The sequence below is a fragment of the Qipengyuania benthica genome, from assembly GCF_030717865.1.
GTDB lineage: Bacteria > Pseudomonadota > Alphaproteobacteria > Sphingomonadales > Sphingomonadaceae > Qipengyuania > Qipengyuania benthica.
In genome coordinates this window covers 169,480-225,732 of sequence record NZ_JAVAIL010000004.1, presented here as the reverse complement: position 1 = coordinate 225,732, position 56,253 = coordinate 169,480, and the positions used below count along the sequence as shown (strand labels likewise).

The 56,253-nt window shown below is 60.8% G+C and carries 57 protein-coding genes and 1 pseudogene (2 of these 58 cut by a window edge); 38 read left to right on the top strand and 20 right to left on the bottom strand.

The annotated features are described in order from the left end of the window. Positions 1-85: the end of a hypothetical protein gene (locus Q9K01_RS13095; RefSeq protein WP_063612705.1), read on the top strand. The gene continues 119 nt to the left of window position 1, outside the view; only the last 85 of its 204 coding nucleotides appear in the window; its start codon lies beyond the left edge, outside the window; the stop codon is at positions 83-85. Here the strand turns inward: Q9K01_RS13095 and Q9K01_RS13090 are convergent, their stop codons facing one another. Then, positions 86-583 carry a hypothetical protein gene (locus Q9K01_RS13090; protein ID WP_063612704.1) on the bottom strand — a complete coding sequence of 166 codons (498 nt, stop codon included), beginning with the start codon at positions 581-583 and terminating at the stop codon, positions 86-88. A gap of 95 nt (positions 584-678) precedes the next feature. On the opposite strand from Q9K01_RS13090, the gene Q9K01_RS13085 reads away from it, so the two are divergent. The 17 genes from Q9K01_RS13085 to Q9K01_RS13005 all read left to right on the top strand — a co-directional run bounded on the left by Q9K01_RS13085 (position 679) and on the right by Q9K01_RS13005 (position 14,976). Next, positions 679-1,935 carry a hypothetical protein gene (locus Q9K01_RS13085; protein ID WP_160728984.1) on the top strand — a complete coding sequence of 419 codons (1,257 nt, stop codon included), beginning with the start codon at positions 679-681 and terminating at the stop codon, positions 1,933-1,935. Between the two features lie 47 nt (positions 1,936-1,982). Continuing rightward, positions 1,983-2,618 carry a DUF7007 domain-containing protein gene (locus Q9K01_RS13080; protein WP_063612702.1) on the top strand — a complete coding sequence of 212 codons (636 nt, stop codon included), beginning with the start codon at positions 1,983-1,985 and terminating at the stop codon, positions 2,616-2,618. Next, positions 2,615-3,706, top strand: a complete 1,092-nt coding sequence (locus Q9K01_RS13075) for a phosphoadenosine phosphosulfate reductase domain-containing protein (protein ID WP_063612701.1) — start codon at positions 2,615-2,617, stop codon at positions 3,704-3,706. Before Q9K01_RS13080 ends, Q9K01_RS13075 begins: the two co-directional genes overlap by 4 nt. 111 nt (positions 3,707-3,817) lie before the next feature. Beyond that, positions 3,818-5,488, top strand: a complete 1,671-nt coding sequence (locus Q9K01_RS13070) for an ATP-binding protein (RefSeq protein ID WP_063612700.1) — start codon at positions 3,818-3,820, stop codon at positions 5,486-5,488. Positions 5,489-5,642: 154 nt separating this feature from the next. Next, complete coding sequence (locus Q9K01_RS13065; protein WP_227819750.1) at positions 5,643-5,969, top strand: hypothetical protein; 327 nt, start codon at positions 5,643-5,645, stop codon at positions 5,967-5,969. A gap of 75 nt (positions 5,970-6,044) precedes the next feature. Beyond that, the gene (locus Q9K01_RS13060) at positions 6,045-6,227 is read left to right on the top strand and encodes a hypothetical protein (RefSeq protein WP_227819749.1); all 183 of its coding nucleotides are present in this window, start codon (positions 6,045-6,047) and stop codon (positions 6,225-6,227) included. Then, a complete protein-coding gene (locus Q9K01_RS13055; RefSeq protein WP_149036583.1) occupies positions 6,220-6,588 on the top strand; it encodes a DUF3768 domain-containing protein in 369 nt (122 codons plus the stop codon). Before Q9K01_RS13060 ends, Q9K01_RS13055 begins: the two co-directional genes overlap by 8 nt. Positions 6,589-6,779: 191 nt before the next feature. Then, complete coding sequence (locus Q9K01_RS13050) at positions 6,780-7,127, top strand: hypothetical protein (protein WP_160728985.1); 348 nt, start codon at positions 6,780-6,782, stop codon at positions 7,125-7,127. A 151-nt stretch (positions 7,128-7,278) separates the two neighbouring features. Next, the gene (locus Q9K01_RS13045; RefSeq protein WP_063612697.1) at positions 7,279-7,779 is read left to right on the top strand and encodes a DUF736 domain-containing protein; all 501 of its coding nucleotides are present in this window, start codon (positions 7,279-7,281) and stop codon (positions 7,777-7,779) included. A 46-nt stretch (positions 7,780-7,825) separates the two neighbouring features. After that, on the top strand, positions 7,826-8,338 hold the full coding sequence (locus tag Q9K01_RS13040; protein ID WP_340324275.1) for an RES family NAD+ phosphorylase: 513 nt from the start codon (positions 7,826-7,828) through the stop codon (positions 8,336-8,338). Between the two features lie 598 nt (positions 8,339-8,936). Then, positions 8,937-9,272 carry a single-stranded DNA-binding protein gene (locus Q9K01_RS13035; RefSeq protein ID WP_063612695.1) on the top strand — a complete coding sequence of 112 codons (336 nt, stop codon included), beginning with the start codon at positions 8,937-8,939 and terminating at the stop codon, positions 9,270-9,272. 60 nt (positions 9,273-9,332) lie between these two features. Continuing rightward, entirely contained in the window at positions 9,333-9,599 is a 267-nt protein-coding gene (locus Q9K01_RS13030) for a hypothetical protein (protein WP_149036581.1), read from the top strand. Between the two features lie 14 nt (positions 9,600-9,613). Then, positions 9,614-9,802: a hypothetical protein gene (locus Q9K01_RS13025; protein ID WP_063612693.1), complete on the top strand. Its 189-nt coding sequence runs from the start codon at positions 9,614-9,616 to the stop codon at positions 9,800-9,802. A 1,172-nt stretch (positions 9,803-10,974) separates the two neighbouring features. Next, positions 10,975-11,979, top strand: coding sequence for a DUF2493 domain-containing protein (locus Q9K01_RS13020; RefSeq protein WP_063612692.1), 1,005 nt, complete (start codon positions 10,975-10,977; stop codon positions 11,977-11,979). Between the two features lie 450 nt (positions 11,980-12,429). Then, a complete protein-coding gene (locus Q9K01_RS13015; protein WP_063612691.1) occupies positions 12,430-13,044 on the top strand; it encodes a cation diffusion facilitator family transporter in 615 nt (204 codons plus the stop codon). Between the two features lie 404 nt (positions 13,045-13,448). Next, the gene (locus Q9K01_RS13010; protein WP_063612689.1) at positions 13,449-14,015 is read left to right on the top strand and encodes a hypothetical protein; all 567 of its coding nucleotides are present in this window, start codon (positions 13,449-13,451) and stop codon (positions 14,013-14,015) included. A 709-nt stretch (positions 14,016-14,724) separates the two neighbouring features. After that, a complete protein-coding gene (locus Q9K01_RS13005; protein WP_202392059.1) occupies positions 14,725-14,976 on the top strand; it encodes a hypothetical protein in 252 nt (83 codons plus the stop codon). Positions 14,977-15,016: 40 nt separating this feature from the next. Here the strand turns inward: Q9K01_RS13005 and Q9K01_RS13000 are convergent, their stop codons facing one another. Continuing rightward, entirely contained in the window at positions 15,017-15,388 is a 372-nt protein-coding gene (locus Q9K01_RS13000) for a hypothetical protein (RefSeq protein WP_305930569.1), read from the bottom strand. Positions 15,389-15,955: 567 nt separating this feature from the next. Between Q9K01_RS13000 and Q9K01_RS12995 the strand changes: the two genes are divergently transcribed. From Q9K01_RS12995 to Q9K01_RS12965, 7 genes are all read left to right on the top strand, one after another. Beyond that, positions 15,956-16,246: a hypothetical protein gene (locus tag Q9K01_RS12995; RefSeq protein ID WP_149036579.1), complete on the top strand. Its 291-nt coding sequence runs from the start codon at positions 15,956-15,958 to the stop codon at positions 16,244-16,246. Continuing rightward, complete coding sequence (locus tag Q9K01_RS12990; RefSeq protein ID WP_305930568.1) at positions 16,239-18,635, top strand: type IV secretion system DNA-binding domain-containing protein; 2,397 nt, start codon at positions 16,239-16,241, stop codon at positions 18,633-18,635. The genes Q9K01_RS12995 and Q9K01_RS12990 overlap by 8 nt, the downstream gene beginning before the upstream one ends. Before the next feature lie 190 nt (positions 18,636-18,825). Next, complete coding sequence (gene mobF / locus Q9K01_RS12985; protein ID WP_160728987.1) at positions 18,826-21,852, top strand: MobF family relaxase; 3,027 nt, start codon at positions 18,826-18,828, stop codon at positions 21,850-21,852. A gap of 10 nt (positions 21,853-21,862) precedes the next feature. Beyond that, a complete protein-coding gene (locus Q9K01_RS12980; RefSeq protein WP_160728988.1) occupies positions 21,863-22,258 on the top strand; it encodes a hypothetical protein in 396 nt (131 codons plus the stop codon). Positions 22,259-22,693: 435 nt separating this feature from the next. Continuing rightward, complete coding sequence (locus Q9K01_RS12975) at positions 22,694-22,903, top strand: hypothetical protein (RefSeq protein ID WP_063612683.1); 210 nt, start codon at positions 22,694-22,696, stop codon at positions 22,901-22,903. A gap of 132 nt (positions 22,904-23,035) precedes the next feature. Then, on the top strand, positions 23,036-23,398 hold the full coding sequence (locus tag Q9K01_RS12970; RefSeq protein WP_160728990.1) for a hypothetical protein: 363 nt from the start codon (positions 23,036-23,038) through the stop codon (positions 23,396-23,398). Positions 23,399-23,475: 77 nt separating this feature from the next. Continuing rightward, entirely contained in the window at positions 23,476-23,862 is a 387-nt protein-coding gene (locus Q9K01_RS12965) for a hypothetical protein (RefSeq protein ID WP_067501036.1), read from the top strand. A gap of 326 nt (positions 23,863-24,188) precedes the next feature. On the opposite strand, the gene Q9K01_RS12960 is transcribed toward Q9K01_RS12965, so the two are convergent. The 15 genes from Q9K01_RS12960 to Q9K01_RS12890 all read right to left on the bottom strand — a co-directional run bounded on the left by Q9K01_RS12960 (position 24,189) and on the right by Q9K01_RS12890 (position 38,690). Then, on the bottom strand, positions 24,189-24,578 hold the full coding sequence (locus tag Q9K01_RS12960; RefSeq protein ID WP_067502887.1) for a sterol desaturase family protein: 390 nt from the start codon (positions 24,576-24,578) through the stop codon (positions 24,189-24,191). Between the two features lie 31 nt (positions 24,579-24,609). Then, positions 24,610-24,831 (bottom strand): hypothetical protein, encoded by a 222-nt coding sequence (locus Q9K01_RS12955; RefSeq protein ID WP_198302033.1) that lies wholly within the window; start codon positions 24,829-24,831, stop codon positions 24,610-24,612. Continuing rightward, positions 24,828-26,471, bottom strand: coding sequence for an IS66 family transposase (gene tnpC, locus Q9K01_RS12950; RefSeq protein WP_062068000.1), 1,644 nt, complete (start codon positions 26,469-26,471; stop codon positions 24,828-24,830). The genes Q9K01_RS12955 and tnpC overlap by 4 nt, the downstream gene beginning before the upstream one ends. A gap of 73 nt (positions 26,472-26,544) precedes the next feature. Continuing rightward, positions 26,545-26,886, bottom strand: a complete 342-nt coding sequence (gene tnpB, locus Q9K01_RS12945; protein WP_305930567.1) for an IS66 family insertion sequence element accessory protein TnpB — start codon at positions 26,884-26,886, stop codon at positions 26,545-26,547. Next, positions 26,883-27,248, bottom strand: a complete 366-nt coding sequence (tnpA, locus tag Q9K01_RS12940) for an IS66-like element accessory protein TnpA (protein WP_062068004.1) — start codon at positions 27,246-27,248, stop codon at positions 26,883-26,885. Before tnpA ends, tnpB begins: the two co-directional genes overlap by 4 nt. Positions 27,249-27,318: 70 nt before the next feature. After that, complete coding sequence (locus Q9K01_RS12935; RefSeq protein ID WP_160728993.1) at positions 27,319-27,792, bottom strand: sterol desaturase family protein; 474 nt, start codon at positions 27,790-27,792, stop codon at positions 27,319-27,321. A 72-nt stretch (positions 27,793-27,864) separates the two neighbouring features. Continuing rightward, positions 27,865-28,557: an AraC family transcriptional regulator gene (locus Q9K01_RS12930; RefSeq protein ID WP_160728994.1), complete on the bottom strand. Its 693-nt coding sequence runs from the start codon at positions 28,555-28,557 to the stop codon at positions 27,865-27,867. A 107-nt stretch (positions 28,558-28,664) separates the two neighbouring features. Next, positions 28,665-29,951: a cytochrome P450 gene (locus Q9K01_RS12925; RefSeq protein WP_082837348.1), complete on the bottom strand. Its 1,287-nt coding sequence runs from the start codon at positions 29,949-29,951 to the stop codon at positions 28,665-28,667. Between the two features lie 119 nt (positions 29,952-30,070). Further along, complete coding sequence (locus tag Q9K01_RS12920) at positions 30,071-30,706, bottom strand: peroxiredoxin (protein ID WP_063506149.1); 636 nt, start codon at positions 30,704-30,706, stop codon at positions 30,071-30,073. A 193-nt stretch (positions 30,707-30,899) separates the two neighbouring features. After that, positions 30,900-31,379: a signal peptidase II gene (gene lspA, locus Q9K01_RS12915; RefSeq protein WP_063506150.1), complete on the bottom strand. Its 480-nt coding sequence runs from the start codon at positions 31,377-31,379 to the stop codon at positions 30,900-30,902. After that, entirely contained in the window at positions 31,376-32,770 is a 1,395-nt protein-coding gene (locus Q9K01_RS12910; protein ID WP_160728996.1) for an aldehyde dehydrogenase family protein, read from the bottom strand. Before Q9K01_RS12910 ends, lspA begins: the two co-directional genes overlap by 4 nt. After that, entirely contained in the window at positions 32,767-34,407 is a 1,641-nt protein-coding gene (locus Q9K01_RS12905) for an acetolactate synthase large subunit (RefSeq protein ID WP_067505934.1), read from the bottom strand. The genes Q9K01_RS12910 and Q9K01_RS12905 overlap by 4 nt, the downstream gene beginning before the upstream one ends. 67 nt (positions 34,408-34,474) lie before the next feature. Beyond that, positions 34,475-36,064, bottom strand: a complete 1,590-nt coding sequence (locus Q9K01_RS12900; RefSeq protein WP_063506153.1) for a multicopper oxidase family protein — start codon at positions 36,062-36,064, stop codon at positions 34,475-34,477. Between the two features lie 26 nt (positions 36,065-36,090). Next, on the bottom strand, positions 36,091-38,031 hold the full coding sequence (locus Q9K01_RS12895; RefSeq protein WP_063506154.1) for a cytochrome c/FTR1 family iron permease: 1,941 nt from the start codon (positions 38,029-38,031) through the stop codon (positions 36,091-36,093). Next, on the bottom strand, positions 38,028-38,690 hold the full coding sequence (locus Q9K01_RS12890; RefSeq protein ID WP_063506155.1) for a cation efflux transmembrane domain-containing protein: 663 nt from the start codon (positions 38,688-38,690) through the stop codon (positions 38,028-38,030). The genes Q9K01_RS12895 and Q9K01_RS12890 overlap by 4 nt, the downstream gene beginning before the upstream one ends. An 86-nt stretch (positions 38,691-38,776) precedes the next feature. On the opposite strand from Q9K01_RS12890, the gene Q9K01_RS12885 reads away from it, so the two are divergent. From Q9K01_RS12885 to Q9K01_RS12830, 12 genes and pseudogenes are all read left to right on the top strand, one after another. After that, positions 38,777-39,190: a MerR family transcriptional regulator gene (locus Q9K01_RS12885; protein ID WP_050600446.1), complete on the top strand. Its 414-nt coding sequence runs from the start codon at positions 38,777-38,779 to the stop codon at positions 39,188-39,190. Positions 39,191-39,520: 330 nt separating this feature from the next. Further along, positions 39,521-39,868, top strand: a complete 348-nt coding sequence (locus tag Q9K01_RS12880) for a hypothetical protein (protein WP_050600445.1) — start codon at positions 39,521-39,523, stop codon at positions 39,866-39,868. Positions 39,869-39,931: 63 nt separating this feature from the next. After that, positions 39,932-40,537 (top strand): annotated as a pseudogene (locus tag Q9K01_RS12875) (TolC family protein); the annotation flags it as partial. 123 nt (positions 40,538-40,660) lie between these two features. Next, positions 40,661-41,185: a TolC family protein gene (locus tag Q9K01_RS12870; protein ID WP_269062173.1), complete on the top strand. Its 525-nt coding sequence runs from the start codon at positions 40,661-40,663 to the stop codon at positions 41,183-41,185. A gap of 11 nt (positions 41,186-41,196) precedes the next feature. Beyond that, on the top strand, positions 41,197-42,345 hold the full coding sequence (locus tag Q9K01_RS12865) for an efflux RND transporter periplasmic adaptor subunit (protein ID WP_050600443.1): 1,149 nt from the start codon (positions 41,197-41,199) through the stop codon (positions 42,343-42,345). Between the two features lie 22 nt (positions 42,346-42,367). Beyond that, on the top strand, positions 42,368-45,664 hold the full coding sequence (locus Q9K01_RS12860) for an efflux RND transporter permease subunit (protein ID WP_050600442.1): 3,297 nt from the start codon (positions 42,368-42,370) through the stop codon (positions 45,662-45,664). A gap of 440 nt (positions 45,665-46,104) precedes the next feature. Further along, on the top strand, positions 46,105-46,476 hold the full coding sequence (locus Q9K01_RS12855) for a SpoIIAA family protein (protein WP_050600441.1): 372 nt from the start codon (positions 46,105-46,107) through the stop codon (positions 46,474-46,476). Continuing rightward, positions 46,473-47,102, top strand: a complete 630-nt coding sequence (locus tag Q9K01_RS12850; RefSeq protein ID WP_050600440.1) for a cation diffusion facilitator family transporter — start codon at positions 46,473-46,475, stop codon at positions 47,100-47,102. Before Q9K01_RS12855 ends, Q9K01_RS12850 begins: the two co-directional genes overlap by 4 nt. Then, on the top strand, positions 47,099-48,121 hold the full coding sequence (locus Q9K01_RS12845; protein ID WP_050600439.1) for a sodium:calcium antiporter: 1,023 nt from the start codon (positions 47,099-47,101) through the stop codon (positions 48,119-48,121). The genes Q9K01_RS12850 and Q9K01_RS12845 overlap by 4 nt, the downstream gene beginning before the upstream one ends. Positions 48,122-48,296: 175 nt before the next feature. After that, positions 48,297-49,184: a ZIP family metal transporter gene (locus Q9K01_RS12840; RefSeq protein ID WP_050600438.1), complete on the top strand. Its 888-nt coding sequence runs from the start codon at positions 48,297-48,299 to the stop codon at positions 49,182-49,184. Further along, positions 49,184-50,143: a cation diffusion facilitator family transporter gene (locus Q9K01_RS12835; RefSeq protein WP_305930566.1), complete on the top strand. Its 960-nt coding sequence runs from the start codon at positions 49,184-49,186 to the stop codon at positions 50,141-50,143. The genes Q9K01_RS12840 and Q9K01_RS12835 overlap by 1 nt, the downstream gene beginning before the upstream one ends. Positions 50,144-50,583: 440 nt before the next feature. Continuing rightward, complete coding sequence (locus Q9K01_RS12830) at positions 50,584-52,836, top strand: TonB-dependent receptor family protein (protein WP_063506156.1); 2,253 nt, start codon at positions 50,584-50,586, stop codon at positions 52,834-52,836. Between the two features lie 246 nt (positions 52,837-53,082). Here Q9K01_RS12830 and Q9K01_RS12825 read toward each other — a convergent pair whose 3' ends face one another. Both Q9K01_RS12825 and Q9K01_RS12820 read right to left on the bottom strand, forming a co-directional pair. After that, positions 53,083-53,409, bottom strand: a complete 327-nt coding sequence (locus Q9K01_RS12825) for a YnfA family protein (RefSeq protein WP_050600435.1) — start codon at positions 53,407-53,409, stop codon at positions 53,083-53,085. Then, positions 53,406-53,804, bottom strand: a complete 399-nt coding sequence (locus tag Q9K01_RS12820) for a MerR family transcriptional regulator (protein ID WP_050600434.1) — start codon at positions 53,802-53,804, stop codon at positions 53,406-53,408. The genes Q9K01_RS12825 and Q9K01_RS12820 overlap by 4 nt, the downstream gene beginning before the upstream one ends. 74 nt (positions 53,805-53,878) lie before the next feature. Between Q9K01_RS12820 and Q9K01_RS12815 the strand changes: the two genes are divergently transcribed. Beyond that, positions 53,879-54,496, top strand: a complete 618-nt coding sequence (locus tag Q9K01_RS12815; RefSeq protein WP_050600433.1) for a cation efflux transmembrane domain-containing protein — start codon at positions 53,879-53,881, stop codon at positions 54,494-54,496. 801 nt (positions 54,497-55,297) lie between these two features. Here Q9K01_RS12815 and Q9K01_RS12810 read toward each other — a convergent pair. Then, positions 55,298-56,253 carry the 3' portion of an NAD-dependent epimerase/dehydratase family protein gene (locus Q9K01_RS12810; RefSeq protein ID WP_050600431.1) on the bottom strand. The gene runs 1,585 nt beyond the window's last position, so only the last 956 of its 2,541 coding nucleotides appear in the window; its start codon lies beyond the right edge, outside the window; its stop codon occupies positions 55,298-55,300.

Below are 56,253 nucleotides of genomic sequence, written 5' to 3'. Positions count from 1 at the left end.
CGAGTGCCCGCTGCAGCCGCTGCGCGTCATGCCGTCGCATGGCCATGATCCGGCAACATTCGAGCTGCAGGTGATCCTGCTCTGACTACTCGCCGACTTGGCCGCCGAGGGCCGGATCCAGGAACCACGAAGCGCCCTGCTCGAACTCGCCACCACGCGCCGGTACAGGTCCATCCGGCTCGGCCGAGACGTAAGGATTGATCTGCACGAGCGGCAGCGTCCCTGAACGGAAGAGACCGGCAGAAACCTCGCAGCGCGCCTTGAGCAGGTCGATCAGCCATTCCAGATCGTCCAGCATCTGCAAGACACCGCGACCGGCAACCGTGTAATACAGACAACGCTGATAATCGTCGCACTCGCAAGAAAGAACCTGGGCGAGCTTGCGCTTGGCTCCGCGCTGGCCTTCGTGAAGGGCCTCAAGAGTCTCGAAAAGCTCTCGGGCCGAATGATACGCGTCGAACGCTTCGACGCCGATCGACGCATTCGCCAGCGACCGGCGGGCAACGCGGTTCATCTCGTCGAGCGACGCATCGCGAAGCGCAATATCCAGATCGAACCGACCAACCGCGAATGCCTTGTTCATCACGCAAAACTCCTCTATGCGATGAACATAGAGTGAACAAAGAGGCGCGTCAACTGGTCTAGATCATGTGGCTCATACCCAAAGATACCAGCGGCATGACGAACCGCGTCGCTATCAGCGACGGGCTGAAAGCGGCGCTGGTGCGATGGTATATCGGCAAAGGCGACGAGGCGGATCACCGAGCCTCGGTCTCGCTCGTCGTGACCTCACGCGAAAACGGTAAATGGCTAGCCTGCGACTGTCTGGCGGAAGATCGATCGCCGCCGCTCATGAGCCCCGCTTATCTCAGCTTCCAGGAAACCTATTATCTCCGCCGCCTGACCGCTCGTCCGAGCCACAGCCCCAGGTGCCCGTTCTACATGCCGCAAGCGCCACAACGTATCCGCGAAACCGGCCGCGACACACTCTACGAGATCAAGCAGCCCAAGGGACTGTTCAACGCGCACCAGAAAGCGCCAGAGAAGCTCGCCCAGAAACCTGATGAAAGCGAGCCAGACGACCGATCCCGCGGCGTCGCCATCCCCAGGCTCGGCAAACTCCTTTGGCTTTTGCTCGAACGCGCGCGATCAAACGTATTGCGCGAGCTTCCGCCAGAGGGTCCGCGCGACGGCTCGATAAGCGCAGAGATGAGGCGCTTGCGCGAGGTGGCCGGACAGTTCGAAATCGCCCCGGGCATCAAGCTCGCTCATCATTTTTACACGAACGCGATCGAGTACGAGAAATGCAAGGTCCATGCGAGGCTGCGCGAGGCCGAAGACGACTGGCCGGAAGAATACGCGCCGCAGGCCTTCCTCCTTCTTGAAGCGAGCGAGGTGACAAGCAGCGAGATCGTGACCGGGCTCGGCACAGTGCAGATCCGAAATCGCATACAGCACACCGGAATCATTCGAGCCGAAGTCCAGCCCCCTTTCCTAGTTCTCGCCGTCGTCGGTGAACACAGCAAGCGTGAGGGCTACCGAGCTTTGCGGGCCTATGCGCAGCCCGTATTCACCGGCAACCAGTTCGTACCGGCAGAACGAGACCACGATCGGGATATCCTGCTGGAACTCCAGAAAGCGCAATACAGCCTACGGCGTCACGGCATCCGCATGGCGGTCAAGAAAATCCTCTTTGATATCGAGACCGAACACGGTTCAGCCAGACCTGACTTCCTTGTGGCGGTGAAAGACCAGGCGTCGCAGCGACAGATTACCTTCGCCCTGCAGATCCTCCAGTCTGCCGATAGCGGCTATCTCGAACTGCGCAGCATAGAACACGAGCGCCTTCTCGAGATAGGCCCGGTCGTAGCGTTGCCCTTGGATGAGATCACAGTACAGATCATCGCCGAACGCGCGAGACAGATCATAAGCTGAAAGGGGGAGGGGGAAGGATTTGAGCGAACAATCAGGAGGTTTCGCTCATGTCAGTATTCCCCGCCACGCCACGACCGGTAAATTCGCCCTGGGGGGCGATCCAGCAGGCCGATCAGCTCGCACCGGGCATCTGGTCCGTAATGACGGCCAGCCACGGCGGCCTTCTCCTCTCGGATGCGCGACAGGACGCAATGCCCGATGTGCTCCGTCTCGATGAGAACGCCTACGAGGAAGACGCCGACTGGTGTCTGGTCTACCTGGCTTTCGAAGGAGAACTTGCACAGCAGAAAACCTGCACTGCAGGCTTCCTGCAGCTCGCGCGGGACACCGCCCGGTGTTGGCACTCAGACCGGTTCACGGCGCATACCAGCGAAACCGTCGCGCCCAATGAATCGCATATCCTGCGTACTCGTGCAGCATACCAAGCCGCCATAGGCGAGTTCTGCACGACCAGCGCGTGGGGCGATTGGGCCGATTGGGTCCCGCAGGGTAAGACCGGCGTCATCGCTCGCCGGCTCACGTCGGTAAATCACCTCGGGCGCCCAACGTACGCCGACGATGAGGTTTGCGCGTTGATCGACAAGGATGCTTACGCCCAGCGCGGCGAGGTCACCATGCTCGCCTCGATACCGCATGAAATTATCGATCCGCCCGCCGAGCTTCGGTCGAAGAGAGTGGCATGACCACGCAGGTTAACGACATCGCCATCGACGACGCCGTCGCCTCGGCTCTGTCCGATGGCACACACGTCGTTTACAGCCTTTCGGGCGGGAAGGATTCCAGCGCGGCCGCCTTTGTTGTCGATGCCTACCTCGACCGGATCGGACATCCGCGCGATCGGCGCCATGCAATCCATGCGGATCTCGGCATGATCGAATGGCCATCCACATCAGGCTTCGTCGAAACAATCGCGACGATGCTCGCGGTCGACCTATCCGTCGTGAGGCGCAAGGCCGGCGGGCTTGTTCAGCGATGGGAACAGCGCTGGAAGAGTTCGCTCCGCCGATACGAGAACCTCGAGACGTACCAGCTCGTGCCGCCATTTTCCTCCGCACGCCTGCGCTTCTGTACGGGTGAGACCAAGGTGCAACCGATCGGCGCAAATCTCAGGAAGAGGTTTGCCGGGGAAACCGTCATTTCTGTGGTCGGCATTCGCCGCGAGGAAAGCATCGTCCGGTCCAAGGCCCCGATCAGCAAGCCTGATACCCGCTTTGCGCCTATCGGAAACCGGGCAGGGACGACCATGCTGACGTGGCATCCGATAGTCGAATGGTCGGCGCGCGACGTGTTCGCCTATCACGCCACGCGCCGCATCCCGCTGCACGAGGCCTACGGCCGCGGAGCGGACCGATTGAGCTGCAGCTACTGCGTGCTCGCAGGACTCAACAACCTCGCCGTCTCGTCGACATGCGAGGGAAACCACCCGGCCTATCGCGCCATCGTCGGGATCGAGGCCAAATCCGGATTCTCGTTCCAACCGGGGCGCTGGCTAGCCGACGTCAGCCCACAGCTCCTCGACGCGCAGGGAACGGCTGCGATCAGGAAAGCCAAATTGATGGCGGAACGCCGCCGTACAATCGAGAGCGAATTACCCAACGACCTCCGGTTCATGAAGGGGTGGCCACCGCGCGTTCCCACGCTCGACGAAGCACACACCATTCACCGCGTGCGGAGGGAAATGACCACCACGCACAACCTCGTAAACCACTGGCCCGACGCGCTGACGATCCGCGAGCGATTTGCCGAGCTTCACGCCGCCAAGGCGGCTTGATCGACCACCGACGAAGAAATTCGGGCAACGCCCGCGCCATCGCTTCAGGCCATCTCGGGCAAAGAGGAGGGGGAGAGGAAGACGGGAATCAGTCCGACAAGGAGGAACCCGATGAAATACGAACCCATTCGCGCGAGCGTGAGCCCCGAGACGATCGGAAAGGTAACGCGTCTGTTCAACGGCTCGCTAAGCGACATCCTGAACGAACTCCTGCAGAACGCTCGCCGGGCCGGCGCGAGCGTCGTCAACGTCACCACGACGCCTCAAAAGAACGGTTTGCGAATTACCCTCGACGACAATGGTTGCGGGATTGACGATCCGGTACGCGTTCTCGCCTTGGGAGCATCGCGATGGGACGCCGCCGTCGCCAACGGCGAAGACCCCGCAGGAATGGGCGTGTTCAGCCTGGCCGGTAAGGCAACGGTGATCGAATCCCGACCTAGCTCGTCGAGCGATGCCTGGCGGATCGAAATCGCGCCCGCTGCCTGGACGGGAGACGTCGATATCGTTGTCGACCGCTCCAACAGGACCACGGGAACCTCAGTCTCATTCGTTGTCCCCGGCGTTGACGAAGGCACAGCCGAAAACGCCCTTCGGGAAGCCGTGCAATTCTTCCCGGTGCCCGTCTGCTTTCATGGCAAGGAAATGCCCAAGAAGGATTTCCTCTGCGGAGCGATCCATGTCGAAGACTGGCGCGGAAGTCGTATCGGCGTCTTCCAAGGCCGAACTTATCACCGGGCACCGACGGTGAACTTCCACGGCGTCGCTGTCTTCGCGCGGCTTTTCGAAATACCGCAGATCGGCAAGCAAGAAATGCACGCCCGGATCGACATCGGGCATACGCCCGAACTGCAGCTCGTTCTCCCGGCACGCAAAGAATTCGTGGAGAACGCCGGGTTGGACGCGTTAAAAGTCGCCTGCGAGGCCGCCTGCTACCGCGCGATCGCGGCCCAGACGTCGCACAGCCTCAGCTTCGAACGCTACCGCAGAGCCGCCGAGCTCGGCATCAACCTCGCGGAGGCCGAGGCCGTTCTCAATGCGTGGGAACCGGACATTGCCGACAACGAAAGCGGCAGCGAGGCCGGGCAGCGCCGGACGATCACCAGTGAGGAATTCCTGATGGACGCCCAAGAAGCGCATTTCGGACAAATCATTGCCCGCGCGCTGCACGGCACTCCAATCCGCGCCAAACTGGTCGATCGTAACACCGCCTTCGAAGGGTATAGCTGGTATGACGAGCTGCGCGAGCTCAGCGATCCGACCTTCATCGTGCACGCCGATGGTACGATCCACACGGTCGACGCGATCGCCGCCGATCCGCCCCTCCCCGCGATCAGCGCCGCGCAGGAAATCCACCTCGAATACGCGATCAAGGAGCAAGGCTGCAGCACCGCTCAGCGCGAACGGGTGAAAGCCGACATCGTTCTCACCTTCCCGGACGGTTGCTGCTCCGACGGGATCGAGGACGTTACCATCGCCTACGTGTCATCGGATAGCCTTCAGCCCGATGGCCTCGTGGACCTCCTAGACAACGCGTGCTTCTCAGCCTGGAACGATTCCGACGCCGACAGCTGGGACACACAGCACGACCGGTTCCTCCGGGACGCACGAGAGCTCGCATACCGCATCCTGGTCGGCGAGAACGCCGCCATCGCATCCCAATTCCGCGACGCGGTGGCGCGCATCATGTGGACTCTGCCCAAGGGTAAAAGCGTAACGATCGGCTTTACGCACGACAGCCCGATCGATGTGGCCGTTTCCGATCTGGAGCAGGCGACGTGAAGCCATCAAGCGTTCTTTGCTATGGTATCGGCGTAGACAGCACCGCCCTGCTGATCGAGCTGGCAAATCGCGAGGCCCCCGATCTCGTCCTCACCGCGGACACCGGCGCGGAGAAAATCGAGATCTACGCCTTCCAAGAAATCATGGGCGCTGGATGGCGGAGCGCTCCATCGCGTACGAAGTCGTGCGCTACGAGGCCAAGCGCTCCAAGAACTGGCCGCCATATCGCGACCTCACGGAATTGCTCTTAACCAACGGGTGCCCCCCATCGATCGCCTTCGAGCGGCACAGTTGCAGTCTCGAATACAAGGCCGCCCCGCAGGAAGCCTTCAACAAGCCCTGGCAACCAGCCATCGACGCCTGGGCGGAAGGCGCCAAGGTTGTGCGCTACATCGGTTACGATGCGTCACCGCGTGACGGACAACGAAACCCGACGAGGTCCGCGCACTATCCGCTGAATGGCTGCGCACGATCGTTCTGATCGGGGCGCGCGGCGCCGCGGCTCAAGACGGTAGAGGGATTATAGCGGAAGTCGACAAAGACGCGGCCCGGACGAATGACCGATTTCATCCACGGCGAAGCGCTCCTCGAAGAGGCCGAGATTAATCGCATCATCGAGAGCGCCCCGTCCGACCTGGTCGCCTTCCAGGAGCGCGCCGCGCAGCAACCCGTCGAAGCTCGCGAACCGATGTCGACCTGGCTCGAGCGGTTCCACGCACAGGAGATCCACCATGCCTGACATGCTTGTTCAACCCCCACCTTCGACGACTGAAAGGATCGCCACTCTAAACGACCGCGCCCGGCTCGGGCTCGATTGTACCGCGCGAATTATCTTCACGCTCAATCTGCTCGACAGCCTCAGCGACGGAACCCGCCGCAACGACATCCTCGCACAGGCGCGCATCATGAAGGCCATGCGCGACTGCACCTTTTCAGACGATTCACCCGAGAGGGACATGGCCTGGTTCGAGGTCGACGGAGTGAAGGTGATGATGAAAATCGACTACTACGACGCCGCGTTCGAGTACGGTTCGGAAGATCCGGCGAACGCGGCAGAGACACGGCGAGCGATTACGCTCATGAAACCCGAGGACTACTGAGTCATGACGATCAGGACAGCGGACGATTCAACCCATGCGAGCGTTGAGAGCGCGCTGCGCCATCTGCGTGCGGCACGAACCAAACTCCGCCAAACGAACTGCCCACGCGTCCTCGAAAAAGTGCGAAACGCCATCAAAAGTATCGAAAGGGCAAGGCGCAACTGCGACCACCGCCGTGCGAGGACGCAAGCATGAGCCGCCATCAGCTTCAGCTGCGAGACGGCGTGCCCGCGACATCCGCATGGATAGGCTGGGATCGTCCTTTGCGTACCTTCTTCGCACAGGTCTTCGCCACTGACCCGAAGGACGAGGATGAAGAGGTTCCGATCCTGTGGGAAGGAACCGTCGAGGCCGAACTGCCGCGGCCCATCGATGCGATCAGGCTGCTCGAGCCCTACTGCGACATTCCCGCCGAGACCGCCGCCAGTCTCGAGATCGACAGAATGAAGACGCTCGCGAAAACCGACGGGCCCAATCAAGTCGAAGCGAGGGCTTTCCTCGCTCGTCTCGAAGCCCGCGACAAGCGCGACTTGGCCTAACAACCACCACAAGTCGGTGACGCACCCGCCCTAGGGTCCGGGTGCGGATTGCGCGCGTTCGCGCGCTGCCGGGCTGCGCCCGGGGGGAAGGAGGGATGAAGGAAGGTGGTCCGGACAAGGGGTTCGGGCAAAAGCATCAGGAGAACTTCCCATGAACATCGGTACCCTCAAAGCCAATGCGGACGGCGTTCACATCGGTCGCATCGTCACCATGGCATTCGCTGCCACCATCGCCCTGCGCGAGTTCGTCTCGACCAACGAGCGCGCCCCCGCCTTCGACGTCATGGCGCTGTCGGCCGACCGCCGCAGCTGGGTGAAGGTCGGCGCGCTGTGGGAATACTCGTCGAACGACACCGGCGAGGTGTTCCTCTCGGGCCGGGTCGACGATCCCTCGCTCGACAAGCCGATCGACGTCGCCATGTTCCGCCAGGAAGACGGCGCCTACAACGTCGCCTGGCGCCGCCCGCAGCGCAAGCGCACGCTCCCCGGCATGGCCAGCGAAGGCGAGGAGGCGCTGCCGCCGCTGAACGCGACCGCGACCGGCAGCGAGCCCGAGCAGCCCGGTTCCACCGTCGGCGGCGACGGCCTGGGCGAGAGCACCGCTCCCTCGCCGAAGGCGAAGACCAAGGCGAAGGAGACCGCCGACGCCTGACCAACAGCGTCCCCCGGGCCGGTGCGACTCCTCCCGCACAGGCCAACTGCGAAGGCCCGTCCGCGCGACCCCGCGGGCGGGCCTTTTTACTGCGGCCAGCTCCTGCGCGCCTCTGAGCGGTGCAGGAGCCGCTTCAAACGGAGGACGCTGGAATCCGCCAGGAGTCGAAATGCTCTATCTGAGTGCCGACCCGACCACAGCGATGCTCGAGAGCCAGCCCAGTCTAGACCCGTTCAAACCTGTCACGCTCATCTCCTACGTTCTGCGCAATGCCAGAGTTTTCGATACACGTGATCCGAACACACACGCCCAGTACGATATCACCCCTGATTTGCTCGATACCAATTGGTACACACACGTAGTGGAGCAGACCCAAGCCCCGACCTGGGATCTGGCAGATACCCTTGCTGCCGACGGTTTTCATGGAGTGTCCTATGCATCCATGCACAATGGCCTCGAGAATGTCGCACTATGGGCCTGGAACCTGAACAGCGAGGCCATACTACGCATAGTCGATCAGGACCGCCGCCTTCCGAAAAACGACAAATCGTGGCGCTGAAAACCGTTATCCAATTGTAGCAGACAGTCGATCGGGCTTCGGGCCAAACTGAGCGGCCCTCGCGCACCGCCCCTGCGCCGCGAACTGCGTTCTGGATGCTCCCATGTCAGCGTATAGCCCCCGGCTTCCCGGCACGATCATAGCGTCCGATGGGCAGGGGCACTCACATGGTCACTTCCGCGAGAAACGCCCGGAGACGATGATCCTGCGACCGGCTCCAGAGGAGTAGCGGTTCGAACCGGATATCACGGCCTTGTGGCCGAATTCACTGGTTAGCCGAAATCAGCGTGGCTGGCGCGATCTCGCTAAAGTCGCGAGCAAGGTCCTACGGGCCAAGCGACCATGCCGGTCGTCGTCGATACTCGGATCGGTCCCATTGCTCCCTGCGCGGTCCGTCCGCCGCCTAGTGCCCCTGCCCCTCCGATCGGGATTAAGGCCAACCTGAAAATGCGAGCCGTGTTGCTCGCTTCGCGAGCTGCCCGCACCACCTCGATTTTCGAGGTTTCCCGCGCACGAGTGCGCGGTGACCCATCCCTCCTTCCGGGGCTCGTTGAGGGCACCGGCGGACGGTCCGCCGGGACCAATGGAGGATTACGAAATGAACAACATCAATCTGGTGGGCCGCTTGGCGAAGGACCCCATCGCCCGCGACAGCGCCAAGACCAAGGTCACCGAGCTGCTGCTCGTCACCGAACGTCCCGTCATCCGCGACGGCCGCGTCCAGAAGGATCCGGAAACCGGCTACACCAAGACGGACGCCGAGTTTCACAAGATCACCGTCTTCAACGGCATGGGTCTTCCGCTCCGCGAGCACAAGTCGAAGGGCGACCAGCTCGCTGTCTCCGGCCGCCTGCACTACTCGCGCTGGCAGGATGCCGACGGCAACGATCGCTACGGCTGCGAGATCATCGCCGAAAACGTCGAGTTCATCTGACCGACCAGGGGGGCGGCGCGAAAGCGCCGCCCTTTCACCATCTATCGCAGGAGAATGGCCATGAAGGACTTCGGTCTCTTTGCCGAGCGCGACGCCGCACATGCGCAACGCAAGCTCAACAACTTCACCCGCTTCGCAGAACGTCGCGAACAGCTTCTGGAAACCATCGATCTCGATGCACTCGATCGCAACACCGCGTTCGACATTCTCGAGACCGACGAGGATCTTGCCGAAACGCTCGCATTCGGCCCGATCTATGTTCACCATCTCGCGACGCTTGAAGCACAACGTGCCGAGATCGCCGCAACGCTTCCGCGCGCAGCCTGAAAGGAGATCTCGCCATGCAAGTTATCGCGATCGACAATTTCGGCCGCGACCACATCAGCGACCGCGTCGTCTCGACCGGCCTGAGTGCAAGGGCCGCCGAAGAGAAAGCTCAGAGCATGAACCAGCTTCACAGTGGGCCGCATTCCGCCCGCTACTACGTCGTGAAGCCGGACGATTATGTCCCCTATGTGTGGGAGCCCTGACGGCGCTCTACGAGCGGCCGTATATGTTGCAAACCAGCTGTGCCGGGGCGGGGGCCAGAGCCGCCCGCGCCGTACAACGCAGGTTGTTGAAGCGTCGGTCCTTCCGCATTCTGTTGAATTGACCGAGGGTTGTTGTTGAAGAACTCCGAGAGATCCGCTTCTTCGCCATAGATTTACCCCAACGAAAACCCAGTGGCCGCCCACAGATCAAGTTCGCGCTGCAGCGGTTCCAGCATTACCGAACCAAAAGGATCATACGCTTTTTCCAAGGTACTGGTCCCACTCTTCGCGGCTTCTCACCTCATGCGATCATAGCCTGGGAGGACGCGCGCTCAGTGGCGCTCCCTGCAATTACATAGCCGAGACTGTTTAAGTGCCTTGGACGCTCCATGATCGTCGTCAGGATAGTGAGACTCTTGCGCAGGTGACACTATAATAGTTGCCGCCTCCCGTCCTCCGGCCGGGACCGCGCTCTATTGCGCTAGCTTCCTTGCGGCCTTGGCTTCGCTGGGGCTCGCCGCGTCATCAAGCTCCACCGAGACCCTGCGGGTCTCGGCCCATCCGGGTCACGATCGCATGGCGGGACAGCCGCGCACCGCGCTATCGCGCTGCGGCCAGAAGAGCGGGGCAGAATGCATCGGCTCGTCCTGCGGCCCGCATGGCCTCGAAGGCTAACTGGCGTCCAACAGACTTCCGCGCTCCAAAGAGGGCGATGCGGCCTACGGTCGGGCCTCCATTTTATGATTCCACACCGCGGGCTCTCGGTCCCGCCGCTCGCGTCCGAAGCGGCCGCGCGAGGGCAACGACCCCTGGCGTTGCCGCGCGCGCGAGACGCCCCGGCCTGTCTGCCGCAGCTCCTGCGGGAGCCCGATATTCTCAAGCAAAGGGGAGGGGGAGGGTGTGTTTGATTGCATCCTCGTGTGATGGGGTCCGAAGGATACTTGCGGCAAGGATCCGGTCAAGGATCCGCGGTTCCCCCAATTTTTTCCCCGCATTTGTCTGCTTTCAGCAGACGGGAAAAAATCGGCTCCCCCACGGCCCGTAGGCGTTAACCGGGGTCCGGCACTGACGTGCCGGCTTCCCGGTCAACGTCCCTGACCTCGCTTGTCCGCTGCGCACCATTGGACCCCGTCATCACAAGATGACGGACACAAAACCAATGGAGGCTTACAATGCAAAAGTTCAACAATTTCGCCGATCTCGCGAACGCCCGCATGGAACTGGCAGACACCCGTTCCGATGTTACCACCGCGTATGATGGCGCCTTCCTCGAGCAGAGCGACATGGCGAAGCTGAGCGTCGTCGAAGAGCCGATGGCCGCCGAGATGCCCGATCCGGACATGGCCCGGGCTGCGGTAGAACTGGCGATCGGCACCGTGTTCGACGTCCTGAAGGACACCCGCATGGAGGAATTCGCCCAGCAGCTCGCCTGGGGGATGGTCAATTCCTTCCACATGACAGCCCGCCTGGTCGAAGGACGTGAGGACGATGCCGCGAAGAAGCTGGGAGAGATGGCTCGCCACTTCGATCCTTCCGAAATCTACGCGGTCGAGCTCGAAGAGACGCAAATGCTGGTGCAGACCCTTCAGGGATGCCGCGAAGCGCTCGAGGCGATGCGGGATCACGCTTCGGACTTATACCGGGTCGAGACCGGACGTCCGTTCACCGCCACCCGCGGATCGCAGGTCAGCAAGAACGGCGTGACCGCCTCGCAGATCCAGGCACGCGACTTCCTCGCCGCACGGGCCAAGGACCGCAGGGCGCAGTTCCAGCCCGAAGGGCCGCTGGTCGTGGTGTCGGGCGGTATGAAGGAATGGCACGACTACGAGATGATCTGGGACATCCTCGACGACATCAAGTCGCGCGTGCCCAACATGGTCCTCGGAACGACCGGAATGCGCAAGGGTGTCGACGCGATGGCCAACGCATGGGCACAGAAGAACGGCGTGCAGACGATCCTCTTCATGCCTGACCGACGCCACGGCAACCGCGCTCCGTTCCTCCGCAACGAGAACATGGTCAAGCTGAGCCCGGTCGAAGCAGTCGTGGGCGAAGGCTCCGGCATCCAGTCGAACCTGGCACAGCGACTGCGGCAGGCAGGCGTGCCGGTTCACGTCCGCCGCATCGCCGATCAGCGGCCGCAAACGCAGCGGGTCGGCGCGTCCACCTTCGGGTGAGCGCCTCTCGGGAGGCTCCGGCGGAAGCCGGGGCCTCCCTTCCTTTTCTGTCTCAGCAGAACGGGCTCGGGTGGCATCGAGCCCCCGTCGCCCGTGTGGGCGCATCACAGGACCCCGGCGATCACTTGCTCGCTGGCGACTATTCAGTCGCCTGCGCATAGCGCGGTCCGCCTTGGCCGAACCGGCATGGCTGCCTTGCCCGGATTTAGATGTTTCTGGAGCCTTCGCGGTCAGGCCAGTCGACTGCGGGTAAATGGCGGTGGCATTCAACATGGCTTGCGCTGGCAACTTCCGACCTCGTTGCAGTCACAGCCATTTCCGAATGAAATCGCCGTAATCGGCCGTGATCGAGTTGTCGGCAGGCTCATGGGCAATACCAACGTGTTCTCGGGTTAGATCGTTGGGGGACCACGTGTTTACGGCTTTGCGACACTCGGTTATCTGCAATCCATGAGCGATTGTGGGTGCGGACCAACCGAAGCCGAAACGAAAGAGCAGCGCCGTGCCTTGTGGATCGCATTGATCTTGAACGGCATCATGTTCGTCGTCGAAGCCACGACGGGCATTATCGCCCAGTCGACTGGCCTGATCGCAGACGGCTTGGACATGCTGACGGACGCAAGCGCATACGCGATTGCATTGGCAGCAATTGGGCGAAGCGCAAACTTCAAAGCCAAAGCCGCAACACTGAGCGGTAGCTTGCTCATGCTCGTCGGCATCGGAGTTCTTGCGGATGTCGTCCGACGTGCGATTGTCGGGTCAACTCCCGAAGGCAGTTGGATGATCGCTGTCGCGCTGGTCGCGCTTCTCGTGAACATCATTGTTCTTCGCCTATTGAGTAAGCAGCGACGGGACGAGGTCCATATCCGCGCGGCATGGATTTTTACGCGCGCGGACATCGTAGCCAACTCTGCTGTCATTGCTTCAGGCGTTGCGGTTCTGCTTACCAGTATCGGCTATTTCGACCTCTTCGTGGGCGCAGCGATAGGGTTGTATGTTGTCAAGGAAGCTCTGGAAATTCTTCGCGATGCGAAGAAAGCTCGGTTAGAGAGCAAGTTAGGATAGTCTTTCGCTCAACGGCGGTTTTCCGGAACGTCGTTTTCAAAAGCTGCCATTCTGCTCCCCACCCAATTTTCCGACATGGAGGTGTCGCCTGCCGAGGCGAGTCATGTCAGTGCCACCGCCACGTAAAGACAGGCCGCTGCGGATATCGTCGCCCTCCTCGGGTATCAAACCCTCGCGTTCGAACGGCTGACCACGACCGCATCGCTCCGGCTCGCTGACGAACATACGTTCGCCTGCGCTTCGCCATCACAATCCTCCTGAGACAGCGGTCACTTGCCGGAGCAGGTTGTCGCCTAGCCGAATGCCGACGGCTCTGCGCAACCGGCAAGCTCATCCGACAATGCCAGGGCAGCGCATCAAAGGGGAGAGGGAAGGAGGGAGACGAGCCATCATAGGAGGCAAGGATGCTCGTCACATTCCGCATCGAAGACACGCGCACCCAGCTTCATTCGACGCCCGCCGAAATTTCGGCGCTCGAACTCGCCGCGCTGACACGGCGGCTTCATGCAAGCGATATCGCACTGGACGTCGATGCGAACGAATTCGGAGCTGCGCCGCTCAACTTCGAGATCAACGCGAACTCACTTTCGATGGCCGCTTTCACGGCCTGCTTCGACCACCGCGCCGAGATCATCGCGATTGTCGAGGAGGCGCAATTTCTCGGGCGAACGCTGCGCGTCCGGCACCTCGGCCGTCTCGCTCCGATCACGATCGAGGTCTCCGAGCATATCGCTCTCGCGCGCGATCTGATGATGGGACCAGACCTCGCGGGAAAGGTGCTGTTCGCGCTCGGCCGGGACAATGCGGATGCCGGCGAACTCACGCTCGATAGCCTGCGGACCCTGTTGCAGAACCATCGCACCTACGACGCGTTCCGCGGCGCAAAGATCATGCCGATCTACGACAGCCTGGCATACCTCGCATTCACGAATTGCGGCGAACAACGTCCTGTTCTGGCGTGGGCCTCATGAACGCGGTCGCAAAGCCTCGCCCCAAGCTAAAGATGCGGTGCCCAAACTGCGGTTCGGAATCGATTTGCAAGGACGCGTGGGCCGCCTGGGACGAGACCAATCAGCGACGGGAGCTGGGCGGCGTCTACGATCGTGAAACCTGAATCGAATGCGAGCACGAAGGGGATGACCACTTCGACAGGATCGACATCGAAACCGGCGCGATCATGGGATCAGAACCCGACGAAGGCTTGACCGAAAACTGCGTTTCGGGCGAACGACATGTCATGCAGCCGCATCCCGTCACCGGCGTTCCACATTGCGTGCAGTGTTGCCCGATCGAACAGAGTGCAGCCTCTCGCGAAATCCCATCGACCAGCGACTAGCCTCCCCGCTGGAACGATGCCTGGGGAAGGGTGCCCGGCCACGCGCCGCGGCACCCTTTTCTCATGCAAGCCAATCGGAGCACTGGCGCATCCCGGCAGCGCCTCGAACATGCGGTGCAGAGATAATCTAAGCCTCCCGCCGATGGCCCGTCCGCCACCATCGCCATGAGCACTCCGGCCATGCACGGGTCAAACGAAAATGGACCGACCGTGAAGGTGCTGCGCACCTTCCGCACCACTCGATCAATTTTCGTTTCCCCTCCGCTTCGCTCCGGTGACCCGCGCACCGCCGGAGCGCTGATTCATGGCATGGCGGACGAGCCGCCAACGACAGGAGGCTACCCATGTGCTACACCACGGAAACATTCGAAGCTGACACCGCCACGACGCGCCAGATCAACACCGATACAATCGCACTCGATGAGAAGACTCTGCAAGCGGAGCGGCGCTCTTACCACTCCTTCTTCGACGTCCATGTCGTCCAGACGGAGGAAGGTTACATCCTGATAGAAGAAGGCGATTACGGCGAGCTCCCGATGCACCTCATCGACGACATAGTCTACACCGCAACCGGCAAGATGGACGACCAATACTGACGGGTATGGGCGGCCGCCGAGACCTCTCGGACGCCGCCCATCAGGACGCCTGCTTCTGACCCGCAGGCTCCATCTTTTCGAGCGCCTCTATCGCGCTCTTCGGCTTCACGCTGACGGCCAGCTCCAACAGTCTCACGGACCGTTCGTGCCCGACCTTGCGGACCAGTCGCGCAAGCTCCTTTCCGGCCTCTTCCTTCTCCATCTGCGCGAGCCTTTTCTTGCGCTCGGCAATGTCCTGTTCGGCCGCTTCCAACGCCGCCCGTTCGCGTTCCACTTTCGACACCATTTTCAACTCCATTTCCGGAATGATCGAGGTGGAATCTGATGGCCGATCCTGACTGCAATTTCGAGATGTTTTTTTGCGATCTGCTCTCGCTCTTTTATCGTTTCGGGAAGGAGGGTTTCGGCCCATCCTTCGCGGACTGCGCCGCTCAGGACCGCGCTCTATTGCGCTAGGTTCCTCACTGCCCTGGCTTCGCTAGGGCCGTCTCGTCATCAAGCTCCACCGAGCCGGGCGATGCCTGTCTCGGCCCTGCGGGTCACGATCGACGTGGACCTGTCGGTCCACTCTTGTCCGCCCTGGCAGTATCGAGGATCAGCCCTGCGGACCAAGCGTGAGGTTCATTCCGGCTAGAAAGCCGGCACCTCCAGCTGGATGACCAGCTCCTCTACGACTCCCCCAAGACCAGCAGACCAAGAGAAGAACCGCCAAGTCCCTGATTTATGCACACCGAACACGGCTGCGCCGTAGCTCTTTTCGGGACAAAATAGGCTTTGGAACAGCCACTTAGTTCAGAATGGCGCTCCCGAAACATATTTCGGCGAAAGACGAAAGAAGCGATATGATCGGAATATGCCGGTACATCAGCGCGTTAGCGCCGAAATATCTTTCTTCCGCAAACGCGCTTCCCTTTCCGTTTCGGCGGATATATAAAGGGCTTGCGATAGAGAAACCATGCACAACTCGGAAAGAGTTTGCATGGCCAGTACCTACAAAGGCATCGGCGTAGGGTTCTCCCCCGATGCTCTCGAAGCCCTCGACGCCTACGCGGCCGCACAAGGCATAACGCGTGCCGAGGTAATACGCACCTCCGTCAATATCGGCCTGCCGATGCTCAAGCTGGGTATCGCACTCAATGGCCAGCGTGCGCTCACCATCCTCGAGCACACCCAGCTTGCGCTCTCCCTCCTGGTCGAAAGGCAGTATCCGGAGGACAGTGACGAGCTGATCCGTGCGGCCATGCGCAACGTGCGAGAGCACCATGCGTGAGGATATCAGATACAACAAGCAGGCGATCACTCTGACGCACGCTTCTGCGCGCGGAAAAGTGAAGCGGAACGCGGGCAATTTCACGCGGGGATCGCAGCTGTTCCATCACGAGATCCTGATGACCTGGGCGGGGATCAGAATCCCGCTCTACACATGGATCGGAACCACCGTCCTCCTGCTCTTCGTGCTGGGCTATTTCACGTTCAAGAATCACGAAATCCACCTCGTCCTGATGAAGCTTCTTTCCTCGGTCTGGGGATGGATGTCGCTGGATCCGATGAAGGCGATCAACCTGACGCTTCCTTCCGGCCAGGTGGTGCAGGGGACGATGTCGATGGTGCCCTACCATCCCGCCGTCGAAGCCGCGTGGTCGCGGGCTATCCAAGTGACCGTATCTTCGATGCTCGGCGCGGCCTTCATCTGCGTCCCGCTGACCATCTGGTTCATCGACTTTTCGCGCAAGCGCGGATCGGACATCCTGACCGAGCGCCACGAACGCGGCGCCGTCCTGGTCGAGCGTTCGATCCTCAAGCAATCCATCCTCGCCCACAACTGGCGCGAGCATCAGAAAGAATGCCTCTCGCGCACCCCGCCGGAAGATCCCAACGCTGTTCTGAAAGAGCCGCTCAAAGACCGAATCCGACGCGGCCTTCACCACCCCTACAGGCTTGCCGGACTGCCCTATCCGTGGCGCCTCGAACAAAGCCATGCGATGTTCGTCGGCACGACCGGCGCCGGTAAGACCACAGAGCTCAAGAAGATCGTCAAGCAGGCGCGCGAACGCGGCCATCGCTGTGTAATCTTCGACCTCACAGGAACCTTCGTCGAGAGCTTCTACAACGAGGACACCGACGTGATCCTCAACCCGATGGACAAGCGCTGCAAACCCTGGTCCATTTTCAACGATTGCAGCAACTACGCCGAGTTCATGAGCGCGGCCACAGCGCTCGTTCCCAGCGGGCAATCGGTCGAGGACGATTTCTGGCAGAAGTCAGCCCGCACACTCATGGTCGAGATGTGCGTCAAGATGCTCAAGATGGGCGTCCGCTCGAATGGGGGTCTCGCCTACTTCCTGATGATGTCGGACCTCAAGACGATCCATGCCCAGCTCGAGGGCACGATTGCCGGACCGATGATGTCCCCATCCGCCGCGAAGATGGCGGAATCGATCCGGACCACCTTCATCGCCAACGCCAACGCCTTCCGCTTTTTGCCCGAACCCAAGCCGGGCGAAGAGGGCTTCTCGATCAAGCGATGGATGAGCGAGGACGTTAGGGAAGGCTCGATCCTTTTCATCACCTCCACCCACCCCGATCTCGTACTCAATCGGCCGCTGCTGACGCTGTGGATGGACCTTGCCGTCAATGCCCTGTTCCAAATGAGGCGGAGCCGGAATCTGCGCACATGGTTCCTCATCGACGAGGTCCATGCGCTCCACCGCCTTCCCGCAATCGATCACGGCCTGCAGACCGCCCGCGCGTTCGGCGGTGCGTTCGTCCTCGGAATGCATTCCTTCGACAAGCTGGAAGAGACCTACGGCGAGCATGGCGCGACCAATCTCGCTTCGCTTGCCGGCACGAAGCTGATCCTCAAGACTGCCGATCCGGAAACCTCCCGGCGATGCTCCGAATTCATCGGCAACCGCAAGGTTCGGCTGATGGATGAAGCCTATTCCTACGGGTACAACAACAGCCGCGACGCATCCACCATCACGCCGCGCTCGGATGTCGAAGAGCTCGTGATGCCGGACGACATCAGCAATCTGGAAAGCCTGACCGGCTTCATCAAATTCCCCGACGGCTTCCCGGCGTCACGCATCCGGCTCACCTGGAACGATTATCCCGAACGCGCCGAAGGCTTCTGCCGCGTCACCGACATGCGCGCTGCCGAATACGTGCCGACCGAAGAGGAAGCCACGGAAATGGGTGTCGGGGGGCGCGAGGGGGAGGGGCCGGACAACGTGCCGAAGGACACGCGCGACGGGGTTGATGTCGTCCTCAGCCAGGCGGAGATCGAAGCCGAGAAGTTGCGGGAGGAGGTGGAGGGTTCGCTCGATCGTTCGGTGGAGCAAACCGCGGGCGAATTGCAGCACAGGACCGCTGCCCAGGAAGTGGTCGACGGAACCAGCGACCAGCGCGATCACGACGACCTGTCGAAGTTCAAGCACACCGGCAAGCGCGACGATCGCGAACGGCAGCGCCTGGCCCAGCGGGACGTCGAAGAGCGCAACGCGTCCAATCGGAACGTTGTCGCGCAGACGCGCCAGGTCAGAGGACGCGACGACAGCCAGGAAAGCATCCTCGAACGGGAGAACCGTCAAGGGTTCGGCCGTGAGACGGAAGAGCACCATGAGGTCTCCATCGAAAAGGACCAGGAGATGGGCCGGTGACCCTCTCTCCATCCATGCGCCGAAGCCGGAGCGACCACATGATCGCCGCGCTGCCCCATCAAGCTACGAAGACGCGGTTCCTCGACAATGAGGTGAGAACCGGGATCGGCGGCGAGCAATTCGGGATAAGCGCCGACTGGCTCCTCCGCGGCCGAATGCTTCGAAGAGTAATCAGGCTCGGGAGCGTCTGATGCTGTCCGTCGCATCGGTTTCCTCCGCAGGCGGAGCAGCGAACTACTTCGCCAAGGACGACTACTATGTCGGCGATGGCCCTGCCGAGCTCAGCGAGTGGGGCGGCAAGGGTGCCGAGGCGCTGGGCCTGAGCGGTCCCGTCACGAAGGAGGATTTCGAGAAGGTCCTCGATGGCAAGCTGCCCGACGGGACCATCGTCAACGGCAACGAGAACCGGAGAGCTGGGATCGACCTCACCTTCTCCATGCCGAAGTCCGCAAGCCTCATGGCGCAGCTCGGCGGAGACAAGCGCGTCCTCACCGCGCAGGAGGCGGCGGTCAAGGCGACCATGACCTATCTCGAGAAGCATTTCGCCGAGGCGCGCGACTATTCGCGCAATCCGAATGGCGAAGCGGTTCAGACAGGGAAATTGCTGTATGCGCTCTTCCAGCATGACACGAGCCGCAAGCTCGATCCGCAGAACCACACCCATGCCGTCATCGCCGCCATGACCCAGGACAAGGCGGGCAACTGGAAGGCACTCTGGAACGGCGAGGTCTGGAAGAACAATTCCGTTCTGGGCTCGATCTACAATGCCGCGCTCCGAACGAACCTCGAGAAGCTTGGCTATCGGACCGAGCTTACCGGAAAACACGGACAGTTCGAGATCCAAGGAGTCTCGCGTGAGGTGATCGAAGCCTTCAGTCAACGTAGACTGGACATACTCGCGACAGCCGAAAAGCTCGGCCGACGCGCGAACGAGACCGAATTCCTGCGAGGCGTCACCAAGAACACCCGGGATCCGAAACTCAATCCTGATGACAAGCAGGCGCTTCGCCAGGAATGGGCGAAGCGCGCCGAAGGACTAGAGTTCGATGCCAAGGCGATGGTCGAACAAACGCGCGCCCGCATCGACAACGGCCGCGAGGGACCGCTGGGAACGGCCGAACGCGTCCGCGGAGTGATCGCAGCGGTCCAGGAGACCGCGCAGCTCTACACGCGTCCCGCCGACGAACTGACCACGAACGGCCTGCAGCGCATGGGTCTGACCCCGACGCAGCTGCGCACCGAACTCGTAACGGCATCCGCTGTTCGCGTGATCGGCGAGCGCGAGACGTCGTGGACGCGCGGCGAGCTGGTGAAGACCGCGCTCGACCTCGGCGCCAGGGGAGTGACAGTCGAAGGCGTCGAAGCGCGAATGGAAGCGCTGGTCGACAAGGGCCAGATGCTGCCAGGCAAGAGCGCCCGGCTCGATGGGGCGATCGAGAAATACACCACCCCCGAACACGTGGCGATAGAGCGGGCGACCCTCGCCAACGTGACTGCGGGGAAGGACGCGAGTCCAGGCATGATAAAGGCTAGCGGGGCCCCCGAGCGGTTGCGCGCGGTGTCGGGCGAGTACGATCTCAACGCCGAGCAGATCGCTGCCGGCACGCTGGCCTTGTCGAGCGACGACCGCACCGTCGTCATTCAGGGCGTGGCCGGAGCCGGCAAGACGACCCTCATCTCCGCGATCGCTAGCGTTGCGCGCGAGGAGGGCAGGGACGTGATCGGCCTCGCCTTCGCGAACAAGATGGTCAATGACCTGCGCAACGAGACCGAGATACGCACGGCGAACGGCGAGGCGGTGAAGGAGGGCATCGAAGCTAGGACCGTCTCCTCGTTCGTGAACCAGCACCTGCGCGGTGCGCTTCATGGCAGCGGACCAACCTTCGAAGCATCGCGCGCTGCGCTCGAGGGCAAGGTCCTCGTGCTCGACGAAGCCTCGCTGGTCGCGAACAAGCCGATGAACGACCTCCTCACCATCGCCAATCGCCTGGGTGTCGAGAAGCTGGTGATGATCGGCGACAAGGCGCAGCTGCAACCGATCGAGGCGGGCAAGAGCTTCTCGCTGATCCAGGCGGATTATCCCGCGCTGGCCCGGCTCGACACGAGCCTACGTCAGCGCACCGAGCACATGAAGGAAGCCTCGGGCCTCGCCCGCGCGGGCAGGTTCCGGGAGAGCTTCGCCTTGCTCGGCGACAAGGTGGTCGAGGCGGGCAAGGACCATCTGGAGGTTGCGGCGAAGACCTGGCTCGATCTACCCCCGGAGGACCGCGAGCGGACCGCGATCTATTCCTCCGGTCGCGACGCACGCGCATCGCTCAACCGGATGGTGCAGGACGGGCTGCGCGCCGAAGGATCGATCAAGGGCGAGGGGTTGACGCTCGATACGCTCAGGCCGGCCCATGCGACCCGCGAGGAGCTTCGCTACGCAGCAACCTACGCCAAGGGTCAGCTGCTCGAGGTGATGCGCCAGAATGCCCCTGGAGGGCTTTCTCGCGGCAGATACGATGTCGAGGGCCTGGACGCGAAGGGCAGGGTGTTTCTGCGCGACGAAAACGGCAAGCTGAAGCGCTTCGACCCGTCGCGCATCGACCCGGTCGACAAACGCGACGCACTGCGTCTGTCCGAGAAGACCAAGGAAACCATCCACGAGGGCGACAAGGTCCGCTGGACCGAGAAGGACGACGCCCGCAAGCTGATGAAGTCAGAGGAGGCGAAGATCCTCGGCGTCAAGGACGGCGTCGTCACGGTCGAGAACCGTCACGGGGAAACGGTCGAACTCAAGCAGAACGACAAGATGCTCGAGCGCATGGGCCTCGCCTACGCGATCAACATGCACCAGGCGCAGGGCGACACCCGTGATATGGCGATCGGCGAGATGCATTCGTCGGCGCGCCATCTCTCGAACCAGCGGCTCGCGCTGGTGATGATGACCCGCGTGCGCGACGACATCACGATCGTCACCAACGACAGGGACCAGCTGCTCGCCCAGATCGGCCGCAACCCCGGTGACAAGACCAGCGCGCTCGAGACGCTTGGCGAGAAGCGGATCGCGGATGCCCGCATTGATCGCGCAGCCCCCGACTTCAATCCGAAGATCCCCGAACACCTGAAGGTCGGAGAAGCAAGCGCGGATCGCCTGCCCTCGGTCGACAAAGAGAGCCTGCGCGCGGTGCCGCAGATCGACCTTCCCGAACGCAACATCGAACGTGCCCGATAGGAGACCGGCAATGGACAAGACCCAGCATGACCTGATCGCCAACGCCCCGCAGAAGGACAGTCTAAACTCCGTTCTCGAGCAACAGCCGACGCTTTCCAACTTCGTGAAGCAGGCGGGACTGCAGGAACTCGCCGAATTGGTGGAGGGGGACAATTTCGTGGCGTGCGATCTGGATCTGCACGGGGTCCAGGGATGCGCCGACATGCGCGAAATGGTCGCGAACCAGCAGATGGTAGCCGAATGCGTCGCAATCGGTCTCGCCATCCTCATCGCGGTGATCGTTGGTTCGATCGCCGTGGCCTTCGTCAATCTCGCAACAAAGTTCGCAGCGCCGCTCGGAATGAACCGCGTCTACGCGCTCTTTCCGCGCCGCCTGAACGAATTCTGGAATGGCAGTACGACATGACACACCTCCTGACGGGCCCGTGGGGTTTTCTCCCCGCCACGCCCGAAGAGCTCTCCGCGACCGGCGTCGTCCTCGCCGTGGCGACCGGACTGACCCTTGATCTTCTGGGCCGACCCGCGCTCATCGACGGAGAACTGACGTCATGGACAAGCCAGACCCTCCTGTTCCTCGTCATCGCCGGCGTCATCATCGCGACAGCCGCGATCTGGAGCGGTCTGCCGCGCCGGGAGCTCTCCCGTCTCAAGGTGCCGCCGCAGCGATACCGATCGCGACGCTCTCACCCGACACGCAGGCTATACGACCGTCCGCCTTCCGGCCGGAGAGCGGCCGACCAAGACGAGCGTCGAACGGCACATCGAAGCCGCGCTCGGACCGCTCGTTGCGCACCGAACCCAATCACCCTGGCAAGCAACTCAAACCTGAAGGAGGACCACGATGGCGTTCGATTACGAAGACGTAGGCACATTCGGAAGCAAGCGAGCCGCCGAGGACTGGGCACACCGTAACAGGGTGGACCTGCGCGACCTCCACATCCGCAACGCCGGAGGCGATCGCGTCGAGGTCGGCATTCGCAAGAGCGGATACGACGACAAGGAAAATTACGACAACCGCAGCGGCGAAAGGCGCGACGGCTTCTGGCGATGACGCCCATGCTCGCGCGCAAGCGCCTCAAAGGTCCGGGAGGCATTCACCTTCCGCGAAACCGCTCCGCAAGGGGCATCACGCGCCACCGGCGCATCAACCACCCGGGCAACCGGAAAGAAGAGGGAACTAACAATGTTGAAGAAGATGATGGCAGCCGCTGCAATGGCAGGAGCTTTCATGGCCGTACCGGCAGCAGCACAGGATGCCTTAGCGGCGGATGAAATGCACGAACACGCTGCCGCCACGAAGACGATCGCCGATGGGGTGAATCAGAGCACCGGCAATGTGGCCCGGCAGATGCTCGATCTTGTCGCCCGGGAAGCGAAGGCGAAAGCGACGCTCGAAGACAGTGTCGAGCGCAAGCAGCGCCGTATGTCGCTGGACGAAATGGTCAAATGCCACGACTGCAAACAGGAGAAGCAGGACTGCGGCGATCAGGCGAAATGCGATGTTCGGAATGATTGCCGGAAAACGAAATGCCAAAAGAAGGCGTGAGCTCGGGAGGAAGGGCCGCGATCATCGACGAGCCGCAGGTCCGATGCCCCTTCTGCAGGGGTCTTATGCCGGGATGGATGTCGCGCTATCCCGGCAAAACCTGCACGCTCTGCGCACGGCCCCTTTTCCTGCTCCCTTTCATCTCCTCGCGGCATTATCGGTCGGTTCTGAGCGCGATCGACGTCGTGAAGATCATTATGCTGCCCGTGATGGCAGGTGCGACCATATCGTTCGCCATGGGTCGTCTCGAGGCCGACAGCTACGCCTGTATCGTCGCTGGCGCTCTCCTCACTTGGGGAATGATCGATGTCTGGGACGGAACGGCAGGCCTCAGAACCGGCCTGGACAAGGTCAGAAAGCGGATTTGTCGAGGTGCCGTCGCTCGCAAAATGTCCCTCGCAAAGACGATCTTCGGATCGGCCTCGATGGTGCTGGGCGCGATCGGCCTGCTGATGGTAAGGTGAAGATCCGCCGACAATTTGCGGCTACGCGCATTACGCTGCTCGGAATCGCAACACTGAGCGATCAGATCTCGACGGCTTTGGCACTTGGAATAGGTGGCGGAACTTAAGCGCTCAATGCTTCCGCAGCGGGAGAAGGCCTTATATGAGCAGTTCGCTTGCCGCGGTAACTTTGGGTTGCGTCGTTGCTCTCAGGCATTCGGCGACATATTGGATTTCTCCGGCATGCCGAAAAGCGGAGTGAGGGCACGACAACCGGCTGGTGATGCGTAGGATACTTGCTGTTCCGTCATGCCCATCCTTCGCTTCGGGCGTCGGCGCCGGCCAGTTTACGCCTGCGTTCTAAATGGTTCGGCCAACTGTGCGAGGTACGCATTAGGATAATCTTCGATGCCAGCGAGGCCGATCGCCCCGGCTTTGATATGCTCACTCGATCCAAAGCGCGCTGTACCAAGCAGAACATCCCAGAGCGTTAGAAACAGACCGAAATTGACGTCGCCGTCCGTTTGGGACGCAAGGTGGTGGTGCCGATGGACAGGGGCGACGGCCCAGACATATGCCAGCGGCCCGACCCGCATCTCGACATTCGAATGCTGTAACTGGAGCTGGATCAACACCGCAAAGGAAGCCACGGCAGCGACATCTAGAGGAATCCCCAATAGAAGCCATGGCAAGGCACCGGCGGAAACCTCGAAGAACTGGTGGACCGGATGCTTCAATAGTACCCATCCGGTGAAGGCCGCGGCAGTGCTATATATCGTGGTCGGCGATGAGCGTTGTGAGGTTTTCGACGCCGTATTCGGTAAATGCCATCGCGCCGTCCGGACGATCAAGGCTGTACACCCAGATCAGCCCGTCTTCCGGGTCCATGCCCGACGCGAGTTCAGCAATCAGATCTTCTTCGACGCTTAGATGACGCGCTACGAGTGCGATCGTGCTGACCGAATGGACCTTGTTAACGTGCGCCATCAAGCTGCGATTCTGGCTCGCCCAGATTCCCAGTTCCAGGGCAGTAGTTCGTCGATCCGGTGGGCAGGATGTCCGGCGATGCGCGCGAGGACATCGGCCAGCCACGCCTGCGGATCGACATCGTTGAGCCGGGCCGTCTGGATCAGCGTGTAGAGCACGGCCGCGCGCTGTCCGCCGCGGTCGGAACCGCAGAACAGCCATGCCTTGCGGCCAAGCGGCACACAGCGCAGCGCCCGCTCGGCAGCGTTGTTCGTGATGCAGATCCGGCCATCATCGAGGAACCGGGTGAAGGCACCCCAGCGCCGGAGCATATAGTTGATGGCCTTGGCCATATCATGGCTGCGCGACAGCTTCGCGAGCTGCGCGGTGAGCCAGGCGTGCAGGCCCGCCATCAGCGGCGCGCTGCGTTCCTGCCGGAGTGCAACACGCTCGCCTGGCGTTTTGCCGTTGATGCCGCGCTCGATCTCGAACAGGGCATCGAGGCGCTGCACGGCTTCTAGCGCGATCGGGTAGATCATGCCGTTGCGTCCGCCGCGGCTTCTCCTGCGCGCGGCTCCCTCGACATCGGCCAGCTCGAAGAATTTGCGCCGTGCATGCGCGAAGCAGCCCGCCTCGATCACGGGTGCTGGCTGACGACCGGGAGCGTAAAGCTCGTTGTAGCCGCCATAGGCATCGGCCTGCAGGATCCCTGCCCAGGACGCCAGATGCTCCCGTGGATGCTCACCGCGCCGATCGCGGGAATAGTGGAACAAGGCTGCTGGCGGATCGGAGCCGGCGAAGGGCCGGTCATCGCGCACATAAACCCACAGGCGCGCCGTATCGGTCTTGCCCTTCGCCATGACCGGCACGGTCGTATCGTCGCCATGGATCCGGGCTGCATCCAGCACATGGGCTTCGATCCGCCGGTAGAGCGGCATGAGTGCGAAGGCGGCGGCACCGACCTGATCGGCCAGGGTCGAGGTGCTGAGCGCTACGCCTTCGCGGGCGAAGCGCTCGGCCTGCCGGTTGAGGGGCTGGTGCTGACCGTACTTCTCAAAAAGTAGCATGGCGAGGAAGCTGGGCCCGGCCCATCCGCGCGGCACGACATGGAACGGCGCCGGGGGCTGCGTAATCGTCTCGCAATCCCGGCAGGAGAACTTCTCACGCACCGTCCGGATCACCTTCCACTGGCGCGGGATCACTTCCAGCGTCTCGGTGATATCCTCTCCCAGCTTTGACAGACGCGCGCTGCCGCAGGACGGGCACGAACAGGGCGCGGGGATGACGACGCGTTCGCGGGGCAGATGTTCGGGGAACGGCTTGCGGCTCGGGCGCTTGCGGTCGAACGCGGCAACCTCGCTCGTCTTCGCCGGAGCGGCTTCGGCAGCGCAATCATTCTCGCAGGCATCGGCCTCGAGATCTTCGAGCTGCAATTCCAACTGGTCGAGCAGACGTCGGCTGCGTTCGGCGCTGGCGCCATATTGCTCGCGACGCAGCCTGGCGATCTGCAGCTTGAGGTGCGCGATCAGCGCCTCGATCGCGCTCTCGCGGGCCCTGGCCTTGGCAAGGCGTGCCTCGGCATCATCGGCGCGTGAGAGCGCGGCGGCCAGCAGCGCCTTGAGCGCTTCGACGTCGTCCGGCAGGGGCGATGCGGCCGTGTCCATAAGGGGCATGGAATCACAGATCGGCCTTCGGTCAAAGCCCAAAATGCGCCAGCCAACGAAGAAAATGCAGCCCCTATCCGGCGCTCTGCGGACGCCATGAATATTGCGGGTTACGCCAGTCGATCCCCTCCAGCAGGCAGGACAATTGGGCATTGGTCAGCGAGACGATGCCCTCTCTCGCCGAGGGCCAGACGAAGCGACCCTTCTCGAGCCGTTTGGCATAAAGCGATATGCCGATGCCGTCGTGCCAGATGATCTTGACCAGCGATCCCGTCCGCCCTCGGAACACGAACAGGTCGCCGCCATGTGGATCGCGCTTCAGGCCCTGCTGAACCTGCAAGGCCAACCCCTGCATGCCCTTGCGCATGTCCGTGTGGCCCATCGCGATCCAGACCCTCGCGCCCGATGGGATCATCGCAGCGCCTTCAAGGTCGCCGAAACCAGTGCGGCAGGCGCATTCGACGAAATGCGCACGCACCGACCATTGCCAAGATCGACCGTGACCGCGGCACACGGATCGTGATCGGCAGGCTGCTCATCATCGGCGAGCACGGCCTGGGCGAAATTTATCTCCGGTACCGGCAAGGACGCAGCCGCCGACTGTTCGCGCAACTTGCGACGCCATGTGTAGATCAGGCTGGTCGAAACGTCGCGCCGCCGCGATACATCGGCAACGCAGGCGCCCGGCGCAAAGGCCTCGGCGAGGATCTCAATCCGCTCCTCCTCGCTCCAACGCCGACGACGCTCCGGCCCCGTCATCACCGTGATCTGACCCATGCTCCGCTCCTAAGCTCGCTCATACGAGCGCTCTTAAGACCGGTCGTTCACTCGCCGGACAAGGCGGGCCTCACCGGATGGGTACCTTCAATAGCCCGTTGAAGCCGTACATGTGGCGTACCGAATGATGCACGGCATGAAAACGCCAGAGAAACGAAACCCTGTGACTGGCGAAATGGGCAAGGGTTATCCCTAGGTCGAGAAGCACGATCGCGATGGCCGCATCAGCCCATAAGGGCAGCGTCGTTGGCCAGGCTGATTCCCAAGGGACAAGGCTTGCGATGAGCGGAAGAAGCAGCACCATAGCCACAAGAGACCCTTCGTTTACAAGGGCATGCAAAACGTCCCGCCCGCCATCCCCATGGCTCGAATTCCACTGATTTTCGAAAGGCGCGATATGCTCGGCGGCAAGTGAGGTCCCGATCGCAGCGATGACCAGAACTAACAGCCAGGCCGGCGAACTATCCGAGGACACGATCGCCGTAGCGCCCCCGACAAAACCAAAAAAATAGAGTGGGGCATAGAGATAACGAAAAACGACCACTGGAGCCTCCATCAAACGATGGATCCATTTACGCTCCCGTCGCCCACCGGTCTTGAACGTTTCGGTGGTGTTTTAACGCACGATGGTAATCGCGATTTTTGCAAGACCCAGTGATGGCGTCACGCCGAACCATTCGACCAAACGACGGGTAAAGTGCGCTTGATCGGAAAACCCACCCGCGGCCGCTGCGGCAGCGACACTATGAGATTGGTCGAAGCTCTCGATGGCACGCTGAACCTGTAACCATTGCAGGAGCTTGGTTGTCGGCACTCCAAAATCCCGAACCGCAATTTCCCGCATCCGCGTGGTCGAAACACCGACGGCTTTGGCCAATTCCGAAGGTGTCGCCCCGGGTTCGATCCGTTGCAGCGTAGAGCGGAGGCGCGGGTCGATTTGGCTCGAACCCTTCCGGTTCAAAAAGCCTTCCATCCATTTGCGTGCCTCGTTCCCAGATCCAACCAGAGCCAATGCATTCGCTTCAGCGGTCGAAAGCCGTTCCAGTCCAACACTCTTGTTGAGGTCACGGGTTCCCATGAAAAACGGATCGACATACAGATTTCGCAGGATGGCACCGGATGGCGTCAAGCGGTGAACCGTGGTGGCAGGGATGAGAACAGCTTCACCGGGCGACAAGCGAAGATCTCGGTCAGCGTTAATGCTGCAAGAGTCGACCAGCGAAAGACTGATCTGGTGTGCCAGATGACTGTGCGGACGGTTCTCTCCTGTTTGGGCGTCGAGAAGTGCCCAGCCAAATCCGAGCATCATGTTGCCCTCCCATGAGGCGTCGGTGCTTCTCAAAGAGCGATTTCGTCTTAGCTGCTGTGCAATCGGACGTTCCTTTCTGAGAGATCTCAACGCGTTCCCGGCTCTCCTCAAGTCTCTTTCAAAGACCGCTCACTGCGCCGGATATCCTCGAGAATGATCTTGCTGCCTGGCAGCGCCGGCATCCGGGAACGATCGATGCGCAGATCCTGCGCGGGAAGCCGATATTCCATTTCGCAAAGAAGCATTCGCAACGAGCGCTCCATCACTTCGAGCACGACTGTCTCACCGGGGCAGCGATGATTTTTCGAGACATCGCCGCCGCCCTGAGGGATTAATGCGAACGCGGAAAAGTCTTCCTTGCGAAAGCGATCCGGATTGACGATTTCCGGCTCGTTCCAGAGATGAGGATCAGTGTTGGTTGCGTGTAAGTCGAGCAGGAAACGTCGGCCGGCGGGAAAACGGACATTTCGCCAGCGAAAGTCCTTTCGGCTCCTGGCAGCGACCGCAGGGAAGAACGGATAGAACCGGCGCACTTCCTGCACGAAACGGCCTAACTCAGAGCGATCGGATGCAGGGGTCGGAGCCACATCGGGAAATGAATGGAGAGCATGCGCCAGGAGAGTGATATAGACAGACGTAGCGACGGTTGGGCGCAGAACGTTCAGCAGTTCGACGGCAGCGATCCTGGGACTTAGCAGCGCACCATCCTCATCCCGGTGCGCAGCAATCACAGCCAGCGCCGATTCAGCGGGTGGGACCAGACGGCGGTCACGCGCATCCTTGATGACGCGAGCAAGCCACGCTTCGGAACGGCTGCGAGCGCGCCGGGCCCGAAAATGGCCCAAGCCGAGCGCGGCCGCGCGGTCGAAGAGTAGAACAAGGTCGCGAGTTCGCTTGATGCGCTCTTCAGCCGGTAGTGGCACACCGGCCCAGTCGCACACTGCTTCGGCCAATATGGGATGCAGCGCTTCGTAGAAGATTACCTGCGATTCCCGGGTCCATGCCGGGAGCTGGGCCAACCACATTTTCTCGAATTTCTCTCCCAGAGCCTCGACACGCTCTTGCGTCAGCAACGACACGAACATTTCCTTGCGCCGCAGATGCCGCTCGCCATCCAGACCCTGGACTCCGCCCTTGCCAGTCAAAGTCGCCCGAACCGGTTCCGGCATCGCGCCGTCGCGCGACATTCGCGCTTTATCGTAGAACATCTCGGCCGCAGCTTCGCCGCGCAGGCACACAGTCCGCCGGAGCAACAGGCGGGTTTCGAACATATTGCCACCGGTTCGCGAGCAGACCGTGTTTACGAAGTCATAGGGCCGCCTCAGGAAATGGAGTGTGCTGTCGAAGGGCCCTCGCGGTATGAGTTCTTCGCTCTGTTTTATGGAACGTTTCATAGACCAATACCGTCCTCTCGATTTGGCATATCGGTGCCGAGCCAGGCACGGCAAAACCAACCGGCGCGCTTTTGATTATGCTCCCGCCGATAAGTCTCGCATTGCCCCTTATGCTGCGATCAATCCTGCGGCTGCGGTGTGACGCGCAGATAAGGTTTTACCGTCTCCCAGCCTTTGGGGAATTTCTCACGCGCTTCTTCATCGCTGAGCGAAGGCACGATGATGACGTCCTCGCCCTGCTGCCAGTTCACAGGTGTGGCCACGCTGTGGTCCGCCGTCAGTTGCAGCGAATCGATAATCCGCAAGATCTCTTCGAAATTTCGTCCCGTGCTCGCGGGATAAGTGAGCGTAAGTTTCACTTTCTTATCGGGACCGATGATGAACACCGAGCGGACGGTGAATGAATCATCAGCCTGCGGATGGATCATTCCATAGAGATCAGCGATTTCACGATCCGGGTCCGCGACCAGCGGAAAGTTGAGAGCATGACCCTGGGTTTCGGCAATGTCGCCCGCCCAAGCTCGATGATCTTCGAGCGGATCGACGCTGAGACCGATCACTTTGACGCCGCGTTTGTCGAATTCAGGCTTGAGGCGGGCAACCTCACCAAGTTCCGTCGTGCAAACAGGAGTGAAATCCGCAGGGTGCGAGAACAGCACCGCCCAGTCGTCACCCATCCATTCATGGAATTTGAGCGTGCCATCGGTTGTGTCGGCCTCGAAATCGGGTGCGGTGTCGCCAAGTTGAAGTGTCATTGAAAATCTCCTGTGGTGAGCGCTAAAGCAACGCAGCTACACGTACAGATGGGTGCTACAGTTGCTGTAGGTGCAACCGAGATCGCGACCAAGCGGCGTTCAGACGCGATAGACGGCATCGCCAGCGTGCTGGTGTGGCGACCTTCCGCGCTATGCGGAAGCGTTCGTCTTTTCTCATTGCGTCCGGTCTTAATCAGCTCGTATTCGCGCTGGTTTCAGGCTGGTCTTCGCCCACCAGGATCAAAAGCCCCAGTCCCGCTACGATCGCGACGTCGGCCAGATTGAATGATGGCCAATGAAAATTGTCCCAGTACAAATCGATAAAGTCCCTGACGGCGCCAAACATCAGCCTGTCTGCAACGTTGCCGAGCGCTCCGCCAATCGCCAAGCTCAAGCCGAGCGCATGGATGGGGGATCGGGTTCTCATCAGCCAAATCCCGAGCATGCCCGAAAGCAGAACGCCGATCGCGATAAGGATCACGGGGGCTGCTCCACCGGCCAGTCCGAAAGCCACGCCGCTATTGGCGATGGCGACTAGATTGAAGCCCGGGAACACTGCGATCACGTTACCCGAACCAACCAAAGAATGCGCCCAGGTTTTCGACAATTGGTCGAGGCCGAAGCTAACCAGAATCAAAACGGGCGCAAGCCGTTTCGCCGCGCTCAAGGTCATCGGACGCTGGATGGTGCATTCACGACCACCATCTTTTCTTCGCTCATATCGACCATCGTATAACCTATACCGCCTGTTCCGAGACCCGACTGACGACGTCCTGCGAACGGCATCCAGTCGACGCGAAATGCGGTATGATCGTTGACCATTACGGCTGACGCGGCCAGCGTTTCGACGCAGTAATCGGCCCAGGACATTCGGTCGGAAAACACAGCCGCCTGAAAGGCGTAGGGAAGCGCGTTCGCTTGGCCGATCGCAGCATCGACGTCGTCGTATCCGTAAATGCAGACCACAGGGCCAAACACTTCCTTGCGCGATACATCGGCGTCGCACGGCGGATCGACAAGGACCGTGGGCTGGTAAAGGGTGGAACCCATGCGCTTACCCCCTGCGGCGAGCCTGGCGCCGCCCTGAACGGCTGCATCGACCCAGGATGCGACGCGGTCGACTTCGGCAGGACGAATGAGCGGACCGCATTGGGTTTCCGCTTTGGTCGGATCGCCCACAGTCAGCGCTTCTGCTCCCTCAGCGAGCTCGGCAGCGAAGTCCGGCAGTTCGGCGCGCGGAACGAACACGCGCTGCACCGAGACGCAGACTTGTCCAGAATGATAAAAGCCGCCTTTCAGGAGAGGAGGAATTACCTTGCCGCTTGCGACGCCCTCATCGACGAGGACCGGAGCCGCGCCACCGTGTTCCAGTGCCAGGCGGGTGCCCGGCGCCAGTTTGGAGCGGAGCATCCAGCCAACTCTGGCCGAACCGATGAAGGAGAAAAATGCCGTCCGCGAATCGATGACCATTTGTTCGGCGACATCGTTCGAACATGGCACAAAGCGGCACCAGCGTTCATCGAGTCCGGCTTCATAAAGGATTTCGACGAAGCTCTTGCAGGAAAGGGGCGTGTCCTTGGCCGGTTTCACCAGAACAGGGCATCCGCTTGCGACTGCCGGTCCCACCTGATGGGCGATCAGGTTCAGAGGATGATTGAAAGCGGAGATCGCCACGACCGGCCCAATCGGCTCACGGAAGGTATAGGCTTTGCGTCCTGCCCCCGCCTGCGTCAGGTCCATCGGGATTTCGCGCCCGCCGCTGGCGAACAATTCGTGTATGCACAATTCGACGCTCTGAATGGCGCGACTGGTTTCCACGCGCGCGTCGACGATGGGTTTACCGCCCTCGAGCGCAATCTGCATTGCCAGTGTCTCCGCGCGCTCGCGCATCAGCCCGATGGCGCGCTGCAGGATGGCGATGCGTTCATGCGCGGGGAGCCGCGCTTGTCGGTCTTCGTGCAGCGCGCGCGCCTCGTCGAGCCAACGATCGACTTGCGGCCAGTCGACCAGCTCAACGCTGCCAATGCATTCCTGGTCGTAGGGATTGAGGACCTGCCACGTCATTGGGGACACTCCATCGCCTTGAGTTCATCGATCAGAACCTTGCGGTTCTCGGAGTAATCCACCGGCAAGTCGACAAGGTGAACGCCGCCGCTTTCAAACCCTTCATTCAAGGTCGGTACCAGTGCTTCGCTGCTTTCGATCCGGTGGCCCGTCGCACCATAACTCTTCGCATAGGTAACGAAGTCGGGGTTGGCGAAGCTCAGACCGTAATCGGGAAAGCCAAGTTCTTCCTGCTTCCACCGGATCATACCGTAAGCGGAATCATTGAGGATGAGTACGACGAGGTTGAGGCCGAGCCTGACCGCGGTTTCCACCTCCTGCGAATTCATCATGAACCCGCCATCGCCGCATACGGCGAGCACGCGGCGCTCGGGCGACAGCATCGCTGCCATCATCGCCGAGGGGAGACCCGCTCCCATCGTCGCCAGCGCGTTGTCGAGCAGAATCGTGTTCGGCTCATGCGCGATATAGTTGCGGGCGAACCAGATCTTGTAGATGCCGTTGTCGAGTGCGACGATGTCGTCGCGGCCCATGACCGCCCGTACATCTGCAACGATGCGCTGGGGCACCATCGGAAAGCGGCCATCGTCGCTGCCTTGGCGGATGTGCGCCGCGATGTCCTCATGGACTTTGGCGTAGGCTGCCGGGTCACTAGGGTGTTTGCCGCGCAGCCGGTTTCCTAGTCGCTCGACAGATCCGGCAATATCGCCAATGACTTCCAGCTGCGGAAAATAGACCTGGTCGACCTCTGCGGCCTTGTAATTTATATGGATAACGGTGCGTCCGTCAGGCTCCATGTAAAAGGGCGGTTTCTCGACCACGTCATGGCCGATATTGACGATCAGGTCTGCGCGATCGATGGCACAATGAACATAGTCATCCGACGATAGAGCCGCCGTTCCCAGATACAGGGGGCTTGCCTCATCGAGCACTCCCTTGCCCATCTGCGTATTAAAAAACGGAAATTGGGTATCGTCGACGAACTTTCGGAGCGCCTTGCAGGCGCTACGTCGGTTGGCCCCGGCACCAACCAAAAGCAGCGGGCGATCGGCGGCGAGAATTCGCTCGGCAGCTTCGTCTAGCGCGGCATCTCCGGCCACCGCATATTGGCGGGGGTGGGGCGCAACGACCGGTTCGGAGGTTTCTTCCTCGGCAATATCTTCAGGCAGTTCCAGCAGAACTGCACCGGGTCGCTCTTCCTGAGCTCTCCTGAAACCTTCGCGCACGAGCGAAGGAATGCGCTCCCCATTCACGATCTGCTTCGCCATCTTGCACAAGGGAGTGAAAAGCGAGACAACATCGACGATCTGGAACTGCGCCTGCTTCGAGACCTTGATGGGTTTTTGGCCGGTTATCATGACCAGAGGGAAAGCGCCCAGAGCGGCATAAGCTGCGGGCGTCGTGAGGTTTGTCGCCCCTGGTCCCAGCGTGGCAAGGCATACGCCGGCTTTACCGGTAAGACGTCCATAGGTTGCCGCCATGAACCCTGCCCCTTGCTCGTGCCGGGTAACGATCAGACGGATCGACGAGGTCCGCAGTGACTCCAGAAGATCGAGGTTTTCTTCGCCCGGAACCGCGAAGATATACTCGACGCCTTCGGCTTCCAACGCGGCGACAAGAAGATCGGATGCTTTCATGGAATGGTTCTCGCATTGGTGAGGGCCTGGAGGCTGTCGGTGGCAGGTCTTCTGCTCGGCTACTGATTCAGGCTGTGACGGTGAATTGCCCCATCATGCCGGCATCTTCGTGCTCGAGGATGTGGCAGTGGTACATGTAAGGCAAATCCGGGTCGGTGTAGTCCTCGAACCGCAAAAGGAGCCGCACGGTCTCGCCCGGATAGACGACGACCGTGTCCTTTAACCCCTGTTCCGCCGCCTCAGGTGCCCGGCCGTTCCGGTCGAGGATACGGAACTGCACATCATGAATGTGGAACGGATGCGCCATCATCGAGGCATTCTCGACCTGCCAGATTTCGGTGGTATTGACCCGCACTGTCTCGTCGATACGCTGCATGTCCATCGATTTGCCGTTGATGGTAAAACCGCCTCCACGCATCATGCGCATTCCCATGCCCATATCGAGAACGAAACGGCGCGTCCGGACCGCGTCGCCTGGATCGATCTGAGGCAAGGTAGCGAGCTGGCGCGGCATAGCGATCGCCCGCCTGCGGCTTGCGGCCGGCCGGATGTCCAGCACGGTAAAGCGACGCCTTTCATCCATCATACCGCCCATCATCCCATCGCGACGCTCCCGTTCGCCCATCATCCAATTGTCCACCGGCCGGTCGGAATCGCGCGTGGGTCCGGGCCCTCTCATTCCCCGGCCCCTATTTCCCATGCCCATGATTTCGAGCCCGTCCGCAAGCAGCGAAACCGGCCTTCCGTCGCTGACATCGACGATTACCTGCGCGCGTTCGCCCGGGGCGAGAACAACATTGTCGGTTGGCAGCGGCGCGGCGAGCAAACCGCCGTCGGTTCCGATCTGATGGAAGCTGCGGCCATCGTCGAACCCGAAACGGTAAAAGCGTGCGTTCGAGCCATTGACCAGACGCAGCCGAAGGCGATCAGACTTTGCTTCAAAGACGGGTTCGACGATGCCATTGACCAGCATCGTATCACCCATCATCCCCATCATGACATTGTGCATACGTGTGGAGTAAATGAGGCTTCCATCGCTCGCGAAAGCGCGGTCCTGAACGACCAGCGGTATATCATCGATGCCATAGTCGTTTGGAAGGTCGAGCGCCTCGCTCGCGCTGTCGCGGACGTAGATCATTCCGGCCAGACCCTGATAGACCTGTGGCCCAGAGCGACGGTGCGCATGCGAATGATACCAGAACATCGATGCGCGCTGGCGGACATCGAAACGCGCGGTCCAGCTGCCTCCTGGCTCGATCGGTTGATGCGGTCCGCCATCGGCGCGCGCAGGCAGATGAAAGCCGTGCCAGTGGACGGTCGCCGTTTCGGATAGATCGCTCGTGACATTCATCCGCACCGTATCGCCCGCGTTCAGTTCAAGCGTGGGGCCGAGATAGGGCTGGTTGATGCCGATGGTTGGCGTTTCGATCCCGTCAAAAAATTGCGAGACGCCGTGGCGCAGATTGAGATCGAAAACCCTCTCGCCGCCTTCTCGTTCGCCTGAATAAAGAGGAGGAATGAGAAGTTGCGAGCGTGCCGTTCCCGAAGCAAGCGTTGCTTTCTTGCCTATCAATAGGTCGCGCCCGGCATATGCGGCTATCCCCAATGCACCTGCGCCAAGCATCGCACCGCCAAGAATGGAACGTCTGTCGATCATATCGCTTTCCTGCGACCGGAGCGCCGCTAGCCGGATTCGGCTTGCGGCGTCCGCACTTGCAGGCCTTTCGTTCTGTTGCGCCAATAACCCAGCGTGATCAGGGCGAGTGTGAGGATTTGCGCTGCCACCGGCTCGAGTGCTGGTGCAATGCCCAGAATCGGAACGCGGGGCAGGTCCGGAAGCGGGGTGATGCCCAGCAGACCGGCTTCCTGGAGGCCCGAAATGCCCTTCCCGGCCAGAACGACGGCAAGAATGCCGATCAGGATCGAGCTGTACGCGAAGAAGGTTCCGATCGGCAGTCGGCGGCTGTAGCGCAGCATCGCCCAGGCGATTAGTCCGAGCAACACGACTGCGGAGGCGGCGCCGCCGAGAATTGCGTCGGCATGCCCCTGAGTCCAGAGCGCCGCGAAGAAGAGAATCGTTTCAAAGACCTCCCGATAAACCACCAGAAACGCCAGCCCGAACAGAAACCATGCGGACCTGCGCGAGAGAGCGTGCTGCATGGTTTTCTGGATATAGCGTTGCCATTCGCCGGCCTGCGACTTGCCGTGCATCCAAATACCGACCGACAGCAGGACGAGCGCGGCAAAAAGCGATCCGAACCCCTCTACGAGTTCACGGCCTGCTCCACTTATGCCGATCAGGTAAGTCGCTGCCACCCAAGTCAGGCCACCGGCGACAAGGGCCGACAGCCATCCGCCATGGACGAAGGGCAGAACTTCCGTTCTCTCGGCCTTGCGCAGGAACGCGATCATCGCGATCACGATCAGCAATGCCTCGAGCCCTTCGCGCAACAGGATCGCAAAGGCTCCTGCGAATGCCGACGCCTCACTGGCATTGTCCGGGGCGAGGACCGTCTCGGCGCGGTAGAAAAGAACGTCGAGCGCATTCACCCTTTGGGCGACGGCGGCCAGCGGATCCCCGCGACCTATTGCCGCTCGAAGCTCCGCCATGCCGGTTTCGACAGATGCGAGCAGGTCTGCATCGCGCGTGCTTAAGACGGCTTCCAATGGTTCGAAGCCATCCAGATAGGCCGAGAGTGCGAGTTCGCGCGCTTCGGCCTCATTACCCGCTTCGTAAGCGGCAAGACTTTGCTGCAAGCGTTTGCGTGCCAAAGCGAGTGAGCCGGTCGTATCGCTCGCCATGGCTTCGGGATGAGCCCGCAAATAGGCCATAACGGCATCGGCACGCTCGGTGCTGATCGCCTCGCCAAGGGTTGCCGGCGTAAGGCCGGATAGAGCGGCGAGGTCAGGAATACGCGCCCGGATTTCCGGATCGTCGTTCCAGATCCGTCTGCCGCGCTCCACATCCTCAAATGCGATCGACCCTGAATAGTAGGCCAGGCTCCAGCGATCTTCCGCCCCGAGATCGGAAAAGCCCGGCATGGCCGTTCCCTCCAGACCCTGTCCAATGACCTGGTAGAGCGCGAAAGCGCTTCGCTCGCGGGCACGGACGACGTCGTCGAACGCGATTGGCGGGGGATCGAGTCCCTCTGCCGCGGGGCCGTCGCCTCCTCCGCTCACGCCATGACAGCTTGCGCAGTTCTGGGCGTACAGCGCGGCACCTCGCGCGAGGTCGGGTGCCGCCTCGGGAGCAAGCGGAACGGGAAACGCCGCGATCAGCTCGCTTGCCAATCTGCGCGCGTCTCGTGCGACGACAGCAGGCTCCACCTTCGTCGAGATTGACTCGACGAGAGCCTCTGCCTCCGCAACCAGCTGGGCACGGTGCGCGTTTGCGGGCAGGGCAGCCATGCGTTCGGCTACCGAGGCAGAAAATTCCTGCATTTCGGCATACTCCAGCTCGTTCGTGACTTCACCGCCGCTAACGGCTTCGGTGTAATCCACGGCGATGTAATCGAGCAGGCGCCAGGTCGTCTGAACCGCGTCATGCGTGCCTGCAGAAGCGGGCATTGCGACTGCGATCGACAGGAAAGCGATCAATTGGACCGCAAAAGCACGTAGCGTCATTTGGAGGCGGCCTTTCCGAGAGCCGAAACATGCTGCGCGCGAAGTTCCTCGGTGGCACGCCGGACAATAAGATAGGCCGAATGCAGGAAGATCAGTGCGATCACCGCTGCGACCAGCAGATCGGGCCAGGCTTGCCCGGTCCAGGCGACCAGGGCAGCAGCGATGATCACTCCGACATTGGCGATCGCGTCATTGCGGCTGAACAGCCAGATCGCGGATACATGTGCGTCGCCTTCGCGAAACCGCATCAGCACAAGCGCCGCCGCGATGTTGACTATCAAGGCTGCGACGGCGATCCCGCCCATCAAGCCGGCTTCCGGCGCGACCGCGTTAAGCGATCGCCAGACCGCCAGACCGATCACTCCGAGGCCTAGTACGCCCAGAAACAGCCCCTGTGCCAGCGCGACCCGGGCGCGCGTGCGGGCAGTCCACGCAAGAGCAAGGATGCCGATGAGCGTGATCGATCCATCGCCGATGAAGTCGAGAGCGTCGGCCTTGAGCGCTTGGCTGTCCGCCAGAAACCCGCCGAAGGCCTCGAAAACGCCAAAGCCCAGATTGAGCAATACGACGATCCAAAGGGCGCGGCGATAGGCGGGGTCTGCGCCTGCTCTTTGCGTATCGCCTGTGCAGCCGCAATCCGATGTTTCGTTATTCGACATGAGGCATTAGGTAACACCTCTAGCAACTGTAGGAGCAAGCCAAAATTGCGAATGGTTCGCGGTTTCGGAGCTGGAGGAGTGAGTTCATGCTTATCGGAGGTCTTTCGAAGGCGACGGGCACCAAGGTCAATACGATAAGGTTTTATGAGGATATCGGACTGATGCCCGAAGCCGCGCGTACGGCAGCGGGGCAGCGAACCTACAAAGAGCAGGACGTCGAGCGCCTTTCCTTTATTCGGCATGCTCGAAAATTGGGGTTTTCGATCGATGAAACACGCTCGCTTTTAAGCGTGAAGGCGAGACCGGATCAGAGCTGTGACGAGGCGGGTGACATCGCTTTGCGGCACCTTCGAGCCGTGGACGAGCGCATCAGTCGGCTACAAGCGCTTCGTTCCGAACTGAGAAGTGTGGTCGCGGCCTGCACGGGCGGCGAGGTTTCCGAATGCAAAATCATCGAAACGCTTTCTCGAAACCCAGCCGCCTCTTCCGCGGGTCGCTGACGCGAAAGCTATAATGGGACTATGGACACCGAACCCAGACAGCAAAAAAAGTGCTTGCACCTCCAGTCGCTGGAAGCGTTATCATCGTGATAATCCAGATTCTGATGTCGTGATCTAGGATTGGATGGCTGATTATGACGGAACTTGGGTAATTTGAATATTAATCAGCTTTCGCCTTATAAGAACGCTGCATTCATTCCATGGAATTTGGTCGAAAAAGAAACTACTCGAACAATATTCATTGTCCGGACGCTTCGTGACAATATCACATTACAGCAACCGAGAAGATTTTTGTTTCAACTTTCGTTTCACCTTGTTAGGGGCCACAGGATGTTCGATCTGAACGCCTTGATTCCCGTCAGGATTGTCGCCGCCCTTTTGGCGGTCGCAGCGCTGATGGCGTCTCCGGCGGTCGAAGCAGCGCAATGTGCGGACGAGCTGTCAGAAATAGCCTATTCGGTCCAGATGTTCGACATTGATGCGGACGAGAGCCCGCAAAACGAAAGCCCGGAGCAGCAGGAATGCGCCCACGGGCATTGCCATCACGTCGCCGCAGCACTGAAATCGAAGCTTTTAAACGACATGCCCGACCGGCTTAACATCACGGTTGGGTCGCATATGGCCGAAGAATTATTCGGCGATGCGAGCAATTTACCCAAACGCCCTCCTCGCGCCTGACGACCGTCACTGCGCTGCTTGACGCAGCGCATTTCGATTTGTCAGCAGAGAGAGTTTTGAAAAATGCCAGCCATCAAATGGCGAGGGGCCCTGATAGCAGGGCTAACCCTCGCCGCAATTGTCACGCCTGTGGCAGCGCAGGAGCGGGAGCTTCTGACGCTCGACGAGGCGTTGGGCCGGACAGGCGTGGTTGCCGAACCCGCTAACACCGAGTTAAACCCGCGCATCGTCGGCCCTCGAGCGGAAGCCGAGGCGGCGCAGGCTCTTGTCGGACAGGCGCGGTTGCGGCCCAACCCTGAAATATCGCTCGAGGTCGAGAACATCGCCGGGAGTGGGGCCTTCTCCGGGCTAAGCGCCACCGAATATACGCTTGCTGTCGGACAGCGGCTCGAACTTGGAGGTAAACGCGGCACACGCGTCGAGGCTGCCCGGGCGCAGGCACAGCTGGCGGATCTGCGGGCTGACCTTGCGGGGGCCGAACTCGGATTTCTTGTCCGTGAACGCTACGTAGCAGCGGCTGCAGCAGCCTCGCGCGTCGAACTGGCCCTCGATGTGGTTGAGCGAAACGAAGAGCTCGCCCGCATTGCCGGTCTCCTCGTAGAAGTCGGGCGCGAGCCCCCGCTCCGTGCTCTTCGGGCCGAAGCGGCCTTGGCGGAAGCGCAAGCCGAACTTCAGGCCGCCGAAGCGACAAGTCTTGCAGCCCGAACGGCCCTCGCCTCGCTATGGGGCGATCAGGGGGCGCCGCCGCTTGTTCCGAGCAGGTTCCCCGGGATCGAACCGCCCGGTGCTGTAATGGCGACAGCAAGCGGTCTGCAATTGCGAGTGGCGCGTGCGGAAAGCACCGCCGCCGCCGCCGAGATCGATCGTGAGCGCAGCCTGCGCATTCCCGATCCCGTCGTTTCCGCCGGTGTTCGACGCTTCGAGGAAAGCAATGACAGTGCCTTTCTTCTCGGTGTCTCGATCCCGCTTCCCTTCTTGAATCGTAATCAGGGCAATATCGCTGCAGCCGAAGCAAGGCTGCGCGCCGCCAATGCTCGCGAGGCTGTAGCGTTGGCCGATTTCGAGCAAGCCGTGACGCGCGCACGATCGCAATATCTTGCTGCCGAAGCGCGCGTCGAGACGCTTTCCACGACATCACTCCCCCAGGCCGAGGAGGCTCTTCGGCTCGTCCGCATCGGTTATCGCAATGGCCGTTTTCCGTTGATCGAAGTGTTGAGCGCAGCCGAAGCGCGCGATGCCATTCGCGAGGCGTTGATTGCTGCGCAAGAAGACCGGGGACAAGCTGCCGCCGAACTGATCAGGCTGGCCGCACAATGAGGAATACCAAAATGAACCGCAAAAGACTGGCGATCATCGCCGGAATTGTCATACTTGTTTCGGCCTTGATGCTGATGTTCTGGCCTGACAGCCAGGTCGACACCCACGCGGACGAAGAGGTCGCAGAGACAGAACTGCCCGAGGGGCTCGTGCTAATCGAGCAAGAGCAGATCCGCACCGCCGAGATCGAGGTCGCAGCGGTGCAAACGGGTGCCGCTGTCGAACTCGTATTTCCTGCAACGGTTGCGGCAAGTCCGACCGCCAGCGCACGCATCGATGCACGGGCTTCCGGTGTCGTGCGCAGCGTTGGCAAGACGCTTGGCGATTATGTCCGGCAGGGCGAGACCGTCGCTCGGATCGAAAGCGCCGATGCGGCTGCACTCGCTTCCCAGCTTAGTGCCGCCCGCGCCCGCGTAACCGAGCTTTCGGCGGCCTATGAACGGGAGCGCCGGCTATTCGAAGCCAACGTGACCGCACGCCAGGATCTCGAAGCGGCGCGCGCCAATCTTGACGTTGCCCGTTCCGAACTGAACCGGTCGCAGGCGGCCGTCGCCGCGGCAGGCGTGAGCGGCGATGGACGCTCGCTCGCTGTCACCAGTCCGCTTTCGGGCCGTGTGACCGCCGCTCCAATCGTGCTCGGCTCGTTCGTCGACGCCGGGGAGGAGCTTTACAGCGTGGTCAATCCCAGCGGCTTGCAGATCGAGGTTGCGCTGCCTTCCGAAGATGCTTCACGCATCCAGCCTGGCGACGAGGCTGCGTTGATCCTCGGCGATGGAAGGGAGATCGGCGCTCGCGTCCGGTCGGTAACGCCTTCGCTCGATGCCGAGAGCCGTAGCGCGACAGCGGTTCTTACCTTGACGCGCGCCGTTCCCGGTCTGCAGCCCGGATCGTTCCTTCAGGCGCGTATTCGCCCCTCGGGCGAATTGGACCAGAGCCGTATCGCGGTACCCGAAGATGCTGTGCAGGTGCTCGAAGGACGCGATGTTGTCTTCGTGCGGACACGACGCGGATTTCAGGCTCGGGAGGTCGAGATCGGCAGCCGGTCTGCCGGAATGGTGACGATCCTCTCCGGGCTCGAGCCCGGTCAGCGGATCGCGACTGCCAATGCCTTCCTGTTGAAGTCCGAGCTCGAAAAGGAGGGCGCAGAACATGGCCATTGATCAAACCACGGCATCTTCTCCCATGTCTTCGGACGAAGGTAGCCACCGTCACGGCCCGATCGGAGTCATCCTCGATGTCGCCGTTCGTTTCCGCTGGGCGATCATCGTCCTGACCGTGTTCGCAGCGATCTACGGAGCGTTCAATCTGGTGCGCCTGCCGATCGACGCGGTTCCCGACATCACCAACACGCAGGTCCAGATCAACACCAGCGCTGCCGCGCTCTCACCTTCGCAGGTCGAGACGCAGGTGACCTTCCCCATCGAAACCGGACTTGCCGGGATCGAAGGCCTGGAGATGACACGATCGATTTCGCGCAACGGCTTCAGCCAGGTCACCGCGATTTTCGAGGAGGGCACCGACCTCTACTTCGCCCGGCAGCAGGTGAACGAACGGCTCGCGCCGATTGGCGCTTCATTGCCCGAAGGAGCGGAGCCTACCATGGGGCCGATCTCCACCGGCCTTGGCGAAGTGCTGATGTATACGATCGAGTATGAGCATCCCGGTGGCAAGGGTGCGACCACTGGTGGCCGCACAGGCTGGCAGTCCGATGGCAGCTTCATCACCGAACGCGGCGACCGCCTCGAGAGTGAGGTGGCTAAGGCGGCCTATCTGCGCACTGTGCAGGATTGGGTGGTCGCGCCGTTGATGCGCTCGATCGACGGCGTGGCCGGCGTGGATTCGATTGGCGGGTTCGAAAAGCAATTCCTTGTTCAGCCCGATCCGGCACGTCTCACCGGCTATGGCCTGTCATTCGACTCACTCATCGATGCTCTAGAAGCCGCCAATCTGGCGGCAGGCGCCAATTTCGTCGATCGTGCCGACGAAGCCCTGCTTGTCCGCGTGGACGCGAGGCTGGGCAGCATTGCCGACATCGAAGAAGCCGTCATTGCGACCCGCGAGGGCGTGCCCATCCGCATCGGCGATGTGGCCGATGTGGAGATCGGCGGCGACCTGCGAACCGGTGCTGCTTCACTGAACGGTGAAGAGGCGGTGGTGGGAACTGTGTTGATGCGCGCGGGCGAGAACAGCCGGACCGTTGCGGCTGGTGCTGCCGAGAGACTTGAAGAGGTCCGCGCATCGCTTCCGGACGGAGTTGTCGCTGAGATTGTCTACAATCGTTCCTCACTAGTCGATGCGACGATCTCCACCGTCGAAAAGAACCTGCTCGAAGGCGCATTGCTCGTGATCGCCGTCCTGTTCCTCTTGCTCGGCAATATCCGCGCCGCCATAATCACCGCACTGGTCATTCCCGTTTCGATGCTGATGGCAGCGGTGGGGATGAACCGGCTTGGTGTCTCAGGTAATCTGATGAGCCTGGGCGCGCTCGACTTCGGGCTGATCGTCGATGGTGCGGTCATCATTGTCGAGAACAGCGTCGCCCGGCTTGCGGCCCGGCAACATCGCGAAGGACGCTTGCTTACCTTGGGTGAGCGGCTGACCGAAACGCGTCTCGCAGCGCAGGAAATGATCAAACCGACCGTCTACGGTCAGGCGATTATCTTCCTCGTCTTCGCGCCGCTGCTGACCTTTACCGGGGTCGAGGGCAAGACGTTCTCGCCCATGGCGATCACGATGATGCTCGCGCTGGCTTCGGCCTTCGTTCTTTCATTGACCTTCGTGCCAGCGATGATTGCGGTCCTGCTCAACAAGAAGCTGACCGAAAAGGAGGTGAAGCCCATTCGCTGGGCCAAAGAGCGCTACGGTCCCGCCGTGCGCAAGGTCATTGCGCGGCCCTGGCCGATGATTGGTGCCGGGGTTGGTCTCTTCACAGTAGCGGTTTTTGTGTTCGGCTTTCTGGGCAGCGAGTTCACCCCGCAGCTCGATGAACGCGACATCGCGGTGCAATCCTTGCGCATCCCCTCGACATCGCTCGAACGCTCGCTGGCGATGCAGCGGCGGGTCGAAGACCGGCTCGAAGAGTTTCCCCAAGTTGATCTTGTGTTCTCACGGACGGGCACGGCCGAAGTCGCCAGCGATCCAATGCCCCCCAATGCTTCGGACGCTTATGTCATCCTGAAGCCTCGCGACGAATGGCCCGATCCCGATTTGCCGAAAGATGAGCTTGTTGGTGAAATGGAAAGCGCGCTCGGAGGCCTCATCGGCAATCTCTACGAGTTCAGCCAGCCTATCGAGCTGCGCTTCAACGAGCTGATCGCCGGTGTGCGCGGCGATGTCGCGGTCAAGCTCTACGGCGATGACCTCACTGCGCTCACCGAAGCTGCGGGCGAGGTCGCGGGCGTGCTTGGAGGTGTCGAAGGCGCCGCGGACGTGAAGGTGCAGCAGGTGACCGGCTTTCCTACGCTGGACATCGCCTTCGATCGCCCGACCATCGCGCGCTATGGTCTGACCGTCGAGGAAGTGGCACAGTCGGTTGCTATCGCGCTCGGCGGGCGGCCAGCAGGACTGGTGTTCGAGGGCGATCGCCGTTTCGATGTTGTCGTGCGCCTCGAGGATGCTACGCGCGACGATTTCGACCAGCTCGGCGCGCTCCCGATCGTGCTTGAAAACGGGGTCACCGTTCCTTTGCGGACATTGGCCGATTTTCAGGTCGTCGATGGCCTTGCCGAGGTTCGGCGAGAGCAGGGCCGAAGGCTTGTGATCGTCTCGGCCAACGTACGCGAGCGCGATCTCGGCTCCTTTGTTGAGGAAGCGCAGGAAAGGGTTTCGACCGGCGTCGATATGCCGCCGGCCTCCTTCATCGAATGGGGCGGACAGTATCAGAACCTGCAGGAAGCGCAGGCGCGGCTCACCATCGTCGTCCCGATTGCCTTCGCTCTGGTTCTCCTCTTGCTGTTCATGGCTTTGGGTGGATGGGTTCCAGCGCTTGCCGTGTTCAGTGCCATTCCCATGGCCTTGGCTGGCGGGGTGTTCGCTCTGGCGCTGCGAGGCTTGCCATTCTCGGTGTCGGCAGCGGTCGGCTTTATCGCGCTTTCCGGCGTGGCGGTGCTCAACGGTCTCGTCATGATGACCGCGATCCGGCAGCGACTCGACAGCGGGATGTCACTGGATGAGGCGATTGCCGATGGCGCGCTGGCGCGACTGCGACCGGTGCTCATGACCGCGTTGGTGGCGTCGCTGGGTTTTGTGCCGATGGCGATTGCCACAGGAACAGGTGCTGAGGTGCAACGTCCCTTGGCTACGGTGGTTATCGGCGGGCTGATCACAGCCACTGCGCTCACGCTGTTCGTTTTGCCAGCGATCGCTCGCCTGGTACTCGATGATGGCAAGGAGAAGCGAAGCTGGCGCCAAAGATGGTGGGACCGCCTGCGTCGCAACGTCACGCCTGAGGAACGTAAAGAACTTCGGGATGTTACTTGAAGGGGAGGGCTAATTGAAGTTAGCTAGGTCAATTTGTCTGCCTCAGATCGCTTCGGGACTGACAAGTCTCGAAGCGATCCGGTATCGGACTCAATTGCGGGCGCGCGGAGCCTCGGCAGAACGCCCGGCTGCGATACGGGCACGGCGTGGGTGTTTTTCGCCGATGGCTTCTATGCAGAGGTGCAACCTTCGGACGGTGATCTGTCCGCTGTCGGCATCTGGCGCGATGAGGGTGAGGCCATCGCATATACCATGACCATAAGCCCTTCGAACGGCATGCGCGGCCAATGCAAGTGCGCCATCTTACGATCGAAGATTGTAGCCCGGGACGGCCCTTCACCTGCAACTATCGAGGTTTCGAGCGCATCTTTTACCGCTGTCCAGAGGACGCGCCAAAGCCGCTCGACGGTCGCGCGGAACATTCAAGAGGAGAAATCGCCATGCTCACCGCAATCGAAGATAACGGTCTGTTGCTCATCAGGGCGGACGGAACGCTTTCCGATAGCGACTATGACCGCTTCGTTCCGTTTTTCGAGCGCGTCGCGGCGCGAGTTCCTGGGACGGTTCCGATGCTTATCGAACTTGCTCCCGACTTTTCTGGCTGGGATATGGGCGGTCTCTGGCGCGACCTGAAATTCGATGCGAAGCACAAGGACAGCTTCGGCCGGATCGCGATGGTCGGCGATAGTAGTTGGGAAGAGTGGGGCACCAAGCTTTTCGATCCGCTATTCCGCGCGGAGATGAGGTTTTTCACACCTGTCGAGCGGGTTGCCGCCGAAAGCTGGGCGAGAGACGGAAGGAATGCGTCATGAGCGGCGAAGGCGAACTCAACCTCGATTCGGCCGAAAAGCGCCGCACTCTCTGGATCGTTTTCTGGCTCAATGTGGCGATTGCGATAGGGTTTTTCATCACCGGGGTAATCGGCGATTCCAACGCGCTGATTGCCAATGGGCTCGACAATTCGTCGGACGCGATTGTCTATGCATTGAGCCTGCTTGCGCTCACCCGCTCCCGGGTCTGGAAGCGCGGAGCCGCGCGTTTTTCCGGGGTCATGCTGCTTGTGTTCGCAGGCGGTGTGATTCTCGATGCCATCCGGCGCTTCATGGAGGGTTCGGATCCGATCGGCGGCGTCATGATGGTGATGGCGCTGGTTGCCGGTGCGGTGAACCTCTGGTGCCTTTACCTGCTGAAACGTTTGCAGAATAAGGATGTCAATTTACGTGCAGCCACCACGTTCAGTTTGAATGATTTCGTTTCGAACGGCGGGATTATCATAGCGGGTATCGTAGTGTTTTTCACCGGATCGAATTGGCCCGATCTCGTCGTCGGGATCGGTGTGGCCTGCATAGCGATCTACGGCGGCATCGAGATCCTGCGCGATGCGCATATGGACATCCATGAGGAAGAGGGCACAGAGCACGAGGGCTGGCGCAAGTGATCGCGGTCTGGGCAGCGGTTCTCCTCGCCGCCGTCTGGGCCGCTCATTGGGGCGCGGAACGCCTGTCCGCACCGCTCAAGAAATTACGCAAGCAATGGGGGTTCTCCGTCGCGGCGGGGGGCTCCTTTTTAGGTCTAGCCGCCGCTTCGCCAGAGATGGGCATCAATGTGACGAGCGCTGCTCGTGATGTGTCCGATATCGGCCTTGGCGCCATGCTGGGTTCGACCGTTCTGGTGATTCCGGTGATCGTGACGACCGCTTATCTGGCGACCCGTAAAGGGGCCCTTGAAGGTGCTGACAAGGAGCACAAGAAGCATCGTCGTGATCATTACGTCGCGGTCGATAAGGGGGCTCTTACCGTCCAGGCGCTGCCTTACCTGGCGATCCTCGCGGTCTTCGCTCTACTGACGCTTCCCGCCCCTTGGCGCGGGTTGCAGCCGATCGATGGATGGCTGCTGCTGATCGCGTATCTCGCCTATCTCCTTCAGGCTCTCGTTCGGGGCCGAGAGAAGGGAGAGGAGGTAGAGTGGAGTCTAAAGGAGAAATGGATGGCCATAGCGGGCGTCGGCGCCCTGGCGGTCGGGGCCTACTTCACCGTATTCTCGACCGAAAGGATCGTGAGCGCACTCGGCATCCCGAATATCGTCGGCGGTCTTTTCATCACTGCCGCCGTCGCATCGCTGCCCGAGGTGTTCACGACCTGGAGCGTCGCGCGCTCCGGTCAGGTGACCTCCGCCAGCACAAGCGTGATCGGCGACCATGTCGTGACCATGACGCTCGCCTTCATCCCGCTCACCATCATCGGAACGCCGATCGAGAATTTTCAACTCTTCTGGGTCAGTCTCGCGTTCGTCGTGCTGATGGCCGCGCTATACGCTCTCTTTCTTTCGTTGGGAGACGAAGAGAAAAGAGGCTTTGGTCGATGGCACATCTTCGCGTTCTGGGCAGCCAATGCGGCTTTTATTGCCGTAATATTCCTGTGGGTGAAGCCTTTGCAAGTCTCCGGAGGAGCCGGATGAGCAATGACAACCGAGATCAGGGTGAACGGAGCGGCCATAGCCACCGCGAAGAGGATCATGACGATCAGCCCTTGCTTATGAGGACATCTCCCCGAAAAGATTTTGATGGAGATTTGCCTGTCGCGCGGAAGAAAGTCGCAGACGAACTTCCGGCGGTACGGGGTTTGAAAAGCTAATGAGCCTTTTCGACACTATCTTTGAGACACAAAGCCGATCGCATGTTTTGCTTCTTGCGATATTCGCAAGCACCGGCTTGGTCGTAGGGACGTTGTGGGTCGAACGTGTGGGGGCGGGATTGCGCCGGTCCGATCTGTTGTATCCTGCTGCTGCGGGCGTTCTGTTTGCGACCGCTGCGCTAGCGGTTACGCCGTTCGTCCAATCGGCAGTCGACAGCTGGGCCATCCCTGTGCTCTTTTTGCTCGGTGGAGGAGCCTATGTTCTTCTGTGCAAGGCAGCCGGCTATCTCAGAGGCCGTTTCGCGGACGGCAAAAGAAAGCAGCATGATCATGACGAGGATTTGTCCAATGTTGCTGTATCGTCGATCTTCTCCATCGTCGATCTGATCGGCTATGGTTTGACCCTCGGTATTGCAGCAGCCGCTTCCGTGACTTTGGCAATAGTCACCGCGGCAGGGTTGGCCATGGCGAATGTCTTGGTCAGTCGTCAGATTGGCTCCAGGTTCATAGCCGCTAGCTCAAGCCGAATGGACCGCATCGCGCTACAGGTCGGTCTCGCTCTGGCCTTCATCGGTTCTGCGCTGTTGGCATTCTGGATGGTACACAGTGTCGATAGTTTCGGGCTGCCTTGGCTCCTCACCGTCCTTGCAGGGTTGCTCCTGGCTGCGGCGGTAAGAGCTTTGCTTCTTCATCAAGCGGCACACACAGCGGGGCACTTCAAATCGCTTCTTGTTTTTCTCGTCGGGTTCGCCCTTCTCGCACTCATTTTCGCCGGGCTTGATGAATTATCAGACGCGGTGGATCTTCCGAATTCGGGTTTGGAGCATCCCGCAGAGCGACCGGCAGTCGCGTTTAGCATTGAACCCTTCACAATGGGACGCGAGTAATGGAGCAATCCCACGGTCACGCCGGACATAGTCACGGCGAAGAAAATCTCAGCGATCGCCAGCTGATCTTTGCAGTGGCGATCAACGTTTTGCTTACAGTTGCCCAAATCATTGGCGGGATCGTCTCAGGGTCGCTCGCGCTCATAGCCGACGCCTTGCACAATTTCAGCGATGCGGCTTCGCTTGGCCTGGCCTGGTTCGCGCGCAAAATCGGGCGGCGACCCGCCGACAAACTTATGACCTTCGGTTATGCGCAAGGCGAAGTCGTCGCCGCACTCATCAACCTCACGACGCTGCTTATCATCGGCTTCTACCTGTTGGTGGAGGCAATCAACCGGTTCGCCGATCCCCAACCGGTCGAGGGATGGACCGTCATAGGCGTGGCGGGCATAGCGCTGGTCATCGATCTGGTGACTGCCTTCATCGTCTATCGCGGTTCGCATGACAGCATCAACATGAAGGCGGCCTTTCTGCACAACGTCTCCGATGCTCTCGCGTCGGTCGGTGTGATCGTTGCTGGCGCGCTGATCCTGCTATACGATCTCTACATCGCGGATCTGATCATCACCCTAATCATCGCCGGTTATGTCTTCTGGCAGGGGGTGACCCTGATGCCGCGGACAGTCCGGCTCTTGATGGGCGCGGTTCCCGACGAGCTGGAGTTTGATCGGATCGTTTTGGCACTCGAAAAGTTGGATGGGATCGACGGAGTACATCATGTTCATGTTTGGTCGATCGGCGAGCATCACCGGGCGCTGGAAACGCATGTAACCCCTGAAGGCGCTTCACTTGAGCAATTCGAGAAAGTGAAGGGCCGGGCTAGGTCGATGTTGAAAGAAGAATTTCAAATTGAGCATGCGACATTCGAAGCGTGCTTTGAAACGGACTGCGAAGCCGATCTCGTTCCCGCGCATCAAACCGCACATCCGCATGAAGTTGGCGGACCCCATCAGCCTTAGATTTGTGTGCGTATTCGATGACGTCTGCAGACCACGATAATTGCTGAAAAACCGGAAACCCGGGCCGTCAAAGCTCGGCCGCAAGGTTTGGGTGCGTACGAGTGTTCGTTGAACAACCCTAACTCAGGCTTGCGAGGATTGTCGGGCTTGCCATCGGCCTGGCCCTGCTCGTGCAAAAAGGACCGCGCTGCGCAAGGTGTTAAATGCGTTGCAGTTGCTCGGTTACAAAGGAAAACAGCCGACCGCAGGCTTACTCTTTGAAGCTCAGGTAAATCACCACATCCTTGCCTCATCGGTGTCGCAAATCCCCCGCGCTGCGCTGCACAGCTACGCGCACGAGCGCTACCGAGAAGTTTTCCCAAAGCGTGTTTTTGCTCTTGCGAGGCAATCGCAATAAGGTTAGGGCCCGGATTTCCACACTCGGAGAACAGGAAGTTTTTATGTATCGTACTACCGTCTCGTCCCTCGCAATCGCTTTGTCCGCACCGGCGGTGGCACAAGAGACTACCGGGCCTGATGACGGAGAGGTGCGCGCCGAACAGATTGCAGACGAGCGCCGGGAGAATCCGGTGGATTCGATCATCGTGGTCGGCGGCCGGATCGATCCCTACCGTATCGCGGGATCGGCCGATCTTATCGACAGCGAGGATCTGCGCCGGTTCGATTACGGGGATGTAAATCGCGTCCTGCGGCAGGTCCCCGGCATCAACACGCAGGAGGAAGACGGGTTCGGCTTGTTCCCGAATATCGGTCTGCGCGGCAGTCCGGTCGAACGTTCGAGCAACATCACGCTCATGGAAGACGGCGTGCTGATCGCGCCTGCTCCCTATGCCGCGCCGGCAGCGTATTATTTCCCGGCCATCGGGCGCATGCAGGCGGTCGAAGTCACGAAAGGGGCCGCCGCCATTCGCTATGGGCCCCGTACGATCGGCGGGGCGGTCAATCTTCGGTCGACCGACATTCCGGCCGACGGGCTGGCTGGCTACGCTTTCGGGCAATACGGGTCGCGCGACTATTATCAGGGACAGGCCTGGGTCGGTGGAGACACGGACTACGTCGGCGCGCTGCTTGAAACCTACCAGCAGGGCAGCGACGGCTTCAAGACGATTGATGGGCTTCCCGACGCCGACACCGGTTTCGAGCGACAGGATTACCGTGGACGCTTGGCTGTTCACACAGCACCGGACGCGCCTGTCGAGGCGCGACTGGAATTCGTCTATGGCCGATCGGACCTTGAAGCCAACGAGACGTACCTTGGACTTGCCGACACCGATTTCGCCGCGGAGCCCTATCGTCGCTATGCGGCAAGCCAGCGCGACGCTTTTTCCGGTGAGCACGATCAATATCGCGTTACCGGCAGCTTGGCATTTTCTGACGGAACGAGGATCACAGCTACGCTGTACCGGAACGACTTTGCCCGCAGCTGGTCCAAGCTCCAGGATATCGACTTCGACGGCGATGGCAGCTTCGATTCAATTAGCTCGGTTTTCGTTAATCCAGAGGACAATGCCGGGGCGCTTAGCATCTTGCGCGGGGCGGATAGCTTCGAGGGCGCGGTTCGCATACGGAACAACAACCGCGTCTATCGCAGCGAAGGCGCTCAGATTTCGCTTGAGCGCCCCTTCGAGATGGGCGGCGCGAGGCACAACCTTGCCGTATCTGTCCGCTACCACGAGGATGAGGAAGACAGGCTGCAAAACGAGGAATTCTACTCACAGATCGGGGGTGATCTCGTCTTCGAACGGCAGACCGATCTTGGTCAGCAAGCCAACCGGGAAGCGAAAGCAAAGGCGATCGCGTTCTATATCGAGGACCGGATCGAGATCGGTGCCCTGACACTGACTCCCGGCTTGAGGTATGAAGGGATTGACCTGACCCGGCTCGACTATGCCGGGTCGGACCCGGATCGCTCAAATGGGCCGACACGTGTCCGTCAGACCAATATCGATCAGTGGTTGCCAGGTCTTGGCGCCACCTACGAGTTGGGTGATGCCATATTGCTGGCAGGTGTGTCGCGCGGTTTCTCACCTCCCGGTCCAGGCAATCCTGATGCACGGGCCGAGGAAAGCTGGAACTACGAAGCCGGGGTCCGCTATCGGAGCGACAAGGTCCAGGTCTCCGCGATCGGCTTCTACAACGACTACTCGAACCTTCTGGGCAACTGCACTCAATCCGTGGGCTGCAGCGTCGGTGATATTGGCGATCAGTTCAATGGCGGCGCGGTTACGGTCAAAGGGCTGGAACTGTCGGCGGCGGTTGAACCTCGCCTTTCCAATTCGGTCTCGTTCCCGCTCTCGCTTGCCTACACGTTCACGGATGCAGAATTCGACAGCAGCTTCGACAGCGAATTTTTTGGCGACGTAAACGAAGGCGATGACCTGCCGTACATCGCGCGCCATCAGCTCTATGTCGAAGCGGGGGTAAACATGGGACGTGCGGCGGCTACCGTTGGCGCCAACTACGTTTCCGAGTTGCGCGACAATCCAGGAAGCGGAGCCGTTGCTGAAAACGAGAGGATCGATGATCGCATCGTCTTCGATATTGCGGGAAGTTACGCGCTGACTGACAAATTCTCCCTGTTTGCGCGCGTCGACAATGTTCTCGACAATCAATACGCCGTGAGCAGGCGCCCGTTCGGTCTGCGACCAGGGGTTCCGCGGCGCATTGTGGGTGGTGCTCGGGTCAGTTTTTAAACTCCGCGTGAGGCTTTTGGCGTTGATGTTCGCGCCCCCTTCATTTTGCGTGCTTGGAGGCGAGAACTGAGATGAAAGCTGACCCTAGATCGAATGCCAGACGGGATTGGGCAGGGCGGAACTCCCCACCAAGACTGTTGCGGACGCCTGGGGGTGAGCTCGTCCGCGAATCCTGGTTCTCGAACGACAATCGTATCCCTGAAAAGTCGACCGGTGTTTTCAGTATCAGGGATTCGTCGCGATCTTTCAGGCCACGCGTGGCGCGAAAAGGATGACTGTGGCACCGCCGAGGCAGATCAATGCTCCTAGCAGATCCCAGCGATCCGGCTGTGTATCTTCGACGAGCCAGAGCCAGCCAAGCGACGCGGTGATATAGACGCCGCCATAGGCGGCGAAGGCTCGCCCTGCAGCATCCGCCTCAATGCGAGCAAGGAGATAGGCGAACAACACGAGCGCCAATACTCCGGGAAGGAGCCACCAGGCGCTCCTGTCCATTCTGAACCAGGCCCAGAACGCAAAGCACCCCGCAATCTCGGCGAGCGCGGCAAGGGGATAGATCCATATCGCGTTCACGCTTCAGTCCCCTCGGCGAGCGCTTCAATGACCAGACAGGTGCCGACCGTTCCTTGCTCGCAGTTTTCCAGCATCCGGCGCAGTTCCCTTCGGAGAGCCTCCAGATCGGCAATCTTGCGGTTGACTTCGCCCAGGTGCGCTCGTGCCAGCGTGTCGACCGCATGGCAGGCCCGCGACCGGTCGTCGGCCAGTTCGAGAAGTTCGCGAATGCGCGTCATGGAAAACCCCAGGTCGCGCGCGCGGCGAATGAAATTCAGTCTCCGGGCGTGCTCGGGACCGTAGTCGCGATAGTTGGCCTGTGTGCGGGGCGGGGACGCGAGAACGCCCTCGCGTTCATAGTAACGGATGGTTTCCGCTTTTACGCCCGCCGCGCGGGCGAGTTCACCGATCCGCATAGGCTTCCCTCGATCGCTTGACCTTGTAGCGACTACAAGGTGTATAAATCGATTCGACACAAGGAGTCGAGCGAATGGGAAAAAATTGCTGCGGTCCTGTCGAGGACGTCGAGGCGAATAATGATCCGCTGTGGCGCCGTATCCTGTGGATCGCTCTCATTCTCAATGCGGTTATGTTCAGCGTCGAAATCGTGGCGGGCCTTGCTGCTGATTCGCGTGCATTGCAGGCTGACGCACTCGATTTTCTGGGCGATGCGGCAAATTACGCCATAAGTCTCTGCGTTGCCGGAATGGCGCTTGCGTGGCGCGCTTGCGCAGCCATTGCCAAAGCAGCGACCATGCTGGCGTTCGGGCTATGGGTGCTTGGCTCCGCGATCTGGGGTTTCTTTGTCGGTGCCTCGCCGGACGCCGGGACCATGGGCATTATCGGAACCGTCGCGCTTGCGGTGAATCTCGCAGTTGCCGCGATGTTGTTCCGGTTTCGCACGGGTGATGCCAACATGCGCTCGGTGTGGATTTGCTCGCGCAACGACGCGATCGGCAATGTAGCGGTTCTGGGCGCGGCGCTGGGTGTCTTCGGAACCGGGCGCGCGTGGCCCGACCTGGTCGTGGCCGCCATTATGGCCAGCCTAGCAATTTGGGGCAGTATTGAGGTATTCGGTCAAGCGCGCGGTGAGTTGCGCTCTGCTTGAGAAGGGACTCCGACAGGCAGTTACGTGATAGCACGACCTCTGCTGGCTTACGCTAACTTCCTTTCAAAGCCCATTGAAGGCCAACCGCTTTCAATTATTGCAGGTGACCGCATGAGTACTGGTCCATCAAAACCATCCTTGCGGTGGACTCCGGAGACGGTGATGTTTTCGGCGGCCGGGTAACGATTGTCTCTCCTGATGGTGACAGTCTTGATGCAATTCGTCGCGCTGCTCATCCCGGCGACCGCTGCTCATTAGGAATCACTTTCGCTCGCTTCGACTAGGCTGACCCAAGTCCCATTTTTCGTGAGAGCCAAAGGGTCGCGGTCGGGACAAGAACCCACATGATTATGGGAACGAGTCCGATCTTTGTCCCAGGGACTAGCGGCATAGTGGGACTGTAGGTCCAGCCCCAGGCAGCCCCAACGGCCAATATTTCGACCACGGATGTTATCGCGAGACCGATGGCGAGATAGATAAGGAAGCGGGATATTGGCCAGTCGACAAGCCAAGGTGTTCGGCGGTTTCCCAACGAGGCGCCCAGATAGGCCGCCACCATGATACCCGCGTCACCGAACGATGCCAGACCACATCGGTATGCGGCTTCAACAGGACCAAGCCCGTCAGTGCTGTAGAACGGGAGCTGGAACATTTCCCAGGCGAAGGCAATCAGTCCGCCGAAAATGGCGATCCACAGGGCGGGATGCGCGCCCCGCCACACTGCTTCGGGCCTACCCGTATTAATAGGCTCCAAAGCTCACCATCCTATTGCATTGGCTCCGCCATCGCCATGCCGATCCGCTAAACAACGAACCGGTCCCAGCTTCCGTAATGTTCGTCGCTCCGATGCCCTCTTGGCAGGCTCAGTACAATCAGAAGCGCTCCGAGCATCGTACCGACAACGTTGCCAACAGTACTGGCGCCTCCGTCCATAAGCCACGGAGCCACGATGAGCCAGGCACCGAACGCGACGTTGAGAAAGCGCAATGGCCTTGCGACCTCCGCCATGGCAATTACCGATACCGTGATGACCAGCGCGCCGACCAGATGGTCGCTGTCAGCAAGAGGCGGTACATTCCCAAGAACGAGCCTGGAGAACATCAGGAAAGCACCGATCAGCACACTGATGGCCAATGTCCATGGGACCGTGACCCCGCGCGCCGCCGAACCGCCGATCGCCGCGAGCGGAGCATCGAAACCGGGATGTGAGTCCTTGCTGCCGCCTGGCAGCGCGTCGCCGCGGAAGAACGAGCGCCAGAACGGTCGCCCGCGCCGCGTGTTGAGAACCAGGAACTGGCCCATCGCGACCAGCTCGTCGAGCGAATAGGGGATCATGATCAGCATCGCGGCCGCCGCCATGAGGCAGATCGTGCAATAGGTGCCGATCATGATCGGCTGGATGATGATGAAGTAGATGCTGATCACGCCGAGGGGCACGACGACGATGCCGAACAGTGTCACCATCCAGGGCATGGTCCGCCAGCGGGCCCTGCCGCCCATGACGCCCATCAGGATCTCGAACATGTAGCTCATCGCACCGATGCCGCCATCGGCCACCGGCCAGGCCTTGGAGACATCGGAGGTAATGATGTATTCGGTCCCGTTGAGCGCGCTTGGCGAAGCGAAGAACGGCTCCCACACGCCGTCGATATGGCCGAGCTGATATGCCGTGAGGATACGTGAAAGAAAGAAACCGACGGCGCCGAGAATAATGATCGGCATGCGCTGGACATAGGTCGAGGGCGAATAGGTCCAAC

Bases quoted from the DNA above. Each gene is read 5' to 3' on its own strand.
- Q9K01_RS13090 (WP_063612704.1), bottom strand. From the start codon at position 583: ATGAACAAGGCATTCGCGGTTGGTCGGTTCGATCTGGATATTGCGCTT.
- Q9K01_RS13085 (WP_160728984.1), top strand. From the start codon at position 679: ATGACGAACCGCGTCGCTATCAGCGACGGGCTGAAAGCGGCGCTGGTG.
- Q9K01_RS13080 (WP_063612702.1), top strand. From the start codon at position 1,983: ATGTCAGTATTCCCCGCCACGCCACGACCGGTAAATTCGCCCTGGGGG.
- Q9K01_RS13075 (WP_063612701.1), top strand. From the start codon at position 2,615: ATGACCACGCAGGTTAACGACATCGCCATCGACGACGCCGTCGCCTCG.
- Q9K01_RS13070 (WP_063612700.1), top strand. From the start codon at position 3,818: ATGAAATACGAACCCATTCGCGCGAGCGTGAGCCCCGAGACGATCGGA.
- Q9K01_RS13065 (WP_227819750.1), top strand. From the start codon at position 5,643: ATGGCGGAGCGCTCCATCGCGTACGAAGTCGTGCGCTACGAGGCCAAG.
- Q9K01_RS13060 (WP_227819749.1), top strand. From the start codon at position 6,045: ATGACCGATTTCATCCACGGCGAAGCGCTCCTCGAAGAGGCCGAGATT.
- Q9K01_RS13055 (WP_149036583.1), top strand. From the start codon at position 6,220: ATGCCTGACATGCTTGTTCAACCCCCACCTTCGACGACTGAAAGGATC.
- Q9K01_RS13050 (WP_160728985.1), top strand. From the start codon at position 6,780: ATGAGCCGCCATCAGCTTCAGCTGCGAGACGGCGTGCCCGCGACATCC.
- Q9K01_RS13045 (WP_063612697.1), top strand. From the start codon at position 7,279: ATGAACATCGGTACCCTCAAAGCCAATGCGGACGGCGTTCACATCGGT.
- Q9K01_RS13035 (WP_063612695.1), top strand. From the start codon at position 8,937: ATGAACAACATCAATCTGGTGGGCCGCTTGGCGAAGGACCCCATCGCC.
- Q9K01_RS13030 (WP_149036581.1), top strand. From the start codon at position 9,333: ATGAAGGACTTCGGTCTCTTTGCCGAGCGCGACGCCGCACATGCGCAA.
- Q9K01_RS13025 (WP_063612693.1), top strand. From the start codon at position 9,614: ATGCAAGTTATCGCGATCGACAATTTCGGCCGCGACCACATCAGCGAC.
- Q9K01_RS13020 (WP_063612692.1), top strand. From the start codon at position 10,975: ATGCAAAAGTTCAACAATTTCGCCGATCTCGCGAACGCCCGCATGGAA.
- Q9K01_RS13015 (WP_063612691.1), top strand. From the start codon at position 12,430: ATGAGCGATTGTGGGTGCGGACCAACCGAAGCCGAAACGAAAGAGCAG.
- Q9K01_RS13010 (WP_063612689.1), top strand. From the start codon at position 13,449: ATGCTCGTCACATTCCGCATCGAAGACACGCGCACCCAGCTTCATTCG.
- Q9K01_RS13005 (WP_202392059.1), top strand. From the start codon at position 14,725: ATGTGCTACACCACGGAAACATTCGAAGCTGACACCGCCACGACGCGC.
- Q9K01_RS13000 (WP_305930569.1), bottom strand. From the start codon at position 15,388: ATGGGCCGAAACCCTCCTTCCCGAAACGATAAAAGAGCGAGAGCAGAT.
- Q9K01_RS12995 (WP_149036579.1), top strand. From the start codon at position 15,956: ATGGCCAGTACCTACAAAGGCATCGGCGTAGGGTTCTCCCCCGATGCT.
- Q9K01_RS12990 (WP_305930568.1), top strand. From the start codon at position 16,239: ATGCGTGAGGATATCAGATACAACAAGCAGGCGATCACTCTGACGCAC.
- mobF (WP_160728987.1), top strand. From the start codon at position 18,826: ATGCTGTCCGTCGCATCGGTTTCCTCCGCAGGCGGAGCAGCGAACTAC.
- Q9K01_RS12980 (WP_160728988.1), top strand. From the start codon at position 21,863: ATGGACAAGACCCAGCATGACCTGATCGCCAACGCCCCGCAGAAGGAC.
- Q9K01_RS12975 (WP_063612683.1), top strand. From the start codon at position 22,694: ATGGCGTTCGATTACGAAGACGTAGGCACATTCGGAAGCAAGCGAGCC.
- Q9K01_RS12970 (WP_160728990.1), top strand. From the start codon at position 23,036: ATGTTGAAGAAGATGATGGCAGCCGCTGCAATGGCAGGAGCTTTCATG.
- Q9K01_RS12965 (WP_067501036.1), top strand. From the start codon at position 23,476: ATGTCGCGCTATCCCGGCAAAACCTGCACGCTCTGCGCACGGCCCCTT.
- tnpC (WP_062068000.1), bottom strand. From the start codon at position 26,471: ATGGACACGGCCGCATCGCCCCTGCCGGACGACGTCGAAGCGCTCAAG.
- tnpB (WP_305930567.1), bottom strand. From the start codon at position 26,886: ATGATCCCATCGGGCGCGAGGGTCTGGATCGCGATGGGCCACACGGAC.
- tnpA (WP_062068004.1), bottom strand. From the start codon at position 27,248: ATGGGTCAGATCACGGTGATGACGGGGCCGGAGCGTCGTCGGCGTTGG.
- Q9K01_RS12930 (WP_160728994.1), bottom strand. From the start codon at position 28,557: ATGATGCTCGGATTTGGCTGGGCACTTCTCGACGCCCAAACAGGAGAG.
- Q9K01_RS12925 (WP_082837348.1), bottom strand. From the start codon at position 29,951: ATGAAACGTTCCATAAAACAGAGCGAAGAACTCATACCGCGAGGGCCC.
- Q9K01_RS12920 (WP_063506149.1), bottom strand. From the start codon at position 30,706: ATGACACTTCAACTTGGCGACACCGCACCCGATTTCGAGGCCGACACA.
- lspA (WP_063506150.1), bottom strand. From the start codon at position 31,379: ATGACCTTGAGCGCGGCGAAACGGCTTGCGCCCGTTTTGATTCTGGTT.
- Q9K01_RS12910 (WP_160728996.1), bottom strand. From the start codon at position 32,770: ATGACGTGGCAGGTCCTCAATCCCTACGACCAGGAATGCATTGGCAGC.
- Q9K01_RS12905 (WP_067505934.1), bottom strand. From the start codon at position 34,407: ATGAAAGCATCCGATCTTCTTGTCGCCGCGTTGGAAGCCGAAGGCGTC.
- Q9K01_RS12900 (WP_063506153.1), bottom strand. From the start codon at position 36,064: ATGATCGACAGACGTTCCATTCTTGGCGGTGCGATGCTTGGCGCAGGT.
- Q9K01_RS12895 (WP_063506154.1), bottom strand. From the start codon at position 38,031: ATGACGCTACGTGCTTTTGCGGTCCAATTGATCGCTTTCCTGTCGATC.
- Q9K01_RS12890 (WP_063506155.1), bottom strand. From the start codon at position 38,690: ATGTCGAATAACGAAACATCGGATTGCGGCTGCACAGGCGATACGCAA.
- Q9K01_RS12885 (WP_050600446.1), top strand. From the start codon at position 38,777: ATGCTTATCGGAGGTCTTTCGAAGGCGACGGGCACCAAGGTCAATACG.
- Q9K01_RS12880 (WP_050600445.1), top strand. From the start codon at position 39,521: ATGTTCGATCTGAACGCCTTGATTCCCGTCAGGATTGTCGCCGCCCTT.
- Q9K01_RS12870 (WP_269062173.1), top strand. From the start codon at position 40,661: ATGGCGACAGCAAGCGGTCTGCAATTGCGAGTGGCGCGTGCGGAAAGC.
- Q9K01_RS12865 (WP_050600443.1), top strand. From the start codon at position 41,197: ATGAACCGCAAAAGACTGGCGATCATCGCCGGAATTGTCATACTTGTT.
- Q9K01_RS12860 (WP_050600442.1), top strand. From the start codon at position 42,368: ATGTCTTCGGACGAAGGTAGCCACCGTCACGGCCCGATCGGAGTCATC.
- Q9K01_RS12855 (WP_050600441.1), top strand. From the start codon at position 46,105: ATGCTCACCGCAATCGAAGATAACGGTCTGTTGCTCATCAGGGCGGAC.
- Q9K01_RS12850 (WP_050600440.1), top strand. From the start codon at position 46,473: ATGAGCGGCGAAGGCGAACTCAACCTCGATTCGGCCGAAAAGCGCCGC.
- Q9K01_RS12840 (WP_050600438.1), top strand. From the start codon at position 48,297: ATGAGCCTTTTCGACACTATCTTTGAGACACAAAGCCGATCGCATGTT.
- Q9K01_RS12835 (WP_305930566.1), top strand. From the start codon at position 49,184: ATGGAGCAATCCCACGGTCACGCCGGACATAGTCACGGCGAAGAAAAT.
- Q9K01_RS12830 (WP_063506156.1), top strand. From the start codon at position 50,584: ATGTATCGTACTACCGTCTCGTCCCTCGCAATCGCTTTGTCCGCACCG.
- Q9K01_RS12820 (WP_050600434.1), bottom strand. From the start codon at position 53,804: ATGCGGATCGGTGAACTCGCCCGCGCGGCGGGCGTAAAAGCGGAAACC.
- Q9K01_RS12815 (WP_050600433.1), top strand. From the start codon at position 53,879: ATGGGAAAAAATTGCTGCGGTCCTGTCGAGGACGTCGAGGCGAATAAT.